We start from the raw sequence: 57,671 nt of genomic DNA, 5'->3' as shown, positions 1-57,671 counted from the left end.
TCCTAATGTACCAAGGTGACGATAGTTATTCGTATTTCGTAAACGTGGGTACTTATCGGTTAAAACCTTAAAACGCCCTTCAAGTTGTTGCCAATGTTGATCAACAAGTTTAGGTGGGTTCTTCCATGAACCACGATCATTCCCTGATTGATAACTTGTTCTTCCATGAGGTACTGCTCTTTCTATTGCCGTTCTTATAGCAAATAAATTATCTGGCAGATCATTTGCGTGTAATGATGTTTTTACCGCAATCATTCCACATCCAATATCCACACCAACAGCAGCCGGAATAATCGCACCTTTTGTTGGAATAACACTCCCTATTGTTGAACCTTTCCCTAAGTGAACATCGGGCATTACTGCCATATGCTTAAAAATAAAAGGCATCTTGGCAGTATTAATAAGTTGCTTTAGAGCATCAGCTTCAACAGGGACACCATTTGTCCACATTTTGATTTCAGCCGTTCCTGCTTCTTTTACTATTTGATGATCCAATATCATGCCTATGCTCCTTTAATTTGTACTAATCCGTTTAATACTTGGTCTAAACCGCCATAAACGGAAATTTTATCAATACGTTCTGCAATACGTTCTACGGTTTCTAGCTCTTTTAATCGTAAGGCTACTGGATTATTTTCCATCACTTTTGCCGTATTTAATAAAGAACGCGTTGCGGATGTCTCTTCTCTTCGACGAATAACATTAGCCTGAGCTGATTTTTCTGCCTCAACCACTTGTGCTAAAATCGTTTTCATTTCGCCCGGTAAAACAATATCTTTTACCCCTAATGAAGCCACTTCAATACCATATCCTTTAGTCACTTCACTGATTTTTTCACTTACTAAGCTGTCAATCAGCGTTTTATTTTCTAATAATTCATCCAATGTTCTTGTTCCTACAGCTTCACGTAACGCAAACTGCAACTCTTTATATAAGAACTCAATAGGTGAACTCAGTAATTGATACGCCGAAAGCACGTCGCTATAACGCCAGCTTGCTGACAAATTAATGCGTAATGTCACTTTGTCTTTCGTTAAGATCTCCTGACCACTCACATCAAGTGTTTGTAAGCGCATATCAACAACTTCAACATCAACTTTATGCTGATAACGCCAATAGCCTTTTAATCCTGGTGGCAATAGTGATTGAGTTTCACCATCAATACGGATAATGCCAGCATGCCATGTCGGAATATCCACACTTAATACACCTTCACTGCCTTTTATAGTTTGGTTACGTAATTTTGGATGCTGCAATTTTTTAACCAACGTTGGCGAAACTTCCAATTCATTTGCTGACAACACTTCCATTGAGCGTTGTGCATAATTCCAATAGAGACGGCGAGTACTCGGCGCTAAGATCTCTTTGAGTGAGCCATTTTCATAGAGTAAGCCAATCTCTTCATCAGATAGCGCAATATCAAAACAATATTCGCTCACCCATTCTGGATGATATTCACGTAAAAATTCGGCTTTTTCTCTTTCAATTGCAGGGCCGTTTAACGCCACCAGCTCAACACTTAATTGGCGACGAAAATCGAAAAATTTATGCTCACCTGCTGTAAGGACTTCAATATACTCATCGTCCTTCTTTAATAAACCCAGTTGTCCTTGTTTCACTTTTATTGTTGTTTTTATCATCATCACTTCCTTTTTCTCTTCTTTATTATTCGCTTCTTTTATTACCATTTTTATCGTGACTTGCTGTCCACGAACAAACTTGGCGAAATCGAAGGGAAAACAAGAGAGGAACGATACTTTGTTTGTCTCTTCTTCTGCCTTCAATCCAGCGTAGTTGCTGGTGGATAAGCAAGGTGACGGTACTACTGTCACAACGATTTTTAATTTTACATTTGGATTTGTAATGGTTTTGGTGTCAGGAATCGAACCTGAAAATAACCCTCTTCACCTACAGAGTCCCGATGTGGAGGAACACATTTAGATAACACCACAGCGTGTTCTTTATGTGCCTACCAGATTTAAAATCTGCTCAAGACACTAACAATATTGCGAGTATCGTGCCAAGTTTTTAAAATCCGCCAAAAATATTTTTAATTTATTGTTTTTATTAACAAAAATATATTTAACACGACCTTTAAGGATTCAACCTTTGAATTAAAAATGATAAAAACCTATCTTTTTATCTATATATTTATAAATATAGATAAAAAGATAAGTAGAGATAAGTAGAGATAACTTAATGAAACGCAAAGTGGTGATTGGTGTTTTAGGCACAACATTAGATAAACGAGGTAAAAGCCATAAAAGATGGAACTCATGGCGCCCAACAATTTCGATTTGCCATCAAAAGGATTTCCCCGTCAGTCGATTGGTCATGATCCATCAACCTAATGATTCTATGTTAGCATCAAAAATCACTGAAGATATTCACACGGTCTCTCCTAACACAGAAGTATTACCTTACGAAATTGATATTTGTGATCCTTGGGATCTGGAAGAAGTTTATAGTCACTTTCTTGATTTTGCAGTGAATTATCCATTTGATACTGAAAATGAAGAATATTATGTACATATCACAACAGGTACGCACATCGCTCAGATTTGCTGGTTTCTACTGACTGAAGCACATTACTTACCTGCAAAATTATTACAAACCTCTCCTTCTTCTAAAATAGAAAATGAAGATGGCATCAAAACAGTACAATCCGCCACAGGCAGTTATGCTGTTATTGATCTCGATTTAAGCCGTTATACAAAACTGACGAGCCGATTTGAACATTACCATAATGAGTCCCTCTCTTTCTTAAAATCGGGGATCGCCACACGAAATGAGCGTTTTAATACTTTAATTGCTCAAATTGAACGTGTTGCATTGCGCTCCGTTGCTCCCATTTTATTAACAGGTCCCACAGGCGCTGGGAAATCATTCCTTGCTCAACGCATTTATGAATTACGACAATCGCGTCATTTTGTAAAAGGCCGTTTTATTGCGGTTAATTGTGCCACTTTACGTGGTGACAATGCGATGTCCACTTTATTTGGGCATGTAAAAGGGGCATTTACAGGGGCATTACAAGCTAGACAAGGGTTATTAAGGGAAGCCGATAAAGGGATTTTATTTCTTGATGAAATTGCAGAACTAGGACTTGATGAGCAAGCCATGTTGCTTAAAGCAATAGAAGAGAAATCTTTTTATCCTTATGGGTCAGATACTGAAGTGCAAAGTGATTTTCAGCTAATCGCAGGAACACATCGTGACATGGACAAACAAATTGAGAAAGGACTTTTTCGTGAAGATCTCTATGCAAGGATAAACCTATGGTCTTTTTCACTACCGGGGTTAGCCGATCGTAAAGAGGATATTGAGCCTAATATCGATTATGAATTGCATCACTTTACAACGCTTAATCAAAAGGCAATCCGTTTTAACTCTGATGCTAAATTACACTATATTCGATTTGCTACATCTGAGCAGGCATTATGGCGTGGTAATTTCCGTGAACTTAGTGCTAGTATAACGCGAATGGCAACACTTGCCGAAAATGGTCGTATTACCCTTCCTCTTGTTGATGAAGAAATTAATCGTTTAAAACAAAATTGGGGAGTGACTTCCTCTTCTTTAGTTAATAGTACTGATATTGATCTTTTCGATCTTAGTCAACTCAATACAGTTATTAAAACGTGCCAGCAATCATCAACACTCTCAGAAGCCGGTAGAAAACTTTTCGCAGTATCAAGACAAAATAAAAAACAACCCAACGATGCCGATCGCCTACGTAAGTATCTTGCGAAATTCGATTTAAGTTGGGAACAAATTCGACATGGAGAATAATATTTCATTATGGAGCTCACTTTTTTAGGCACTAATGCAGGCGTTCCTTCTAAAGATCGCAATGTCACAAGTATGGTGCTCGATTTACAAAATAAACAAAAAAGTATGTGGATGTTTGATTGTGGTGAAGCGACACAACATCAAATATTACATACCCGCGTAAAACTGCCGCGTTTAAATAAAATTTTTATTACCCACTTACATGGCGATCATATTTTTGGTTTACCGGGATTACTTTGTAGTCGTTCAATGGGGGGAACGGAAACACTTTTAACGGTGTATGGCCCTACGGGTATAAAAGCCTTTATAGAAACGGCGCTGACATTAAGTCAATCCTATTTAACTTACCCTATTAATATTGTTGAAATTGACGAAGCGGGTTTTCTGTTTGAAGAAGAAGGTATGAAAGTAAGCTGTGAAGCACTTTCTCATCCCGTACCTTGCTTTGGTTATCGCTTAGAAGAAGAAAACAGCCTAGGTAAATTAGATGCCGAAAAACTGAAAGTTGACAATATTCCTGCTGGTCCTTGGTTGCAAGAATTAAAACAAGGTAAAACAGTTACATTGCCAGATGGCAGAGTTATTAACGGTAAAGAGTATATTGGCCCTGAAATAAAAGGCCGTTGTATTGTAATTTTTGGTGATACACAACCCACACCGAATGCCTTAAAGCTGGCTAATAACGCAGATGTTATTGTCCATGAAGCGACGTTTAAACATGAAATGGCAGAGCAAGCGAATAGTCGTGGACACTCAACAACAGTACAAGCGGCACAGTTAGCAAAAGACGCTAATATCAAAAAGCTGATTATCACACATATTAGTAGTCGCTATTCACCCGAAGAGTGTGTTGAATTACTCAATGAAAGCCAACAAATCTTTACTCATACTGAAATCGCTTCTGATTTTGAGGTATTTAAGTTGTAATTGCGTTTTCACTCAATAACAATGGCGATATGATGTCGCCATTGTTATCAATCATACTCCACTCATCGACATATATTTTTGTTATTCATCTATAACGTAGTCCGTTTTATCTTCCCATCTTGCAAAATAAAATTGACTTTTCCATCCCAGAATTCAGCTAAGAAAATATCTTCCGGTTTATCAATATGCTGATTTTTCATCTCATCTTGAAGCCACGCATCATCTTTTTCTATTTGCGCTAATTCTGATGTTCGAATAACTCCGTCTTTCATGACAATAATCGAAGGCATTTTTGCACCATCACATACCACTGTGATTTGTCCATCAGGTTCAATCTGGGCGTAATTGACTTCCTGATATGAATGAATACCTTGAGCATGAAGACGAGACGTGATGTTAAGAATGTCTATTTTATTTTTTTTCTCCATGATGTTTTCCATTATAAACTCGCCCTTCTTTATAATAGGAATAGGATTACCAATGGTCACGGCACGGAAAAAATTGAATCGCTTACTGATATAATTAAGCAAAGAGATAAAACAGACACCAATTAAGAAGACAATAATATATTGATAAAGAGGGATCGCATCCGTATAGATCACTCCTCCCATAATGCCACCGAGCACAAAATTACCAATAAAATCAATAGGTGTTAATTGGGAAAGTTGTGTTTTACCCGATAAATTCATATGGGCTAATATGATAGTAAACCCAATAATAAATTTGATAATAACCAAAAAGTAATATTCCATTTGCGTCTCATCTTTCCAATAATTTCTGCATTTATTATTATAAAGCAGAAAATCTTACTCAGATAAAAATCTAAATTATTTTTGATGATATTTGACTAAGAAAAAACACTTAATATACTTAGGTTTGTTGATTTTAAGACTCACACTATATTTATTACGATAGTTTATCTGTAATCTCTTATTATCAACTCAATAGCTTCTCGCCTTTTCTTGTTCTTACGCGGGATATCACTGAATTGTTTTTGAACACACATTTTGGAGAAAAAAATGAATAAAAAACTACTTACTTCATTGGTTCTAGCGGGTCTTGTTACTATTACAGCAGGTTGTGATGATTCATCTAAGAAAGTCGATGAAGGTATTGATAAGGCAAAGGAAACAGCGACTCAAGTTACTGAATCAGCACAAGATAAAGCCAAAGAGTTGACTGAACAAGCCAAAGATAAAGCAGCCGATCTGAAAGAAGATGCATCAGCAAAAGCAGATGAATTAACACAACAAGCTCAAGAGTTAAAAGATAAAGCTGAACAAAAAGCCGCTGAGTTAAAAGCGCAAGCTGATGAAAAAACGGATACTCTAAAAGAGAGCATTTCACAAAAAACCGATGAACTAAAAGATGCAAGTGCTGCAAAAGCTGAAGAAATTAAACAAAGCCTAGAAGCTGAAAGCAATAAATTATCTGAAAAAGCCGCAGCGCTAAAACAAGATGCGAGCAAAACAGCAGATAACCTGATGCAAGATGCAGACAACAAGATTGATCAGCTAAAAGCTGATGCATCAAAAACCAGCGATGATGTAAAACAGCAAGCTCAAGAGACTGAAAATAAAGCACTTGATAAAGCCGATCAATTAACTGATCAAGCCAAACAAAAAATTGATGATTTAAAAACTGAAAACAAATAATCCGATTTCAGTTTTTTTGATGAATTCAGAGCCAGTAAATTTTTACTGGCTTTTTTTGTACAAAAAAAAGACAAGGGTTGATCGATTAAGCAAAAAATGTAACCATGTTCTCCTTTTTTCAACAGGAGAAACCTATTAAAGAGTGAAAACATCTAGCACACAAAGTTTTTAATGATTTGATTTAGCTTTGTTTTTCTTCATCTTGCGGAAAAAATAATTTACTTCCGTTCTTTTATAAAACATCTTTCCAACTTGGTGTTTTATTCAAATTTTCTTATGAACTTTTCTTTTCTGATGACATAGCAATCAGATAATGGGTAGCGAAAAGTCTCTTTCTAGGAAAATAACAAAAAATAGGTTAACTATGAGTCAACAAAACGATATAACCCCTCAAAAAATTAGGATGAAAATTAATCCTCCCGTCTTTTATACATCAGCGTTGTTAATTTTACTGGTCGTTGGTTTCTCTGCATTATTTCCAGAGTTAGCTAATGATAAACTAGGTCATCTTCAGGAAAACCTCTTCACAAATGCGAGCTGGTTCTACATTCTAGCCGTTGCATTGGTTTTGCTGAGTGTGACTTATTTAGGGCTTTCCCGCTTTGGTCAAATCAAGTTAGGGCCCGATCATGCCCGCCCTCACTTTAGTTATTTTGCTTGGTTTGCCATGCTCTTTTCAGCAGGAATGGGGATTGGCTTAATGTTCTTTGGTGTTGCTGAACCTGTTATGCATTACCTGATGCCTCCAACGGGTGAAGCCCAAACCATAGAAGCAGCAAAAGAAGCGATGCGATTAACCTTTTTCCATTGGGGATTACATGCATGGGCAATTTACGCCATTGTCGCTTTGATCTTAGCGTTCTTCTCTTATCGCCATGGTTTACCGTTAACACTGCGCTCTGCACTTTATCCCATTATTGGTGATCGCATACATGGCCCAATTGGTCATGCTGTTGATATTTTCGCTGTTATGGGAACCGTATTTGGTGTTGCAACCTCCCTTGGTTTTGGTGTGCTGCAAGTTAATGCAGGTTTAAATCACCTCTTTAATGTCCCTATTAATCCCACTGTTCAAGTCGTATTGATTGTTGTGATCACCGGGCTTGCAACCATTTCTGTTGTTTCTGGTTTAGAAAAAGGTATTCGTTTTTTATCTGAACTGAACTTAGGATTGGCGGTTATTCTTCTTTTATTAGTCATTATTCTCGGTCCAACCGTATTGATATTAAAATCATTTGTTGAAAATACGGGGGGATATTTATCCGAAATTGTCAGTAAAACCTTTAATCTTTACGCGTACGAGCCAAAATCGAGCGATTGGTTAGGGGGATGGACACTGCTTTATTGGGGATGGTGGCTTTCATGGTCTCCATTTGTAGGCATGTTTATCGCCCGTATTTCACGAGGCCGTACTATTCGTGAATTTGTTGTGGGTGTTCTGTTTGTTCCTGCTGGCTTTACCTTACTTTGGATGACCGTTTTTGGTAATACCGCGATTCATTTAATCAAAGATAAAGGTGCAGAAGCCCTCGCCAATATCGTCCAACAAGATGTGTCATTGGCTTTATTTGAGTTCTTAAATTATTTCCCATTCTCATCTGTTTTATCCTTCTTTGCGATGTTGATGGTCATTGTCTTCTTTGTAACTTCAGCAGACTCAGGCGCTATGGTTGTTGATACTTTAGCTTCTGGTGGTGATAGCGAAACACCTGTATGGCAACGTATTTTCTGGGCGGGTTTAATGGGCGTTTCTGCAATTACGCTATTGTTGGCTGGTGGTTTAACTGCGCTACAAACAGTAACCATTGCAAGTGCACTTCCCTTCTCAATAGTATTGCTTGCCTCTATTTATGGGCTAATAAAAGCATTGCGAGTTGATGTATATAAACGAGATAGCCAACAACTAACGACAATTGCCCCCCCCGCAAGCCGCAATCCGATCCCTTGGCAACGTCGTTTAAGAAATATTGCTTATTTTCCTAAACGCTCTCATGTAAAACGTTTTATGGATGAAGTAATTCAGCCTTCAATGGAAATGGTGTCTGCCGAATTAAGTAAGCAAGCGACGCAATGTTTTATCCATAATGAAGAAGATGATCGAATTGGTTTTGAAGTCGATTTAGGCGATGATATGAATTTCTTCTATGAAGTTCGCCTACGTTTTTATACTCAACCGGCCTTTGCTTTAGCGGGTTTAAGTGATGAAGAACGAGACGAAGAACATAAATATTATCGAGCTGAAATTCATTTAAAAGAAGGTGGGCAAGATTACGATGTAATGGGTTGGACGAAAGAACAAATCATTCACGATATTCTTGATCAGTACGAAAAACACATTCACTTCTTACATGTATTAGGTAAGCAATAATTTATCTGCATAATAGCAACAAAAAGGAGATGCCAAAGCATCTCCTTTTTTCTTATCAAATAACTTATTTCTCTGATTGTTCGACATCATCTAGGTTAAGTGCAATCAACTCTTTTAATAATCCAGATAACCGTTGTAGTTTTTCAGTCGAAAATTTTTGCTCAAGTAATTGATAGCCTTCTTCAATTTTAGGCTGAATTTTATCGTATAAACTTTGCCCATTGGCAGAAAGTGAAACAAAAAGTTTACGCTGGTCACTTACAGGTTTTAAACGACAAATTAGCTCGTCTCTTTCCATTCTAATAAGAATACCCGTTAGGCTTGGTCGAAGAATACACGATTTTTGCGCTAATTCGTGGAAATCAATAGAGCGTTTATCCGCAAGTACGCGAATGATCCGCCACTGCTGTTCTGTCAGATTATGCTCTTTGAGAACAGGTCGAAAAAACCCCATCGCAGATTCCCGTGCTTGTAATAGCGCGATAGTTAATGATTCATGCATAATCAAGAAGCTCTTTATGTGGTGTTATAGGTGAAATGACAAAATATCACTCAATATAGACAGTGAAAAAGTACCGCTACTTATAGTTTATAAAATGACTATATTCTAAGAATAGACTAATTGTTACAATTATTCATATTAACAAATAAATAAAGTTGACTCAATTTTTGCAATTTCCTTCCCTTTGTGCAATTTATCTCCCATGCTCCTTTTTAGTGTTAATTCCATCTTCCGCAACATCTTGAGCTATACGAAATTTTTATGAATTGGTAATTTGTGTTATCTCTTTACCAATCAAAAAAAGTCGCCTAATTTGCCTATTATCCTATCTCTGAATTAGGAATAATGTGTTTAGCGATAAGGTTGTCTCACAATTTCTTGAGATAAAGTTAACAGGTTGTAACAAAGAAAGATTGCTATCTTTGTTCATGCGCGGTAGCGTTACGGCTTTAAAACAACGCAACCAAGAAACTGGCAATGACATTACAACTTTGTTAGCGGAGTAGTTAGATGATCCTTTAGTTATCTAACTAGAGCGTGTTGACCTTTTATGGTCAAATTTTATAAGCAGAAAAGCTCAACAGGCTCTAATAATTATTTTAAGTGAAGACGCCCACAGACGAGAAGTCTGGCAGTAGGAGTAAATAATGTCTGAGGAAAAACAGGCTAACCCACTTTTTCGGGATGCAATGGCAAGCTTAGGTGCTGCAGTCAATATCGTGGCAACAAATGGCGATGCGGGATGTTGTGGCTTAACAGCAACAGCGGTATGTTCTGTTACTGATAACCCGCCTACTGTGATGGTTTGCATCAACAGTAAAAGTCAGATGAACGCAATTTTCCAAGAAAATGGAAAATTGAGCATCAATATATTGAATCATGAACAAGAAGAAATGGCATGTCATTTTGCCGGAATGACAGGGCTCGCGATGGCAGATCGCTTTAGTCAACCAGGATGGCAAAACGGACAATTACAGCAACCCGTATTAATAAATGCGCTTGCCTGCCTAGAAGGTGATATTTATGATGTGCGCCAAGTCGGTACACATTTTGTTTATATGACCGAAATTAAGAATATTTCAGTGCGTGAAGATGGTGATGGACTTATTTATTTCAAACGTCGTTTCCATTCTGTTAAAAATGAACAAGTACCAGCCCCAGTTTAAATTTCACCTATTTTGCCTCAAGATAAAAACGCACTTTTAATAAGGGCGTTTTTTATTGATTATAATCACATCTTGATATTAAATATTTATTTATATTAAATGAATATTTATTTAATGAAGTGGCATTGACTAATGTTTAGATATTTATTAAATATTTATTAACATCTGTTTGTTATAAAAGAATAATTTTTAATTATAATGAAAAATTTCTTTCTAGAATCAATCAGTCACATAATCGAAATATTTTTTTCTCTACTTTTATCCTTTATCTTTAATTAATCCACCCAGATTAAAATATAAACAAACAATAATCTTATTGGTTATGTTTTATACCAAAGATCAATTTAATGACTTTATTTGAAAATAAACTAATGAATATTTTTTTCAATCTGGTATTAATCTTACCTACAGTGTGATCAACCTTTGAGAAGTCATTACATCAATATATTAGTCTACTCGACTTGCTGATTACCTTCTTAAATTTGCAAACATCACTCTAAATGCGACAGATAATGTTACCATCGTGTAACATTCCTCGTGAATGTGAGTAAATAACATCGTTGTTGAAAATAAATAATAATTAGGGGCATTACAGATATGGATAAACCCGCTCAAGTCGGTTTATTACAACAGCCTAAACCATTCTTTATGATTTTCTTTGTAGAATTATGGGAACGTTTTGGTTACTACGGCGTACAAGGTATTCTTGCCGTTTATTTTGTTAGTAAACTCGGTTTCTCTCAAGAACAGGCTTTCATTACTTTTGGTGCATTCTCTGCACTGGTTTATGGGCTTATTTCTATTGGTGGTTATGTTGGTGACCACTTATTAGGAACAAAACGAACAATTGTTTTAGGTGCTATTGTCTTGGCTATCGGTTATTTCATGACTGGTATGTCAATTATGTATCCTAATTTAATTTTCTACGCATTAGGTACTATCGCAGTAGGTAATGGTTTATTTAAAGCCAACCCTGCCAGCTTATTAGCAAAATGTTATCCTCCTAAAGATCCACGTCTTGATGGTGCATTTACGCTATTTTATATGTCGATTAATATCGGCTCATTAATTTCTTTATCTATCGCCCCTGTGCTTGCAGAACGCTACGGATATGCACTGACGTATAATATCTGTGGTATTGGCTTGATCATGGCGTTATTAGTTTATTTCTTATGTCGTAAAATGGTTGCCAATATTGGTTCTGAACCAGACCATTTACCAATGAGCTTTAGCAAACTGTTATTAGTGATTGCTGGTTCAATTGCGATGGTGTTTGTTTGTGCATGGTTACTGCACAACGTGATGATTGCCAATATCGTTTTAGTGAGTCTGTCTATTATTGTTGTTTTCATTTATTTCCGTGAAGCTTTTAAACAAAAAGACAGAATTGCTCGTAATAAAATGTATGTTGCATTTGTTCTGATGCTAGAAGCTGTTGTTTTCTACATTCTGTATGCTCAGATGCCAACTTCACTGAACTTCTTTGCTATTCATAACGTTCATCACACGCTTTTAGGCTTTGATATTAACCCTGTAAGCTTCCAAGCACTAAACCCATTCTGGATCATTGTTGCTAGCCCAATCCTTGCTATCGCTTACAGCCATTTTGGCGCGAAAGGTAAAGACTTCTCAATGCCAGCGAAGTTTACCGCAGGTATGCTTCTGTGCTCATTAGGATTCCTTACAGCGGCAGCATCAGGCATGTGGTTTGCCGATGCTCAAGGCTTAACATCTCCTTGGTTTATCGTTCTAGTTTACTTATTCCAGAGCTTAGGTGAACTCATGATCAGTGCGTTAGGTTTAGCAATGGTTGCAGCGTTCGTACCACAATACATGATGGGCTTTATTTTAGGCATGTGGTTCTTAACACAAGCCACGGCTTATCTGTTAGGGGGTTATGTCGCAACTTTCACTGCCGCACCAGAAGGTATTACTGATCCACTACAAACATTACCTATTTATACTGATGTATTTGGTAAAATTGGTATTGTGACCTTAATTGTAGGTATCGTTATGTGGGCAACCGTACCTTTATTAAATCGCATGATGAAAGAAGAAAGCAAAAACGGTAAAGTCATAGGCTAATCTTCCAATCAATATATTGCTTGATATAAGCGCCTATTCATTAATAGGCGCTTTTTTTATATCTACGTTATCTCAGATTTCATATTAGCTAGATATCGTTAATTGTGACCAAAGGTATTGATTCTCTACGTATCTCATCATCAACGTTTAAAGATAAATATCATCATAGCCAAACTGACTGATAGCTGTTTAGCAGACATAAAAAAACCCGCCAAATAAGCGGGTTTAGTTTAATCATTAAAAATGATTCAATTACAGAACATCAACTGAATTCAGTTCTTTAAATGCTTGTTCTAAACGAACAACCATTGATGTTTGTGCATGACGTAACCAGTTACGTGGGTCGTAGTATTTCTTGTTAGGTTTATCAGCACCTTCTGGGTTACCTAACTGACCTTGCAGATAGCCTTCGTTCTTTTTGTAGAACTGTAAGATACCATCCCAAGTTGCCCACTGAGTATCGGTATCGATATTCATTTTGATAACGCCATAACCAACAGCTTCTTTGATTTCTTCTGCTGAAGAACCGGAACCGCCGTGGAAAACGAAATCTAAGCTATTGTGTGGCAGATTGAATTTCTCTGATACGTAGTCTTGTGAGTTACGTAGAATTTTTGGCGTTAACTGAACGTTACCTGGTTTATAAACACCATGAACGTTACCGAAAGATGCCGCGATAGTGAAACGAGGACTTACCGCACTCAATTTTTCATATGCATAAGCAACATCTTCTGGTTGAGTATAAAGCGCAGAGCTGTCCATACCCGTGTTATCTACACCGTCTTCTTCTCCCCCTGTACAGCCTAATTCGATTTCTAAAGTCATATCGATTTTAGCCATACGCGCTAAATATTTAGCACAAATTTCGATGTTTTCTTCTAATGATTCTTCAGATAAGTCAATCATATGAGAAGAGAACAGGGGTTTACCTGTTTTAGCGTAGTGTTTTTCACCCGCATCTAACAGACCATCAATCCATGGTAATAATTTTTTCGCACAGTGGTCAGTATGCAGAATAACAGGAACACCGTAGTATTCAGCCATTTGATGCACATGATGAGCACCAGAAATTGCACCTAAAATAGCAGCCTGCTGTGGTACATCAGATTTAAGACCTTTACCTGCGATAAATGCAGCACCACCGTTAGAGAACTGTACAATAACAGGAGAACGAACTTTCGCAGCAGCTTCTAACACAGCATTGATTGAGTCAGTACCTACACAGTTAACCGCAGGCAGAGCAAATTTGTTTTCTTTTGCTACTGCAAATACTTTTTGTACATCATCACCAGTGATGACACCCGGTTTCACGAAATCAAAAACTTTAGACATGTAATAAGATCCTATATTTGGAACAGGTAGAAAATAACTTTCTACCTGTATGAGCTGACTTAATTACTGTTTAGCGCGTTCTTCTAACATTGCAACAGCAGGAAGTTTTTTGCCTTCAACGAATTCTAAGAAAGCACCACCACCGGTTGAAATGTAAGAGATTTTGTCTGCGATATCAAATAAATCAATAGCAGCCAGCGTATCACCACCACCTGCGATAGAGAATGCTTCACTATCTGCGATTGCATTAGCGATGATTTCAGTACCTTTGCGGAAGTTAGGGAATTCAAACACACCTACTGGACCATTCCACAGGATAGTTTTCGCGTTTTTCAGGATCTCTGCTAAACGCTCTGCTGTAACATCACCGATATCCAGTACTTGTTCATCATCTTTGATGTCACTTGCTGATTTTAAAACAGCCTCTGCAGTTTCAGAGAATTCAGTTGCAACACGAACATCACTAGGTACTGGAATATCACATTTTTCCATCAGTTTTTTCGCATCGTCAACCAAATCTGCTTCATATAAAGAACGACCTACTGGATGACCTTCTGCTGCGATAAAGGTATTTGCGATACCACCACCAACGATTAATTGGTCAGCAATTTTTGATAAAGAATCTAATACAGTCAGTTTAGTTGAAACTTTAGACCCCCCCACAATCGCAACCATTGGGCGAGCAGGTTTATCTAATGCTTTACCTAATGCTTCAAGCTCTGCTGATAACAGTGGACCCGCGCAAGCAACTTGTGCAAATTTAGCAACGCCATGAGTTGATGCTTGAGCACGGTGAGCAGTACCGAATGCATCCATCACGAATACATCACATAATGCAGCGTATTGTTTAGACAGAGTTTCGTCGTCTTTCTTTTCGCCTTTATTAAAGCGAACGTTTTCAAGAACAACTAACTCACCTGCATTGACTTCAACACCATTTAAATAGTCTTTAGCAAGGCTAACTGGCGCAGTTAATTTATCTTTCAGATAGTCAACAACTGGTTTTAAAGAGAACTCTTCGTTGTACTCACCTTCGGTAGGACGACCTAAGTGAGAAGTTACCATCACTTTAGCGCCTTGTTTTAACGCGGCTTCAATTGTTGGTAAAGAAGCACGGATACGCGCATCTGAAGTCACTTTACCATCTTTAACTGGAACGTTCAGGTCAGCACGGATAAGAACTCGTTTACCCGCTAGGTCTAAATCGGTCATCTTAATTACAGACATGATGAATCCTCTCATTGATTCTCTAAAATTTAGTAATCTTCTGTTCAGTGCTTTGTATTATTACGCGACACCGTCATTAAAACATGATTATTTAAAACCAGTTGCAGCCATTGCTAACGTTGTATCAAGCATTCTGTTAGCAAAGCCCCATTCATTATCACACCAGACTAAAGTCTTGATCAGGTGTTGCCCACTGACTCTTGTTTGTGTGCCATCTACGATTGCACTATGAGGGTCGTGGTTAAAATCAGTTGAGACTAATGGCAATTCTGTGTAATCCACTATACCACGAAATGCGCCAGTTGCTGATTTTTGAATTAACCGATTGACATCTAACACATTTACAGCCGTTTTTACAGTGACACTTAAATCAATTGCCGTCACATTAATTGTAGGAACTCGTACAGAAATTGCCTCAAAATGATCCTTAAATTTCGGGAAAATTCGAGTAATTCCTGCGGCCAATTTCGTATCAACAGGAATAATAGATTGTCCTGCTGCACGAGTACGGCGTAAATCCTTATGATATGCATCAATCACGGGCTGATCGTTCATGGCTGCATGGATTGTTGTTACTGTTCCTGATTCTATATTAAACGCGTCATCCATCATTTTAATGATAGGAATAATGCAATTTGTTGTACAAGATGCGTTTGAAACAATTCGGTGCTCTTTTTTAAGTTCGTGTTGATTCACACCAAAAACGACAGTTGCATCTAAATCAGTTGTACCAGGATGAGAAAAAAGCACTTTCTTTGCGCCTTGTGCAATATGCGCTTCGCCATCAGCACGGGAGCCATAAGCACCACTACAATCAAGTACGACATCAATACCAAGTTCACCCCAAGGTAAATCAGTAATATCAGAGTGATGAAATAAACGAATAGTATCATCACCCACTTGCAATAAATCGTTATTAATTCGTACATCCCAAGCAAAACGTCCGTGGCTGGAGTCATACTTGAGAAGATGCCCAATACCTTGTGCATCAGCCAATTCATTTATTGCAACAACCGTTATTTCGGCTCGTTTACCTGATTCATAAAGCGCCCTTAACACATTACGCCCTATACGACCAAAACCGTTAATAGCGACTCTGATTGTCATGTGACTTCCTTGATAACTAGTGATTTGCAACCGCTTAGAATAATAGAGCAAGATACGAATCAACAACGATAAATCAAGTAAATCTAGAAATTGTGCAGTCACCGACATTTTAGTATTAACTGAAACGGTTCAGCTTACTGATAATCAGATTACGAGAAATGAGAGAAGATCGCAATAGTAAACAAAGATGGAAGGATAAAAAAAGAGCACATCTGAGAAATTCTTCCCAAAAATGTGCTCTTGTTAACACTTATTGATTATTTAAGTAAAGATTTTGCCTGTGTAACCACATTTTCAACAGTAAAACCAAACTCTTCAAATAATTCGTTTGCAGGTGCAGATTCACCGAAGCTGTGCATACCTACAATCGCACCCTCTAAACCAACATACTTGAACCAGTAGTCAGCAATACCAGCTTCGATAGCAACACGCGCTTTCACTGATGCTGGTAATACTGCTTCACGGTAATCGGCATCTTGTTTATCAAATGCATCTGTTGCTGGCATAGAAACAACACGGACTTTACGGCCTTCAGCGGTCAGTTGTTCATAAGCGCTAACCGCTAATTCAACTTCAGAGCCTGTTGCAATAAAGATTAACTCTGGAGTACCAGCACAATCTTTCAGGATGTAACCACCCTTCTCGATATTTGCCAGTTGTTCTGGAGTACGTGGTTGCTGTGCAAGATTTTGACGAGAGAAGATCAGTGCTGTTGGACCATCTTTACGGTCAATAGCATATTTCCATGCAACAGCGGATTCAACTTGGTCACATGGACGCCATGTGCTTACGTTTGGAGTGACACGCAGGCTAGCCATTTGCTCAACAGGTTGGTGAGTTGGGCCATCTTCACCCAGACCGATAGAGTCATGAGTATAAACAAAGATACTGCGGATCTTCATCAGTGCAGCCATACGTACAGCATTACGGGCATATTCCATAAACATCAGGAAAGTAGCGCCGTAAGGAACAAAACCACCATGTAATGCAATACCGTTCATGATTGCAGACATACCGAACTCACGTACACCATAATGAATGTAGTTACCCGCTTTGTCTTCGTTCAGCGCTTTAGAACCAGACCACATAGTCAGGTTACTTGGTGCTAAGTCCGCAGAACCGCCCATGAATTCTGGTAATACTTTACCGAATGCTTCTAATGCATTTTGAGACGCTTTACGGCTTGCAATGCTTGAAGGGTTTTGTTGCAGATTTTCAATAAATGCTTTGGCCTCTTTTTCCCAGTTTGCTGGTAATTCACCAGAAACACGACGTTTGAATTCAGCGGCTAATTCAGGGAACTGTGCTGCGTATGCAGCAAATTTAGCATCCCATGCAGCTTCTTTTGCTTTACCTGCTTCTTTCGCATCCCATTCTTTATAAATTTCTTGTGGAATTTCGAATGCGCCGTATTCCCAACCTAACGCTTTACGTGTTTCAGCGATTTCAGCATCACCTAATGGGGAACCGTGAGAATCAGCAGTGCCTGCTTTATGAGGAGAACCAAAACCGATAGTGGTTTTACAAATCAGCAGTGAAGGTTTATCAGTGATTTGTTTTGCTGCTTCAACAGCGGCTTTAATGCTTGCAGCATCGTGACCATCAATGCCACTGATTACATGCCAGCCATAAGCGTCGAAACGTTCTGCTGTGTTATCAGTAAACCAACCATGCACTTGACCATCAATAGAGATGCCATTGTCATCATAAAATGCAATCAGTTTACCTAACTGTAATGTTCCCGCTAAAGAACACACTTCGTGAGAGATACCTTCCATCATACAACCATCACCCATAAAGGCGTAGGTGTAGTGGTCAACAATGTCATGACCAGGACGGTTAAATTGAGCCGCTAATGTACGTTCTGCAATAGCAAAACCCACTGCGTTTGCAATACCTTGACCTAAAGGACCCGTTGTTGTTTCAACACCAGCGGTATAACCATATTCTGGGTGACCGGGTGTTTTAGAATGCAATTGACGGAAATTTTTCAGATCATCTAAAGAAACTTCATAACCAGACAGGTGCAATAAGCTGTAAATCAGCATTGAAGCATGGCCATTAGATAAAACAAAACGGTCACGATCAGCCCAGTTAGGGTTAGTTGGGTTATGATTTAAAAAATCACGCCATAATACTTCTGCAATATCAGCCATACCCATAGGGGCGCCAGGGTGTCCTGATTTAGCTTTTTGCACAGCATCCATACTTAAAAAACGGATCGCATTAGCAAGGGTTTTACGAGTGGTCATTTTCTACTCCAAGTCGGATAAAAAGCATCTAGATAGCTGATTCTCTCAATGCGGGCAAAAAACCGCAATATAAAAAATCCACAAAGGTGGCTATCGTAATTAGCATAAAGCAATAATTCTTTGATTTGCACGGCATTTTTTACGATCAAAGCGGAAAATAACATTACACCACCGCATTGTTGCGCAACAAAAAGCAAAAAAGACAATGATTTGCGCAATTGAGAAGCGTGCTATTAAACCTTAGCTTGATATGACTAATCAAGATAAAATTTCATTGCTGAATTATCCATCAAATCAAATAAATACCGCATTTGTTTTAATTATAGCCTAATAACTAACTGAACTTGTTACAAGGGTGTAGAATTATAAGAGCTTAAAAAAGATAAAAAGCAGATAATTCACTGAATCAGTAATAAAAATTTTATTTACATCATATATAAATAAAAGGAAAATATCGCGTAACACAGTTGTTACTACTTTTATAAAAAATAACTTATTTATACATTCTGCTTATTTTTAATTAATTTTAGATAAGTAATATTCTAAGTGTAATTCCTTAAAATCTTCTTTTCTGACAAAAAAATGCAAATCAATAATTGATTTCAATAATAGAAAAAATTTTAAATTATCTCTTCTACAAAAATCTTTTAATTTCAAAATTTCATTTGGATTATTTTTTAAAATATAATAATTATAATTCATGATGATCATTTTAGACACAAAGGCATTGAGTGCAGATTGATCTTTACTTAAGAAACTGACTAATATTTTAAATATTTTATCCTCATCATTTTTATATGTTTTGATGAATTTTTCAGGTGATAGATAAGTTAAAGATTGATCTTCTAGTGTAAAAATAAAGTTTTCATCTTCCTCTAGAAGAAATTTAATGATCTCTATTTGTTGTTTTTTAACTATATTCAAATCATTATGATATTTTTCATTACTGTATTTTAATACAAGATTATAGGTTGTATTAATTAGCTCATCTACTTTTATTATTTCATCACTAGAATAACGAAAGTATAGTTTATTATCTTTAACAATAAAATAATGATAATAAAAGTCAGCAAATCCCATATCATAGAATAAATAGTTAATGATTTCAGTTTTATAGATATTCTCTTTTTCTTTACCTAAAAAAGAGAGGTCGGATTTTAACTGTGAAACAATATAACTTGAAAATAAATTTTTATTATAAAAGTTTTCAGTTCTATTTATAGATAATAAATTAGGTAAGATCCTCAGAAAAGAAAAAAATTGATAATAATTTTGATCATAAGGTTCATCACTAATAATTTCATCTACTTTTTTTGAATTAAAAAGCTCATTCCACCACGAAAGATAAAGAGCTGATTTATTTTTTAGTTTTACTGAGATAATTTCATCCAATTCGCCGTCCCAATACTGCAAAAATAAAAAGTCATGTTTAAAAGGAAGTGCTCTTGGATTAAATAACTTTCTTAATTTATATTGATAAATTTTAGTGATATCCATTTCTCTAAGCCCTTACGTTATTATCTAATTTAAAAAACAGTAAATTCAAAAAGTTATTACTTTATTATGGTAGATCCCTATTGGCCAATATCCTTGATAATAGATATTAACAATATTTTCCCAATTGTCTCCAAGGGAAAAGTATTTTTCTGATAAGTATTGCCGAAATGCGTAACTAATCGCATTTTTAGCTGCAATATTGAAATCATGGGCATCATATTGAAATGAGGTACACGGGATACTTTTCACGCTATCCATCACACAACGTGTTATCTTTATACGTTGTTCTATTAGTGCTTTAGGCAGGGTTTGCTTTGTATAAAAAGGATCATCTTGAGTTGGTGAGGTAGGTAACCATATAAAGTTCAGATCAGAGAGCAGTAAACTCTCCCATCCCGAAAATAAAATCACATTATCAGCCTGTAAGGCCGCTTTTCCCATATTAGAAAAAAAAGCAGTGCTCTGTATTTTGTGTTGTACTTCGTCAAAAAAGATCATGATTAATCGGCTCAATAAACTCAGCATTAATTCTATCAACAATCACAGTAATATATTGATTTTCAAAGTATGAATAATGATAAAAAAGATTATCTTCAAAGACTAAATTAGCAACAATCAATTTATTATCAAACAACATTCCAGTAAGTTGGTAAGAAAATGTATTTTCTACTTGAGTTAATGACATAATTGGATGATTTGATACTTTAATCTCTATGTCATTAAAAAACATAAGTGTTAATTCAACTAAATAACATTGCCCAATTTTGATAAGATGAGGCTCATTAATAAAACAACAAATCTCATATTCACCTAAAGAGAGTGTAATCTCTTCCTCCACATAAGGATTAAGAGCAACAACTCTAGCAAAATATTTCATTCTTATTCTGGCCCATTCCATTCGAGTTTATCTTTTAAATGCTCGGGCACAATCTCAAATAAACGCTTAATATTTTCCTTATGTACATTATAATTATCACAAATTCTTTCACTAGCATTATCTAGGTAATACTTAGCGTGAACATTAAGAAAGTAGATATCGTTATCAGTCATTTCTTCGGTAGGTAAAGTAGAAACAACATTATGCAGTAATTGAGCCTCAAAACCACAAGATTTGTTTTTTCCTTTACGAATAAAACTGTGTGTTTGGACATTTCGAATATGAGATAATGACCACCATAACATTTCAGAGTAAATTTCTATTTTTTTCACTCTCATTTACCTCTAATATATTAAATTAATAGTTATTCAATCTATAAGCATTTCTTTCTTACTCTTTATAATAATCAATTTCAGCTAATAGACATTCTGAAAACTTAAGCTTTGTTTTTCTTATTTTATCACCTTCCGTGTAAACATAAACATCAGGATCATCACATTGCCTATCTATAAAAAACAGACTGGAATAACCTTGATGTAATAAAAATGAAAAGAAGTTCAATGGTATCCTAATGTCATTTTCTTCAAGTAACTCAATAGAATATATATTGATATCATCTAATTCAGAATATAAAATATCGGTTCCTTTTTTAAAATCTCCGGCCTCCAAACCGAATATAGACAAATAGATTTTATAAAAATAAGGTAATTTTCCATATTTATCTTCTAATTGGAAAATTTGCTCATCAGAACACCCTATGACAGAGAAGCCTTTATCCAACATAAACTTTTTAAAACTTTCTAATAAAATTAAAAAATCAGATGATGTCATTATTATCTTCCACTAACGCTAAAAACAAATCTTGTAGATCGCCTTGAATCTCCTCATTATCATAAATAAGCTGAAAATCTTCATCGATATTATTAACGAAATGAGTGCCGTCGAGCATTCCGAATATTGTTGATGCCGTATCTGTCATCACGATTTTTATCATATCAATCACAGACTGCTTTTCTTTTTCTGATAAATTAACAAAAATCTTATTCACTTGAGAGAAAGTCGTTTCATGATAACTCTCTTGATCTCGCCTATTTAACCTTTCACTATATTTTTTTAGGTTATCTTTAAATAACTCTTTATATATTTCATTAATAACAAACTCATCTTTTTTCATAATTCATCCATTATTTAAAATAAATTATACTTTCATATAAATAATATAACTCACTTCTATTTTATCTTAAAACTTTCCTGGTATTACTTTAACTCCACAATAAAATAATCTTCTAATATAGAAACGATATCTTCCGATACTGATGGATAATATCCAGGTGGTATCGTATTATCGATAGCCATAAATGATAATTCACTATCAATCCATGTTATTTTTCTTTCTGGAATTTCAGCTATATCAATGAATAAATCTCTAACCGCATCAAGATTCCTTCCCATATAGCCATAAGGACCTAATAAAGCATATCCTAATTCACAATAGAAAGAATAGTAATCTTGAATATATTTCCCCTCAATCACAAGTTCATTTTTTAGGATTTTTTTAGGAAAACCATTTTTAATATAACTTGCAGAAATATATATCTCTTTTAATTCACCACGCATTTCCAACCAAATTCTTTCTTTACTATCTTCATAGAAATCAAGCAATGATATAGTGCCAGATAAATACATTCCTGAGTCAAAATATGAATCGACAATTAAATTATTTTCATAAAAATAATATTTATTTAAGTTAAAACTAAAACTCAATCGATTATCATATTTTTGACAAACCAAATAATAGGACTTATCTTTCTCAAAATGTAAATTACTTTCATTTATTCCCATAAAAACAAAGGATTTTGTTCTGTTTGTATTTTTATAATCATAACATTCAACTAAATTTTCAAATGAAAAAATTAAATTATTTTCATAGTCTAATACTTGATATGGTCCAATCATACTATTTCCTTATAATACATAATACATAATACTTATCTTATATTTTATCTATAAAAGCATCATCATTATCCCTTTGGATTAAAACCAACGCCCTATAGGTGAATTCTCTCTCAGATTTTTATCAATCAATTCTGGCGTAATGATATTTTGTTCAATAACAGGAAGCATAATTTCATCTAGAATTTCGCAATCAATATGACTCCCCGTATGGTGAAATATAAGATTTAGAGCTTCATCAATTAATGCATGTTCACTATATTGTTTCATTTCAAGCATAAATTGAACAATATCTTGTTTTATCTGTTTATTTTTGCTGTATTCGGCTTGCTCAGTTTCGAACTCTTGATAATAAAAGTCATCGAGTTCTTTAGATAGCCTATTTAAACGTAAACGAAAATCCGTGTTCATAAATTAATCCTAAATAATGAGCATTTATTTTCTAACTCTTTTATGACTTGATCTAATGTTAATAGCATAAAAGCCTTATCATAATAGTTTTAAATATCAAAAAAATACGCTAGAAAATCAGAAAAAGAATCCCACTGAGGTTTTAGTTTTCCTTCTAAAAAGTCTTGTAGTGATTTTCCTACCCCTAATCCCACGACTTCACCTGTTTTTTGATTATAAAAATAGCCATACTCTCCCTCAAACATATCTAGTGGTAAATAGTCTGTTGATAAATTAAAACGAGGATGATGTATATTTTTAATATTCAAAAAATAAGTATCACTATTTACTAAAAACCAACCAATTTGATAAATTTCCTCTCCTCTTTTATTTAAAAAAGTCGGATTATCTTCAACATGTAAATAGAACTTGGCAAAATCAGACTGAATGTCGATATTGAGTGCCATTAAAGCTTCTCTATACTGAGGTTCTTCTTCTTCAAACCACCAATTTTGATCTTTAAAATAATTGATTAACTTGGGTGTCAACATATCACAACCTAAATAATTAAAATTTTTTTATCAAACTTTACCCTATATTAGTCTTAAAAAAGCCATGAGATCTGTAAAGAGAAGAAATAACTATGAAATAAATTATCAGCTATTAAAAATAGTGTATTAATTGAGGATTAGAATAATTAAGATTAGAAAAATTTTTTTGGACTAAGAAAAGCAAAAACCCCAGCATAAATGCTGGGGTTTGANTATGAAATAAATTATCAGCTATTAAAAATAGTGTATTAATTGAGGATTAGAATAATTAAGATTAGAAAAATTTTTTTGGACTAAGAAAAGCAAAAACCCCAGCATAAATGCTGGGGTTTGAAATGTTGGCGGAACGGACGGGACTCGAACCCGCGACCCCCTGCGTGACAGGCAGGTATTCTAACCAACTGAACTACCGCTCCGCGTATCCTTTCGGACGAGGTGAATATTACGAATCTCTTGCCTTGTCGTCAACTGTTTTTCTAACAAAAAGATGCATTTGGATAAATTTTAATCTCAACTTACTCTTTATGCTTTTTTTATATTCAAACTGTCTCATCATTTGATGCAGGACGCCATAAACAATGCCCGCCCTTCTTCTCAACTAAATCTAATCGAGACTCATGCTCTGCAAGTTCTTCTGCGGTTGCTCTTATTACTCTTAATCCTGAAACTGGGCGCTCGATACGCTGAATATCATTTTGCTCTTGCTCGTTACTTGATTCACCTTCCATTGAAAATGCTAATGCTGTTTGTCCACCGGTCATTGCCAAGTAAACATCAGAAAGTATTTCAGCATCCAATAACGCGCCGTGAAGAGTACGTTTAGAGTTATCTATTAAGTATCTATCACATAAGGCATCAAGATTATTTCGTTTACCGGGGAATAATGCCCTTGCCATTGCAAGGCTATCGGTAATTTGACAGAACGTTTCGGTAGGCGGAATATCACGATTAAGTTTTCTAAACTCATAATCCATAAAGCCAATATCGAACGATGCGTTATGAATGATCAGCTCTGCGCCGCGAATATATTCTAAAAACTCATCAGCAATATCAGCAAAAGAAGGACAATCCTCTAAAAATTCATCACTAATACCGTGAACTTCAAATGCTTCAGGATCGACTAATCTTTCGGGCTTAATATAAACATGGAAATTTCGCCCTGTTAATCGACGATTGATAACCTCTACGGCACCAATTTCAATGATATTATGACCTTCATAATGAACGCCCAGCTTATTCATACCGGTAGTTTCGGTATCAAGTACAATTTGTCGTGTGATTGGAGTGCTCATAATCCGTTTTTATGTCAGACTTAGGGTTAGTTTTTCGTATTAATCAAAAAGGATAAATCGCCTTTATGCACAAGCAGGTAGAAATATTCACCGATGGTTCATGCTTAGGCAACCCAGGCCCTGGTGGTTATGGCGCTATTTTACGCTATCAACAACATGAAAAAACCCTAAGTGAAGGTTTTTTTATGACCACCAATAACCGAATGGAACTTCTTGCTGCTATCGTAGCATTAGAAACATTAAAATTCCCTTGTAAAATTACACTGACAACAGATAGCCAATATGTCAGACAAGGTATTACACAGTGGATCCATAGCTGGAAAAAACGTCAATGGCGAAAAGCAGACAAAAGTCCTGTACTCAATGTCGATTTATGGAAACGCTTAGATAGTGCGATTACTCGTCATGAAATTGAATGGCATTGGGTAAAAGGCCATGCAGGTCATGATGAAAATGAACGTTGTGATGAATTAGCAAAAGCGGCAGCTCAATCACCTACGCAAGAAGACACGGGTTATATTGAAAGTCAGAAAGATAAAACACAATGAGTCATCTTTATGGCTCTGAGTGATTGCGTGTAGCCCCTAAAACTCGCCCTTTTACACTCATGCGTGGCAATGCAAATTTCAATGCAGTGGGTGTTAAAGGAAGCGTTCTTTTACGAGCAATAATTAAATTTAAACAGCCACCGATATGATAGCGGCTACCATCACGTTTTATTGGTCTTGAACATGGCATAATCTGGAAATTCTGTTGTGTCATCACTTCGTAATTTAGCACACTAAGCCAATCGATTTGGCGTCGAAGTGAAAACATACGACTTGAATAAGGTTGCTTTTGTCGTAAAAGAGGCGTGCATTTACCCAGTCCTAATAAACTAATAGGGTTAAAGCTCGTTAATACTATCCAGCCATCATCAATTAAAACACGATCCGCTTCTCTTAATAGCCAATGGGGATCTGCACTATAATCAAGCACATGAGCCATAAGACAAACATCAACCGATTTATTTTCAAAGGGCAGATAATTTAAAGATGCGATAACATCCGCATTGATTGCATTCGATGTCACATTGACTTGATGTGAAACGATACTTAATTTGGTATCCAGTTCGGCACTGAGTTGACCGAGTTTCAGCAAATGAAAGCCATACATTTTCGGCCACCAATTTTGTAAACGCAATTCAATCGCCATACGATAATATTCCCCCCAAGGAATATCACGCCAAGAATCCGGCATTGTAATTGGTTTGACTGAACGCGCTGCTTTCATCGTTTAACCCTTTATATTTTATAAGTAAGGTAACTTATATGGAGCTTATCAGAATTCCTGCTTTATCCGATAACTACATTTGGCTATTAAGTAATGAAAATAGTGAATGTGTGATTGTGGATCCATCACAAGCCAAACCTGTTATTGAAATGCTCTCACAACGCTCGCTAACACCTATCGCGATTTTATTAACCCACCATCATGATGATCATGTTGGTGGAGTTACTGAACTTGTAAAAAAATATCCTAACATTGACGTTTTTGGCCCACAAGAAACGCTAAGTAAAGGAGCTGAAAATATTATTCATAATCAAGAGCGCATCATTGTTGGCTCTTTCACTATTAATGTGATTGGCACACCGGGCCATACATTAGGTCATGTTGCTTATTATTGTGAACCATATTTATTTTGTGGCGATACACTTTTTTCTGGTGGTTGTGGTCGTTTATTCGAAGGCACCGCACAACAAATGTTTAGTTCATTACAAAGATTGAGTGCTTTACCTGATAACACATTAATTTGTTGTGCTCATGAATACACCCTATCAAATATGACCTTTGCACATCATATCATGCCAGAAAATGCACTTATTACCGATTATTTAGCCCAAGTTAGTGAAATGCGTAAAAATTTGCAACCTACTGTGCCAATAACACTGAAAAACGAAAAGAACATTAATCTTTTTTTGAAATCTGACGATATTGATTTACAAAGGATTTTAGGTATAACCACTAATACTTACGCTCCAATTAAGACATTTACAAAATTAAGAGAATTAAAAGACAACTTTTAATTTCTATTGATTGTTTTATTTTGGCACACTAAGTATCATTTGGTTCAAAAAACACACAGGATGAATTTTTCTATTATGAAGACAAAAGCGATTTTGTTCTCCATATTGCTATTGGCGGGCTGCCAGCAATCTGAGAACATTAAACCTAATTTGTCTGCGATCACACCAACATCAACGAAAGGGACTTCAACTTCTCACCAACCTCAATATGATGTAAAAACCAATTTATGGGGTTATGTGGTAAGTGAATTGAAAATGGACCTCCCTGAAAATGAAAGGATCTCGCAGCAAGAATTATATTTTTTAAATAATCCCAAACATATACAGAGCGTTGCTTCTCGCGCGGAACCTTATATGTATTCGATTATTGATGAAATTGAAAAACGTGAATTACCGATGGAACTTGCTCTTGTTCCTGTCGTTGAAAGTGCGTTTAATCCCCATGTTACCTCTTCTGCAAATGCCGCGGGTTTATGGCAATTTGTGCCGATAACCGGTAATTATTATGGTTTGGCACAAAACCAATGGTATGACGGTCGTCGTGACGTTATGGCATCAACTAAAGCAGCCCTTGACTTACTAGAGCGCTTATATGTGATGTTTGATAGTGATTGGGCACTTGCCCTTGCTGCTTATAACGCGGGTGAAGGCCGTGTTATGCAAGCAATAAAGGCAAATGAGAGTCAAAACTTACCAACAGACTATTGGTCGCTTTCTTTACCTAAAGAAACGATGAATTATGTGCCGAAAATTCTCGCGTTAAGCAAAGTTATTCGTGAAAACGAACAGACCATTACTTTTCCGAAAAGTAACTATCGTGATAAAGCATTAGCCTCATTCGATGTCGGCGAGCAAATCACATTAAATAAAGTTGCTGAATTAAGTCAGTTACCTATTAATACCGTGAAAGATTATAATCCCGGCTATAAGCGTGGAATAACCGCACCGAATGGCCCTCATGTCATTATGTTGCCTCGCAATAAGCTTGACCAATTCCGTAACGCTTTTGAGGATGAAGCGGTATTAGAAACTATTCGCTTAGCGGTTGCCAAAACGAACCAATCTATTAAGCAAGAAGGTGTTTATAAGGTTCGTTCTGGAGATTCGTTTTACGCTATTGCTCGTCGCTACAATATGAGTGTAAAAGACTTACAACGTATTAATGGATTGAATGCAAAGAGTACATTGCTGGTTGGTCAAACATTAAAAATTCATAATGCAGGTAGTGTCAGTACTACCACGACAACGAAACCAACAAAACCATCACCAAGTTACTATAAAGTTCGCCAAGGTGACTCTTATTACAGTATTGCCCGTCGCCACGGCATTAACCTAAAGCAGTTAATGAGCTGGAACACTGACATTAAAATGTTAAAACCGGGTACTCAATTAACACTGTATATAAAATAGTTTTCTGTACTTAAGCTTCTTTAAAGCCATCAATATATTTAATGCCTTATAGGTGATAAATAGAGATGGCTTTTTTCTTTCTTATCAAATTAGTTCCCCTTCCCAAGAAAAACGCACCATTCTTTTCTTCTATTTCTTTTATTTCTTCTATTTCTTTTATTTCTTTTATTTCTTTTATTTCTTTTATTTCTTTTATTTCTTTTATTTCTTTTATTTCTTCTATTTTATTTCGTCTGAATACGGCTTTCTTTACCATTTCAAATATTAAGCAATAAAAAAAAGCGCCTGATATTTAACTATCAAGCGCTCCATTTTTATCTCTGTTTGATTAATTTAGCGTACTAATTATAGCCAGAAGAACCAAGCAAACAAGGAGATAACTAAGATACACACTAAGTTCAGTACACCACCAACACGTACCATTTCACTTTGTTTGATATAACCAGAACCAAAGACAATCGCATTAGGCGGTGTTGCCACTGGTAACATGAACGCACAAGATGCACCAATACCGATAATCATCGTTAACGCCATGACTGGCATACCTAATGCTTGTGCTACGGTTGCAAAGATTGGTACTAATAACGCCGCACTCGCTGTGTTACTGGTGAATTCTGTTAATACAATAATAAAGGTTGTTACAGCAAGGATAATCACGAACCAGTGGCTATTACCAAAAGTATCTTTCATAAAATCAGCCATAACCAGGCTTGCACCGGAGGATTGTAAAATTGCGCTCAGTGTTAAACCACCACCAAACAGCATTAATACACCCCATTCTGTATTTTCTTGAATTTGGCTCCAGCTTGCTACACCGGTTACACCGATAACAATTGCGGCACTGACCGCAATGACTGTATCTAAATCTTTTACACCACCAAAAGCACTGCTGATGAAAGAGCTGAAGATCCACCAAAATACGGTAACTAAGAAGATAATCATGGTGATAACACGTTTGTTATTCCACTCTAACACTTCTAATTTTAGGTCAAATTTATGTTTTAAATTAGGACGCAACATCAGGTACATCACAATAAACATGATAGGCAATAATACCACCATGATTGGAATACCATACTTCATCCACGTAATGAAATCTAAGTTCAGTTGAGCGGCTGCAATCGCATTGGGTGGACTTCCCACCAGCGTACCTAAACCACCGATGCTCGCACTATAAGCAACACCTAATAATACGAATACGAAAGTATTACGCTCTGAACGAATATCTAAGTTGGATAAAATACCTAATACTAGCGGTAGCATCATCGCAGCGGTTGCTGTGTTACTGATCCACATTGAGAGTAATGCAGTTACACCAAATAACAGCAATACAGCGACGGAAAGTTTACCTTTTGCAATCATCAACAAGCGGTTAGCAATTAAGCGATCTAGCCCCTGAATATGAAGTGCCGTCGCTAACGCAAAACCACCGAAGAATAAGAAAATGATGGGATTCGCAAATGATTTTAATGACTCATTGGTATTCATTAGCCCAAGCACAACGGCTAATATAGGTATAAATAATGCAGTTATCGTAACGTGAATAGCTTCTGTCAGCCATAACACACCCACAAACACCATTAATGCTAAACCTGCATTGGCCTTTGGATCATAAGGTAAAAATTCTAGCAAAAGTAGTAATAGCACCACATCAATAGCCAGAATAATTAACCCTCGTTTGTTTATCGGGCTAGACTTCGCCGATGGGGCTAAATTGGATGCGTCCATGATAATACTCCACATTAGCTGATATGAACATTAGATTCACTAAGCTTAAATTGTTAACGAAATAGGTTATATGTGAAATATAAAAACATTTCTCTCCATTGAAAATGCGCAAAAGCCATATTTGAGATCTCATCCACGAGAATTAACCAATTTATTAATAAAAGAGTAATAATTGAACACTATTTTCTCTTACACATCACACTTTTTTCAAAGGTGTTAAGAATGAATATCCTATTTTTTCTGTAAAAAAAACAAAAAAAAGAGGAGAACTCAAGGTTCTCCCCTTTCAGATTAATAAGATTTTTTAATCAAAGGTGCAAGATTATGCTTGGCCTTTAACTTCTTTCAGACCGTTGAAAGGCGCTTTGTTACCTAATGCTTCTTCGATACGGATCAGTTGGTTGTATTTAGCAACACGGTCAGAACGGCTCATAGAACCCGTTTTGATTTGACCTGCTGCTGTACCCACTGCTAAGTCAGCGATAGTTGCATCTTCAGTTTCACCAGAACGGTGAGAGATAACAGCTGTGTAGCCTGCATCTTTCGCCATTTTGATTGCTGCTAAAGTTTCTGTCAGTGAACCGATTTGGTTGAATTTGATCAGAATTGAGTTAGCGATGCCTTTGTCGATACCTTCTTTCAGGATCTTAGTGTTAGTTACAAACAGGTCGTCACCAACCAGTTGGATTTTGTCACCAAGAACTTTAGTTTGGTATGCGAAACCATCCCAGTCAGATTCGTTTAAACCATCTTCGATAGAAACGATAGGGTATTGTTTAGTCAGTTCTTCTAAGTAATGAGTGAACTCTTGTGAAGTGAAGGTTTTGCCTTCGCCTTTCAGTTCGTAGTTACCCGTTTCATTGTTGTAGAACTCAGAAGCTGCACAGTCCATAGCCAGAGTAACGTCTTTACCTAAAACGTAACCTGCTTTCTCAACGGCTTCTTTGATAGCAGCTAATGCAGCAGCGTTAGATTCTAAGTTTGGCGCATAACCACCTTCGTCACCCACTGCAGTGTTCATACCTTTTGCTTTCAGCACTTTTGCTAAGTGATGGAAGATTTCAGAACCCATACGCACTGCTTCTTTCAGAGAAGGCGCGCCAACTGGTTGGATCATGAATTCTTGGATATCAACGTTATTATCTGCGTGCTCACCGCCGTTGATGATGTTCATCATTGGCAGAGGCATAGAATATTGACCGTGAGTACCATTCAGATCAGAAATGTGCTCGTACAAAGGCATACCTTTCGCAGCAGCTGCTGCTTTTGCGTTTGCTAAAGAAACCGCTAGGATTGCGTTTGCACCAAAGTTTGATTTGTTTTCAGTACCATCTAAATCGATCATGATTTTATCGATGTTAGCTTGGTCTTTTGCATCTTGGCCAAGGATCGCTTTAGCGATTGGACCATTAACAGCAGCAACCGCTTTCAGAACACCTTTACCTAAGAAACGTGATTTATCACCATCACGTAATTCTAAAGCTTCGCGAGAACCTGTTGATGCGCCTGATGGAGCTGCAGCCATACCAACAAAACCACCTTCTAAGTGAACTTCTGCTTCAACTGTTGGGTTGCCACGAGAATCAATAATTTCACGACCAAGTACTTTAACGATTTTGGACATTCGGTTTTCCTCTGTACAAGTTAAATTTCCGAGAAGAGATACCCTATCTCTTCTCATATATCCTATTTCAGCAGGCCTTTTTGGTTATCAAAGGCTGCTTTCACAAAGCCTGCAAATAACGGATGGCCGTCACGCGGCGTTGAGGTAAACTCTGGGTGGAATTGACAAGCAACAAACCAAGGATGGTTTGGATTTTCAATAATTTCCACCAGTTTGTTATCTACTGAACGACCTGCAATACGTAGCCCCGCATCTTCGATACGTTTTAATAGCAGATTATTTACTTCATAACGGTGACGATGGCGCTCTGTAATGGTGTTTTTGCCATACAGTGTACGAACTAAGCTATCACCACTTAAATGGCAAGGCTGAGCACCAAGGCGCATCGTGCCACCTAAATCACTATCTTCTGAACGCACTTCAACATTACCGTCTTCATCGCGCCATTCAGTAATTAACGCGATAACTGGATATTTACAATCCGGTGCAAATTCAGTGGAGTTTGCGCCTTCCATACCCACGACATTACGTGCAAACTCAATCATCGCAACCTGCATACCTAAGCAAATGCCTAAGTAAGGGATTTTATTTTCACGGGCATATTGAGCAGCCATAATCTTGCCCTCAACACCTCGTTCACCAAAACCACCCGGTACTAAGATTGCATCTAACCCTTTAAGCATTTCTACGCCACGGGTTTCAACGTCTTGTGAATCAATGAGTTTGATATTTACAGTAACACGGCTTTTGAAACCACCATGTTTTAACGCTTCAATCACTGATTTATAGGCATCTGGTAATTCAACATATTTACCCACCATACCAATGGTCACTTCGCCTTCAGGATTAGCTTCTTCGTAAATAACTTGTTCCCACTCTGCAAGATTTGCGACTGGGCAATCTAAGCTGAATCGTTTACAGATATAATCATCTAATCCCTGTGATTTCAATAGTGCAGGGATTTTATAAATGGAATCGACGTCTTTTAATGAAATAACCGCTTTCTCTGGCACATTACAGAACAGTGCAATTTTGGCACGTTCGTTTGCAGGAATAACGCGGTCTGAACGGCAAATCAACGCATCAGGTTGGATACCGATCGACAGTAATTCTTTTACAGAATGCTGAGTTGGTTTGGTTTTCACTTCACCAGAAGCGGCTAAATAAGGCACCAATGTTAAATGCAGGTAGAATGTGTGCTCACGGCCCACTTCTGCTGCCATTTGGCGAATCGCTTCTAAGAATGGTAAAGATTCGATATCACCAACGGTCCCGCCGACTTCAACTAAAACGACATCATGGCCTTCACCGCCACGGATGATGCGTTCTTTGATTTCATTAGTGATATGAGGAATAACTTGAATTGTAGCCCCAAGATAGTCACCACGACGCTCTTTGCGTAATACCTCAGAGTATACGCGACCTGTCGTGAAGTTATTACGACGGGTCATTTTTGTACGAATAAAGCGCTCGTAGTGTCCTAAGTCGAGATCAGTTTCAGCACCATCGTCAGTGACGAAGACTTCCCCGTGCTGAATTGGGCTCATAGTACCTGGATCGACGTTGATATACGGATCCAACTTCATCATGGTGACATTGAGTCCACGGGCTTCGAGTATAGCCGCCAGAGAGGCTGCGGCAATGCCTTTACCCAGAGAGGATACGACCCCGCCGGTCACAAAAATATAATTCGTTTTCATGCTGAACCTGAAAGTTTAGGTGTATTAGGATGATGGATATAACTGGACGGGAACACAGTATACCCGAACCTTATTTTCGCTACAAACATTCTTAGTAGTATAAAGTTCTTTTTCATCACGCCACTTATCCGTTTAAACACGAAAAAACAGTAAAAATTCAATTAACTAAACCCGTGAAAATATTTCTCAAGCATTTTAGCTTAATCCTTTCAGCTAAGATATCACTTTTAAAGAAGAGATGCTTTATTTTTTTCACGATATTAAGTGTAGCAGGTTTATAGCGAGATCTTTTGCTTATGATCATGCTTTTAATTTTTTTGAGGCTAATCACATTTCTAATGTAATAAAATGTAACCGCAAGATTTTAAATTATCCAAAAACAAAAAAACGAAATTACCTTTTATAATTTCATTTTTTAAATATTTTTATAAAAATAGCTGAAAAAACGAGATGTTATAGACTATTTTTACCGCACTTTATGTCACATTGACGTTAATTTGCGTGTCACAATTCACTCAACCTGTTGTCTTTTTGCTTTCTGCCAACTGATCTCCATCTCTTCCAATGAAGCATTTTCTATGCCTATACCTTCTTCTAAGAGCATTTTTTCAACAAAACGAAAACGCTGTTCAAATTTCCGACAAGCTCGATTTAATGCTTGCTCCGGTTTTTGTTTTAAATGACGCGATAAATTTACCACTGAAAACAGTAAATCCCCCAGTTCATCTTCAATTCGAGAAGCATCTTGAGGCTCTTTTTTCACTTCAGCCATCACTTCATCAATTTCTTCATAAACTTTACCTAAAACAGGCTCTAGTTCATTCCAATCGAAACCCACCGAAGCACAACGCTTTTGAATTTTTTCTGCTTTCATTAAGGCAGGTAAAGCAGCGGGAATATCATCTAGTAATGAAAATTGTGCTTTTGCTTCACGCTCTTGAGCTTTCAGTTTTTCCCAGCGATGTTTTTCTGTTGCTAATTTATTATCACTTTCAGAGGCAAAAATATGAGGATGGCGACGTTCTAGCTTATTACTAATAGCTTCACAAACATCATTAAAATCAAATAACTTTTGTTCCTGCGCCATTCGTGAATAAAAAACAACTTGATAAAGCAAATCACCCAACTCTTCTTTTAAATCAGCAAAATCTTTACGGGCAATAGCATCTAACACTTCATAGGTTTCTTCTAATGTATAAGGTGCGATAGTGTCAAAAGTCTGCACTTTATCCCATTCACATCCCGTATCAGGATCACGTAGCTGTGTCATAATTTCTAATAAACGAAAGATTTCACGATTTTCTGACATCATATTGCCTTTTAAATAAGAGTTAGCTTTTCCTGTTTAACACTTTTTAGATAAAAAAATGCCAAGAACAGTTGTCTCGGCATCTTATCATTTTAAGCTCAAGATCTTAAAAATAACTTTTTTGAAAGAATAATGACATTTTAAATAGAACCATGAATTTGTTATTTGCAAATATACTCCTCGATATAAATCCGCTTTTCAACTCCATATAAATACGTCATTTTTATCAAAGGATTAATAAAATGAGTGAAAATATAATTCAATTTAGTTTATTAACTGTAACGCCACATAGTGCTTATATTCCTGAGTATGCTTTTAATAATGGTTTTTCTTTTAATCAAGCTACAAATATTATCTGTAATAATTTTATGCAGGATAAAAATCAAGAATGCCCTGTTTGTGGAAGAAAAAATTGCCCAGCGTTTAAAAATGAATGTAAATCTTACTTAAAACAGAAAACTGAATTAGAATTAAAAAAAGCATTAATAATGCGACCTTATGGCCGTGCTTTAATGCATAGATCTAACGAGTTTAATGAAAGTTCTCCATTGCTATTATTAAATATGGAAGAAAATAACATTCCATTAAATAATGAAAATATAGGTCGTATATTTGAAGCAGATCTGAATCTAAGTAGAATGTTTTACCAAAAAATGAACTATATAAATGGTTTTCTTTTTGATATTCATTTTAGTCCTCATCCAGATCCTATGTTACAAAATATAGGTGAAAAATTTGGGTAATATTCCCGCTGGTTACCCTCAGTTCGATTAGCTTTACATGCCTTATATGCAGATAAAGGTGCAGACAATATAAATAATTTCCCTGAGATGCAAAAATATATCAGAGAACAAGATTTTAAATCTGCATGTCAAGATTTCCACAAGAATATGACGTTTACACATCGTAATTTCCAAATTGCTGATATTTTAGCTCAACAAGCAAATAAAAAAGAACAAACAAACGATGATTTTAAGCAGTTGCATGATTCAATAAAGTTTACAGCTGATTTTTATAAAGAAGTGTTTAATGCTTATGGTGATAAAGCAAGGAAATTAGCGGAGTCTTTAGCACAACAAGCCAGAGGAAAAACCATCCGTAACGTTGATGATGCGCTAAAGGCTTACGAAAAATACAAAACGGATATCAATAAAAAGATTAATGCCAAAGATCGTAAAGCTATTATGACCGCACTGGAATCGATCAAACTCGATGATATAGCTCAAAAATTAAAAAAATTTAGTAAAGGTATGTTTTTTGTGAGTAAAGCTCTTGACGTCAAAGATCTATCGATAGAGTTAATAAAAGCAACAGAAACAGATAATTGGCGTCCATTTTTTGTTAAAGCAGAGACTATATTTGTAGGAATGGCGGCTACATCTGTAGCAGGATTTACATTTAGTGTACTTTTAGGGGGTCCCATAGGGGTATTAGGATATGGATTGCTTATAGCAAGTATTGGAGCATTGATTGATAACGACTTAATTGAAAAAGCCAATAATTTGATTGGTATTTAATTAATACTTTAAAGGTTGTTTATTTAGAGGAACAACCTTTTCACTAACACAAATAATATAAAAATTATTGTAATTGGTATAGATAATAAAAACACGATGAAACTATATAAAGCTAAACCACCAGCTTTACCAGCTGTATCTAAAAATAATCCTCGATTCCAAAATTCTCTAGTAGTAAATTGAAGAAAAAAATATTCAATCCCCCATTTAGCCAACGGATATAATCCAATACCAGAAATACTAATTAACAATATTAGACTTTCATACTTCAACTCATACTCTAAGCAAGAGTATAAAAATAGAGCGCCAATAAACCATCCCCAACACATATTCTTAATATAATATTGTTTAGTTATCTTCATATTTATCTACGAGATCTCTTTTATTTAAAACCATATTTATTTTAAATAAACCCTAGCAATTAAATTACTAACTAAATATACAGATTTTCTGATTTTTAGACAAAAAAATGCCGAGAACAGTTGTCTCGGCATCTTATCACTTTAATAATTTAGTGAGAAAAGCGTTTCGCCTCTATCACATCAGGCAACTGATTAAGTTTTGCCAATATACGACCTAATACTTGGAGATTATAAATCTCAATATTCATATCGATTGTCGCAATTTGTTGCTTCACATCGCTACGGCTACTCACACCAAGTACGTTTACTTTTTCATTGGCTAAAATTGTCGTGATATCGCGTAATAATCCACTACGATCATTCGCGACAACACGTACTACCAATGAATAACCGCTGGAGTAATTTTCTCCCCATACCGCATCAACAATACGCTCTGGCGCATGAGAAAGTAATTCAGCCAGTTGCTCACAGTCAGCACGGTGAATCGAAATACCACGACCTTTAGTAATAAAGCCGACGATATTGTCACCCGGAATAGGCTGACAACAGCGTGCAATATGGTGCATTAAGTTACCCACACCTTCGACAACAATGCTTCCGCCTGACCCAGTGGTTCTTGGTGCTGGCGTTTTGTTTTCGAGCGTGCGCAGTGCCTCTTTATCTTCATCTTCTGCAGTGGCTTTATTCAATTTACTTTGAATAAAGTTCACTAACTGGTTGATTCGAATATCACCGACACCAATACCTGCTAATACTTCATCAACACTATGAACGTTATAACGTGCGATCAGCAGTTTTTCTGCTTCTTTCATGTTGATATCCATATGCGCCAATTCGTTATCTAAGATCTGACGCCCCGCAAGAATATTTTTATCGCGATCTTGCTTACGGAACCAATTGTGAATTTTCGCACGCCCACGGCTTGTCGTGACATAACCTAAGTTAGGATTTAACCAATCGCGACTTGGATTTGGATGTTTTTGCGTAATAACTTCAATTTGGTCACCCATTTGTAATTGATAGCTAAATGGCACAATACGTCCGCCAATTTTCGCGCCAATACAACGGTGCCCCACATCACTATGGATATGGTAAGCAAAATCAAGCGGTGTTGAGCCGGCAGGTAAATCAACGACATCACCTTTTGGCGTAAAGACGTAAACCCTGTCATCAAAGACTTGGCTACGAACTTCATCCAGCATTTCGCCAGAATCCGCCATCTCTTCTTGCCATGCGATCAGCTTACGTAACCATGCAATACGGTTTTCATAACTGCCTGTACCGCCTTTCGTCGCAGCGCCTGTTGCACCTTCTTTATATTTCCAGTGCGCAGCCACACCCAATTCTGCATCTTCATGCATTTGGCGAGTACGAATTTGAATTTCAACCGTTTTACCTTCTGGCCCTAACACAACGGTATGAATAGATTGGTAACCATTTGGCTTTGGATTTGCGACGTAATCATCGAATTCATCAGGTAAATGACGGAAATGAGTATGCACAATTCCTAATGCGGCATAGCAATCTTGAAGACGCTCAACGACAATACGTACCGCTCTCACATCAAATAATTCATCAAATGCGAGGTTCTTTTTCTTCATTTTGCGCCAGATACTATAGATATGTTTGGGACGTCCATAAATATCTACATCAACATTCTCTTCTTTCATATAACCGCGTACTGTACTGACAAAATTATCAATATATTGTTCGCGGTCGATACGACGCTCATGAAGTAAGCTGGCTATTTTTTTGTATTCGTCAGGATGAAGATAACGGAAGCAGAAATCTTCTAATTCCCATTTTAATTGCCCAATACCCAATCGGTTGGCTAATGGTGCATAAATATTAAAACACTCTTTTGCCGCCAGTACGCGCTCATCTTCTGTGGCATCTTTCACTTCTCGTAAATGAGCAATACGCTCTGAAAGTTTGATGACCACACAACGGAAATCTTCCACCATGGATAACAACATACGGCGAACATTATCCACCTGAACAGAGCTTGTTTCATTGGTGTGCGTTGCTTTTAACTGGCGAATGGCATCCATTTCCATTACACCACGTACTAAGCTCCAAATCGCATCACCAAAATGTTCAGTGACAATTTCCTGATCAATAAGATTTTCTTCAGCAAGTGGGAAAAGAAGCGCTGCCCTCATGCTGTCTTTGTCCATGCTTAATGTCGAAAGAAGCTCCACCATTTCAACACCACGCCACAATAGCAGTTCGGCATCTTCACGCCCTTGAACAGTACGATGGCAGTATTCCCAGGTTTGCATGATTTCACTACCCGCATTGACATGGGTTAAGTTCAAGCTGTTGACCCATTTATCAACAGCAAACTCTCCTGCAGGTGTTAAGTGAGCACTTCTTACTGCAACCATATTCTCTCCCTACACGGTATAAATCTTATTTGCGACTTATTACTGGCTAACTGTTTATTTTCGATTAAATTTATTTTCGACTAAACAGTGCCATTGATTCCAGATGTCCCGTTTGTGGAAACATATCCAACATTTTTAAACTGGTTAGCTGATACCCAGAATCTAATAATATCTTACTATCTCTGGCTAACGTGGTCGGATTACAGGAGACATACACGATTTTTTCTGCGGATAACTTCACAATATGTGACATTACCTCCAAAGCCCCTGCCCTTGCAGGATCTAACAACACTTTGTTAAACCCTTCTTTCGCCCACGACATCGCAGAAAAATCAGCCGATAAATCTGCATGCCAAAAATGCGCATTACCTAATTGGTTCAGTTCTGCATTCTGTTTCGCCATTTCAACCAGTGCGGGTACACCTTCTATACCCACCACTTCACTGACGCATTTTGCGATAGGTAAGGTAAAATTTCCCATACCGCAAAACAGATCTAATACGCGATCTTCTGGCGATAAATCAAGCCACTTAATGGCTTGAGCAACCATCTTAGGATTTATTTCATCATTCACTTGAATAAAATCAGTGGGTGCAAAACGTAAATTAAGACCTTCTATTTGATAGAAGGGTTCCTTCTCAATTGAAGTTAATCGTGCTATCTCGCTATTATCACCTGCAAGATACATCGTAACTTGATGAGTTTGCGAGAAATCATGCAAACTCTGTTTATCACTCTCAGGCAATGGCGATAAATGGCGTAAAATAACCAGTGGCCCATTATCAGCGAGCACCATTTCAACATGCCCTAAATCACGTACTGATGTTAAATTTTTAAGGCATGTCCAAAGAGGAGACAATAAATCATTTAGCTGTGGCTTTAATACTGGGCATTTTTTTATCATGACCAAATCATTAGAGCGCTCTTGACGAAACCCCATCACCAACCCTTTTTCTGGTTGATAACGTAATCCCAATCTTGCTCTACGGCGATAGCCATATTCAGCTCCCGCAATCACAGGCTCGGCTGAAATAACCACACCTGTTTCACGCTTAATAAGGTGCGATAACACACCTGCTTTTGTTGTACGTTGTAGCGCAATAGGTATATGTTGCTGCTGACAACCACCACAACGCTCATAATATTCACAATGAGGCGCTATACGCTGTTCGCTGGTAGTCAAACGCTTAATAACCTCGCCTTTAGCAAACTGGCGCTTTTCTTCTGTTAAACGAATACGAGCAGTTTCTTGTGGAAGTAATCCTTTTACAAAAATCGTTTTGCCCTCAGCATGAGCAATACCTTGACCATTTGCATCCAATGCACTGGCGGTCACTTCCAGAGTTGTTGCCTGTTTTTTCACAGGACGTTTTTTAGGGGAATAAAACTGCACCATAGTATTAAATTAAGTATCAATGACGGATTAACAGTGAAATGACATCGTTTTAGAATACGCTGTATGTTTTTCAGCGTTACATGAATGACTATGCATTTCAGAAGAAAACATGGGGAGAGTATAACATCGAACAAGTTATTTACTTAACTGATATAAGCAATATTTTTGTTAAATTGAGAAAACTTTTAATGATAACGACCTAAGACACTCGTTTTATGGATTTTATATTGTTCTATAACTAACAAATATTATATATAACTTTTATATTGAATATATTTAAAATTAATAACATCTATTTTTTATTATTTTAATAAATCTTTATTATCACTAAGAAAAATCCAAAAATTATCACCAATCAATTAGATAGCATTCCTCTCAATGATTACAAATCAATCACACACCATTAATTTTCTATATTCTTCATAAGCATAATGATCAGTCATTCCACTGATATAATCTTGAATTAATCTTGTGCGATAATAAAACTCTAAAACTTTTCCTCTTTCAGTATTTATATCATTTAGCTTTTCTAACATTTCGTTATAAGCCAGTTTATGTTTAACAGAAAGCTTATGATATAAACGCGTCTCAATAACATATTTAGGATGTTCGTTATATTTATGCAATCTTAAAAAATCTTCAGTTGATAATAAAAGCAAGGGCTTATAGATATCGAGTAATCCACTGATCACGCGATACCCTTTCATTTCAAGCTCTTCAACTTCCGGATGGCTAAATACCCATTTTTTAGCGACACTTTTTAATGTTGTTAATAAACGATGCTCTGCACTATTCCCTTCCAATAAAGCATGATTAAAACTTCCTTCATAAACTTGAGGAAGATTTTTTATAAACCGATGCGCCGTATAAGGGACTAATTTTCCTGTAATATAAACTCGTAAATACATAAAAAACTGATCTTGCATGCTGCGTTTGGCTTCATTTTGATCGACTTTTTTATAAGCCCGATTAACTGTTATATCGAATAAATCGCCTTCAATCACATCACCATTTTCACGCCATGCATCTCGTAAAAGCTGAACAAGACGGTTAATATCAAAAATCCCCTTTTCTACTGCATCATCTAAATCCGCAATGCAATAAGAGATGTCGTCAGCCGCTTCCATAATATAAGTGAGAGGAAAGCGACAAAACGCCCCCATATCTAATTTTTCTTGTACTTCTTTTACAAATGCTAATTCAGACCAGTAATATCCCGGTTTTTTCATTAAGTAGCTATATTCTTTGGGGATTTCACCTTGCCAATAAGCAGGACGAGTATATTTTAATACACAGCCAATTTGCGCATAGGTTAAATTCAATTTAAGCAGATGATGCGCCATTCGAATCGCTTGAGCATTCCCTTCAAATTGGCATAAATCTTGGCGTAAAGTTTGTCGCAATTCATTTAATTGCACTTTAGCTGAATACTGCATAGGAATAAAAGGACAACTATCGAATTCAGCTGTCGCCTCTGGTGATAATACTTTTTGAAACCAATGCTTAATCGCGGCTTCACCAAAATGGCCAAAAGGAGGATTACCAATATCGTGCATTAAACACGCCATCTCAATTAAACTCTCAAGACTATCGATGCGATCAATTAAGCCGTAGTCTTCAAGCTTATTTTGCTTTTTTAGTTCACCAATAATTTGTTTAGCGATATAACGCCCAATTTGTTGAACTTCAAGAGAATGTGTAAGACGGCTACGTACAGCAGAATTTTGCTCTAGGGGAAAGACTTGCGTTTTTTGTTGTAAACGACGAATAGCGGCTGAGTTAATAATACGCCCACGATCACTTTCAAATTGACGAGAAACCTGTATTTCATCATTAATATCGATATCACTGCTGTTATATTTGCGTTGATAATTTAACTTCAGCTTAAAATCGATCATTTCTGTCCTCTTTCTGGTTTCGATGAAACGAATTCTCTATTCTTTGTGTTATATCGTGTTTTTCCGATAGATGCTAAACTCTATTTAAATTTCTATTTATTATTAACCTACAAGTGAGTATGACACAATGAGAGTTGGCGTAATAGGTGCAATGGAGCAAGAAGTCACACTTTTGCGTGAGAAAATTGAAGATTGCCAAATCTTATCGCGTGGCGGTTGTGAAATCTATACAGGCACAATCAACGGTGTTGATGTTGCATTATTAAAATCAGGTATTGGTAAAGTTGCGGCTGCAATTGGTACAACATTATTACTGGAACATTTTCGTCCTGATGTCGTTATTAATACTGGCTCAGCCGGTGGCTTAGACTCAAGATTAAATGTCGGTGATATTGTTGTTTCAACAGAAGTTCGCTATCACGATGCAGATGTTACTGCGTTTGGTTATGAACCAGGTCAAATGGCACAATGTCCCCCTGCTTTTATTGCCGATCCCAAACTTGTTCAAATAGCAGAAGAATGTATTGAATCGCTAAAATTAAATGCTGTTCGTGGTTTAATTTGTAGTGGCGATGCCTTTATTAATGGTGCCGAACCTTTAGCCCGTATTCGTCGCACATTCCCAGATGTTGCGGCCGTAGAAATGGAATCAACTGCAATTGGCCATGTTTGCCACCAGTTCGACACGCCATTTGTTGTCGTTCGAGCCATTTCTGATGTAGCCGATAAAGAATCACACTTAAGTTTTGATGAGTTTTTATCTGTTGCTGCAGAACAATCAAGCTTAATGGTGACAGCGATGTTGGATAAATTAAAAGACTAATTAAGTCGAGATAATCCTAATATCACTTTATCAATACCCCACCTTTATTTTTTGCTTATTCTAAGATAAAAAATAGGTGGGTATTTTTTACTATTGGAAAAGTAATGCGTTTATTTATCAATCTTGGGTTATTACTCTGTTCATTATTTTGGTTCAATTTTGCTATTGCTATCACGCCTGCTGATCGTGTTATTACGTTATCGCCGTCAGCCACTGAAATGGCTTATGCCGCAGGTATGGGTGATAATATTGTCGGAGTTAGTGCTTACTCTGATTATCCTGATGATGCCAAAAATATTGAGCAAGTCGCTAATTGGCAAGGGATTAATATAGAGCGCATTCTATTATTAAAACCTGATTTAGTGATTGCATGGCAAGGCGGTAATCCACAACGTTCATTAGATCAATTAAAAGCTTTGGGTATTTCTATTATTTATTCTGATCCACAAAATATTGAAGAAATCGCAGACGATCTGGTTACTCTTTCCAATTACAGCCATCATCCTGATATAGCATTAAAAAATGCCCAACAATTGCGCCAGCAATATCAAGCGTTACAGCAAAAATATGTATCAAATATATCGAATCACCCTAAAAAAAAGGTGTTTATTCAGTTTGGGATGCAACCTTTATTTACGACATCAGCTCGCACATTACAGAGCCATATTACAGCGCTTTGTGGTGGGGAGAATATCTTTGCTAACAGCCCAGTAACATGGCCTCAAATAAGCCGTGAGCAAGTACTTACAAAACAACCTGATTTGATTATATTCAGTGGTAAAGCAGATCAAATACCTACTGTACAAACATTTTGGCAACCCCAACTTACTGTTCCGGTTATTGCTATTGATGAAGACAGTTTTAGTCGCCCTACACCACGTATTATTAATGCCGTACAGCAAATTTGTGAGGCAATAAAAACAAATAATTAGCAAATTATTAATTACTTAATAGCTACTAATCTCTCGCTTTAAACACCCGCATTGCATTTTATATCCTTCCAGCGCGACAGAAATATTGTTTATTTTCATCATCGCATCGCCTTCAACAATTTTTTCTTTTTGCTGACAAGATGAAAATATTAAATTTTATTATATTTTTCTTTATTCAATGCATTTATTTTTTAAATATTTACTCATCCCTTTTTCTATCAATATTAATGGTGTTTCATAATGAATAATATATCCATCATCATTAAATTGGATTACTTTATTTTTATCTTTTAAAATAAAAACAACATTCCCATTAAAAAAACAAACCCCATTCTCATTAAAATAGTCACTAACATACTTGCCAATATAAACCTCATTTATTTTTAATACCTTTTTCTTATAATACAAATCATCAGTTAAAATAAAAATAGATTTATTTTCCCTCTCCGGCAGGGCAAGTTCTTTTAAAATTGACAGATCATCAAGTTCCTCCCAATGACTTATAATTTTATTAATATTAAATGTATTTTTTTTTGCATAATCGATAAATTCAAAAGCGGTTATATCCATTCCTAACATAGAGAATATTTCTTTATTTATATCTTTAATAGGTAAAACCTTATAGTTTTCCATTATATTTACCTCTTCCTTTTATAAACGTTTTTAAATCCACTATGTAAATCACAAAAAAACATTATGGTTCAGCATCGCTGATAAAAAATGTGTTAATACAAAATGTTAAATTAAAATATCGTATTTTAAAAAATTAAACATAAATTTCCTCAAGAGGAATTTCCATATAAAAATCTTTTTCTAATGCTTGATAGCTTTCTTCTCCATACATAGATTTCCACACAAAAATATAAAATTCACGCACATTCATATTATCTGGTAATTTAATAAATGTTGGTGACTTATCATAAGCATCTACTAATTTCTTATCTGAATAGTAAGTAATCGCATATTTCAAGCTTTCCTTCACTCTTAATTTCATTTTATATGAAAAAAAATCAAACTCAGGAATAAGTACATCCTTAACAATAGAGTAAATACTTTCTTTATTATTTAAATTTAAATTCAAATAATATTTACCAGTATTACAATCATCGCCTAATGGAGACCAAAAAATACGAATGTAATAATAACTTATTTTAACATTTTTCATTTCATCACTTTTAATTAAATTAACCGTTCACTTTACAATAAAAACACAACAATACATTTTATACTTTCAGATTATAAATAATAATTATTATTTCTAAAAAAATGCTCAATATGTTTAGTGAGACCGACTAAATCATTATAAGCAACTGGACCAAATTGAGGGATATTTTGGGCTATATATGAATCCACAGAATACATTATTTTATTTGTTTTTTTATTTCCTCTTTTTTATCTTGTACATACTTAGTTAAAACGCAGTAGTTTATACCTTTACCATATTCTCTTTTTGTTGAAATTAAAACCCAATCGATATCCCCTTGATAACTGCTTATAGCTTGAGTTAACATTTCTATAATTTTTGCCTTTTCATTTTTAAATCTAAAGCTTGTAAAAGGAGGATAAGATGAGCGTTCTATTATTTCCAGTTTATTATTTATCAATATATATGGATATCTATTTTGATATTTTTTCCATTCAAGATCACCTAGTTTAGATATCAATTCCAATAAGATTGACCCATCGTTAATATCCATTATATTTCTATTTCCGTTAATAAAGGTATTAAATAAAATATTCTTAATAAAAATCTTCGATGTTGAATTATATTACGCATATTTTTAAGTTTTAATTTATATATTTATGATTGAATGAGAGATGTTTTTATCCAATTCACCTTATATTCCCTCTTAACAAGAGGGCTTCTAAATACATCAGATAATAAAAAATTGTCTAGCTCTTTTTTAATCAACAGTGCATATTAACCAATATTAACTAATGTTGCACCAATAAGAATACCTCCGCAATTTATATTATCTCCAACTCTTGCGGCAGGTTTACCATCGACAAAGAGACTATCAGAACCACCAGTAATAATTCTTCTATGGTCATAGTGATAGTTTTAAAAGATTACCTTTTCTCGCAACAGTTCTTCCTTCAAAAAAAATCGTTGATGACCCCATTAAGACTCTCGTCGAGCCATAATTTCCATGAGCTGTTTCTAAATCACCGACAACAATAACTGCAGACATAAATTACCTTATATAACAGGAATAAATTTGCCATTTACAAAAGAAAATATTGGGGAATGATAAGCAACCCTGCTAGTTCCTCTCTCAGTTGTAAACCGATAAGATACTGGTGAGAAATCAAAATCTTCTTTATAAACAAGTTTAACCATTTTCCCATTATTCATAATTAATGGCTGAAAGTTATTCCAATTAATCGGGATCATTTGAAAATTCTGTTTAGAAAAACTTTCACTAATCCCTCTTGAAGTAAATTGCTCATCGGTATTTCCTCCGGTTGAAGCAGCCCAGACATCTAGTGAAGGAGTCAATAATTGCTTTATTTTACTAACATCTTGTTGCTCAAATGCAGTCCAAAGCTCTAAATATGCAGCTTGTAATAATTCCCGCTGTTGAGGAGTATCTTCATATTTATCTGCCTCTATCCAAGGCCATTTAGGAAGATCACTTATATTTATTTTTTTATTAAATTGGAATACTGTCATATCCTTTGGATATTCTTTTTCATTGACACGTTGAAGAATTTTATCAGATTCTATTTTTTCAGTATTACTGGCTAAGATAGTTTTCTTTTCAACTGAAGAGTCTATTTTGTTATTTTCATAAGCTTCAGGTTGTCCATCTTTATTAATTTTCACCGTTAATTGAGTTAAAGGAATAATATTTCCTTGATCGTCCATCTTATTTACAACAATTTCACAACGTGCATTCGGGTGAAAAATATTACGTTCTTCTTTTGGTACGTCAGTTTGAGAGAACCAATTAAGGGAAGCAAGCTCAATCGTAATTGTATTTACTCCATTTTCCATTAAGATCATAGAGTTTGTACTGGTACTACCGAATCCGATCCCTCCCCGTGATACACTAGAACGATTGTTAGCCCCACTGACTCCATTCGTTTTCACATCACAAAATGCATACTTCATATCTACGGATGTTTGAATGATAAAATCATTATTATACGTGTAGCTTATTGGGCTCATTATTAGCAAGAGTAATAATAATATTATGTTATATTTTTTATTCATAAAGATCATTAACAGTAATTAAATATATTAAAATAACATAAAAATAAAAAAATGATATTTATTATATTATTAATTTTAAATTTTCATCATTTCAAAATAAAAATAAAAAATAACTAAAATAAGTTATAAATAATTTTTAATTCTGGATTTATTTTAATTAAATCATCTGTAATTTGATGATAAATATCCGGCATATTCTCTAACCAACCCACCATATCAGGACAATGATCGATAGCCATGGGTGTTTTTAATAATGGATGCTCGATTATGGGAGTACTTAAGCCATGGCGAGCACGAAAATTTTTCACTGCTTGATATTCAAAAGACCAAGCAATCAATATTTCCATATCAACTTCATAGCCTGTTGCACTTTGCTCATTTTCATTATTTCGAAATAATGCTGACCACTGAATATGTTTATCACATAATTCCATCAATCATGTGATTAAAATTTCATCATTCTCACAATAGAGGGCTTATTGACAAAAATGTTGATAGAAAGGGTCAATCGGAATACCCGCACTTTTCCAGTCAATGATTTCCTTTTTTCACTGGCTAACATTTCAATCGCTAATACACCTAATTTTTGAGGGCGTGTATACATAGGAAGCGAGTTTGCCATTTTACCTGATTGAATATTTTCTATTATTTTGTCGTAACAAATTTGGCTAGACTTAAAATAATTACAAGCAAAATTCATTAATAAAAACAAAAATATCACTCACAGAGTGATTTTATGAAATAAGTTCAGAAAGAATAAAAAAAAGAAGAGGATTTTAATTGATAGGCAAAAGTTGTGAGCGAGCAAGAAGTTATCCGCGACAGACAGTGCGCAACAAACGAGCATACATAAGTATGTGAGTCTTGTGAGCACACTGTCTAACAAAGGATAACTTTGACGCAGCCACAACCTTCCAGATTAAATACTAAAAGAGGAGCCGCAACCACAGGTACTCTTAGCATTAGGATTGGTCACAATAAAACGCGAACCCTCCAATCCTTCGGTATAATCCACACAACCGCCCACTAAATACTGCAAGCTCATTGGATCAACCACTAAAGCAACACCTTGTTTTTCTATGGTCATATCGCCTTCGTTCATGGCATCATCAAAGGTAAAACCATACTGGAATCCGCTACAACCGCCACCCGTGATATAAACACGTAAACGCAGATTTGGATTTTCTTCATCTGCAATCAGATCTTTTACTTTATTTGCAGCCGCGTCAGTAAATTGTAACGGCAGAGCCATATCATCACTCATTGTTCACTCCAGACTGGGTATTCCAGCAAAAAAACAGCCAGCAAAAATTTATCTTTCTTGCTGATATAATGTGATGATTATCTAATACCTGCTCATAACCTTCAAGTTTGTTGTGGACAAAATACACTTTTTGCTACCTATCACTTTTTACGATAAATCACGTACTCACAATAACAGTGATAAATCAAAATCTTGTTGCCGTGTATTTGGCTTCATCTGCGCGGTGCTTTAGAATACGCCTTAATCTTACGCTCACCCATCATTAGGAGTCTGACATGAGCAAGTCTGAAACGCTTTATAATCTCGCACAACAAGTGATCCCCGGCGGTGTCAACTCACCTGTTAGAGCATTTAACGGTGTAGGTGGAACCCCTCTTTTTATTGAACGTGCTAATGGTGCGTATATTTATGATGCCGATGGACGTGCTTACCTTGACTATGTTGGCTCATGGGGACCTATGGTTTTAGGTCACAATCACCCTGCTATTCGTGATGCGGTGACTGATGCCGTACAAAAAGGGTTAAGTTTTGGCGCACCAACCGCCGCTGAAGTTGAAATGGCAAATCTCGTCACTGAACTTGTACCTTCAATGGATATGGTTCGTATGGTGAACTCAGGTACAGAAGCCACGATGAGCGCGATCCGCCTTGCTCGTGGCTATACGGGTCGTGATAAAATCATTAAATTTGAAGGTTGTTATCACGGTCACGCTGACTGCCTATTAGTAAAAGCAGGTTCTGGTGCATTAACAATGGGACAGCCAAATTCACCGGGCGTACCAGCTGATTTTGTCAAACACACCTTAACTTGCACTTACAACGATTTAAACTCTGTACGTCAAGCCTTTGAAAATTATCCAGATGAAGTCGCTTGTATCATTGTTGAACCTGTTGCGGGCAATATGAACTGCGTACCACCAAAAGCAGACTTCTTACCGGGTTTACGTGCATTATGTGATGAGTTTGGTGCTTTACTCATTATTGATGAAGTGATGACAGGTTTTCGCGTGGCACTAGGCGGCGCACAAGCTTATTACGATGTTGATCCTGACTTAACGTGCTTAGGTAAAATCATCGGTGGCGGTATGCCTGTTGGTGCATTTGGTGGTCATATGGAAGTGATGTCTAAACTGGCACCAATTGGCCCTGTTTATCAAGCAGGCACTTTATCAGGCAACCCTATTGCAATGGCTGCAGGTTTAGCCTGTTTACATGAAGTCTCACAACCGGGCGTTCATCAAACATTAGATGAGCTAACAACAATGCTAGCTGATGGTTTACTTGAAAAAGCACAACAAGCGGGCATTCCAATGGTTATCAACCATGTTGGTGGTATGTTTGGTCTGTTCTTTACGGATGCAAAAGAAGTCACTTGCTATCAAGATGTGATGAACTGCGATGTTGAGCGCTTTAAGCAATTCTTCCATTTAATGCTAGAAAAACGCGTCTACCTTGCGCCTTCTGCATTTGAAGCAGGCTTTATGTCTATTGCGCATACCAAAGAAGATATTCAACGCACTATTGATGCGGCGGAGTATGCTTTTGATAAAATGAAAGGCTAGTTTAAATATCCCGTTATAAAAGCCAGTCAGTTCAAAGTGACTGGCTTTTTATTTCTGCTTCTTCTATCCAATATCGATAAAAGTATCACTTTTGATATCTTTTAATAAAATTTCACCCCATTGTTGCCACAATGATTTTAAAACACATACAAAAGTGTCATGTTTGATACCTTTGTGTTATTTTTAATCAATCTGACTATTATAATTTCAAAACATACATCATAGTATCATATTTGATACTTTGTTAATTTTTTAGATAAAATCTACTGTCTTATCCCAAAAAACAGGAAAAAGCATCAAAAATGAGCCTTAATGAAATTTTGAAGATAGTTGATGGTTTAACCAATGAAGAAAAAAAAAGTTTGCTATCAAAATTAAATAATAACCGTTATTTCAATACGATACACAATTCTGAAAAATCACTTAATCTATTTGTACTAGAAGAATCTGAGCTTAAAAAAATCATCACGTTAGAGCTAAAAAAACAAAGCATTACCTATGAAGAGATGGCGATGCAAATTGATGTATCTATAGCCACTTTTAAACGAATAGTTGCCAAGCCATTAATGGCAAAAACGATTAATCTTCATTCTTTATTGAAAGAACTTGGATTTAAATTATGCCTCGAAAAATAGAAGTTTGGCTTTATGATCAGCCTGCGGGTATTTTAAGTGAAGAAGAAAATGGGTTTATTTTTCACTATTATAATAACTACAAGGGCAGAGCAATATCTTTAAGTATGCCTGTTAGAACAGAGCATTATTGGAGTGAAGAATTACATCCTTTTTTTAAAGGACTCGCTCCTGAAGGATGGTTACGTAAACGTTATTCTGAAATTCAGAAAATTGATGATAAAGATTTGTTTGGTTTATTAATGAAAAATGGTAATGACTTACTAGGGGCTGTTGTACTTAAAGAGATAACTTTATGAATTTACAGCACTGTTTAATTAATCTAAGCAAATTACAAGGATCAGAATTAGATTCAGGCTATTCTCTGCTCGGAATAAAATCTCTTTTTAACAATAAAGATATGATCCTAAATTTACCCTTTACACGTAGTCAATTCATTCAAGAATTACCTGAACGACAAAAAGGGATGAGCATTTCAGGTTATCAGCCAAAACTCTCACTATATGTAAAAGATAACATTCTACAAGTCGTTAATAATAACGGTATTTATATTCTCAAGCCTTCACCTGAAGAATATCCTTATCTCGCTGAAAATGAACATGCAACCATGATGGTAATGCAACGGCTAAAATTTAGTATTCCACCTTTTGGTCTTTTTCGTTTTAAACAAGAAGACGGAAAACCAGAAGAATTTGCTTTTGTTATTAAGCGATATGATCGTATTGGTTCTGATGCAGTTCGATTACATCAAGAGCAATTAGATGGAGCAATGGAAATAAATGATAAATATGGATTTGTTGATGGTAAAAAAAACGTTAGCTATGAAACGGCTGCAAAATATTTAATTACCAATATAGATAGTAGTCTTAAAAGTAAACGAGACATTTTTCAACGTATAGTTTTCGCCTATGTTTTAGGAAATAATGATTATCACTTAAGAAATATGGGTATCATTTTACCTAATGACGCACCTCCATCGCTAGCTCCTATCTATGATTTTGTCAGTGTTGTTCCTTATCCATCTGCATTTACAGAATATCTTGCACTCCCATTACTTGCATTAGAAGAAAACAACGTAGGCATATCTCCGGGTCTAAATTCAAAATATGGTGAGTATATTGGACTCGATTTCATTCTACTGGCTGAAAATATTGGCATTAGCCTTAAACTAGCTCACAAATTAATACATAATATTATAAATAGTCACCAACTCATTATTGATACATATAATGAAAGCCATATGCCTGAAGAACATAGAAAATTAGTCTTAGCTTATGTAGCTAGAAGAATAAACTTACTCAAAATAACTACGCTATAGCAACAAAAATAAACGGCACTTACGTGCCGTTTTTTGTTTTAGCTAACCGACGTGATTACTTACTCAGAAAACAGATCTTGTAACCACTTTGGCGCGCCACTTTCATCGGTATCTTGCTGAACGGGTGTGCACAATCCATCTGGATTTGCTGTCCATACAGGCAATGTACGCACTCCACCGCCATAACAAGCAAAGTTACCTTGGGCATCAACCGACATTTCAGCGATATCTTCTGGTGCGGGTGGATTTAATTTCAGCGGTGCTTGATTCTCTAAATAGTTACGATACAGCAACAATGCCCCTGTTGAACCCGTTAAGTTTGTTGGGCCATTATTGTCGCGCCCCATCCATGAAATTGTCACTTCTTTGCCATCAATCCCCGCAAACCAACTATCGCGGAGATCGTTTGTCGTACCGGTTTTACCAGCAAGATTGTAATTACCAAATTTCGGTTTCAATACACGCCATGCGGTACCTGAGTTTACCACTTGTTGCATACCAAATAGCGTCATATAAGCCGCTTGAGGCGAAACGGTTGTTTCCGCTTGCGGATAGCTTTGATAAAGCACTGTACCATCTTGGGCAATAACAGAACGCAATGATGATAGTTTTGCACGATTACCTAAACTACCAATTGTTTGGAAAGTTTGAGCCACTTCCATTGGTGTTAAGTTTAATGCGCCTAATAGCATCGCGGGCACTTTTTCCAGATTTTCTGCTGGTGCACCTAAATTAATCCACGTTTGGATCACTCGATCTAAGCCGACTTCTAAACCAAGATTGACGGTAGGAACATTACGTGAGGTTGCTAATGCATCCACCAGCATTAATTTACCTTTATAACCGCGATCGTAGTTACGAGGTTGCCAAGGCTTACTACCCGGAATAGGCACTGAAATAGGTTCATCCGCAAGCCAAGTATTTAAACGAAAACGCTCCGGCTCACTTAATGCCGTCAGGTATGTGGCTGGTTTTGCCAACGAGCCAATAGAGCGACGAGCTGATAATGCACGGTTAAAGCCTGCATATTGTGGCTGAGAGCCACCGACTAACGCTCTCACTTCACCACTTAAGCGATCTACAACCACCATCGCCCCTTCAAGATCATTAATCTTACGTGTTTTGCGTAAATCAGCGACACCCACTTCAACCGCTTTTTCAGCCGCATCTTGCGAGACAGGATCTAATGTGGTGAAAATTTTCGTGCCCGATAAATCTTTAACTTTATCGCCTAGGGTTGTTTGTAACTCTTGGCGAACCAATTGCATAAAGGCAGGTTGAGGCGTTAACGCTTCACTGCGAGGCTTCACACCTAAAGGACGAGCACTAAGTACATTGTAAAGCTCTTGGTCGATTATCTCTTGGGTTTGCAGCAGTTTTAATACCACATTACGACGTTCTAGCGCAGCTTTAGGGTTACGCCATGGGTTATAGGCAGATGCACCTTTAACCATCCCCACTAAAAGCGCTTGCTGATCAAGGCTTAATTCATCAACAGGACGACCAAAATAATAAAGGCTAGCTAAAGGGAAGCCTCGAATTTGTTCATCGCCACTTTGACCTAAAAAAACCTCATTAAGATACAGCTCTAAAATGCGATCTTTGCTATAACTCGCATCCATAATGATCGCCATATAGGCTTCATTAAGTTTTCTTTTTAACGTTCTTTCGTTAGTCAAAAATAGGTTTTTCACTAACTGTTGCGTTAAGGTACTCCCACCTTGAACCGCTTTACCTGCTGTAAAATTCGCTAATACCGCACGGCCAATTGAATAAAAGCTAATACCGTCATGCTCATAGAAACGGCGATCTTCTGTGGCAATTAACGTATCCACTAATAATTGTGGGAATTTATCTCTCGCTAAGAATAAACGTTGCTCACCATTTGCAGATTGCATCATGGTAATTAACTTAGGATCAAGACGGAAGAAACCAAACTGCCGCTGATTATCCATGTTAGTAATACTAACCAGTGAATTCTGCTCAAAGGCTAATTTAGCTAAAATTTGTTCTTCTCGACCATCAGGAAAATCGAAAGGTCGGCGCAACATTTCAATCGCGTTACCTCTTACCACAAATTCGCCAGGACGCGTGATTTTGTTCACATTGCGGTATTGCATCCCCTCAAGTAAGCTCACCATCTCTTTTTGGCTATAATTCATGCCCGGTTCTAAATTCACAGTACGTCCGTAAACCGCAGCCGGTAATTCCCAAACATTGCCATCAAGGCGCTCTTTGATTTGAGAATGTAAATAAACGCCATAAATACCCATTAAAACCGCAACCACAATGGCGATTTTGACAAATAACCAAAACCAAGAACGACCTCTTTTGGTTTGTTTCACTGGTCTTTTCTTTCTACTCATGAACGATATCTCTCATTAAAACTCCTTTATCACAGGATAAAGAAGCCTAACATTGTCGCTATTTTTCTGTGTGATCCCACAAGAAAGCTCTCAAATACGAATAAAACTAGAGTAATATTCATTTATTGGCTATATTTTTTTACTCGCCGAGTCGGTGCCGTATTCGCGGGGTTATCAGGCCATAAATGCTTGGGATAACGCCCTTTCATCTCTTTTTGCACCTCTTTATAACTTCCCGCCCAAAATGTTGCCAAATCTTGTGTTTTTTGGATAGGTCGATGAGCCGGTGATAATAATTCCATTACAACAGGTAATTGACCGTTCGCTACAATAGGGCTTTGCTGTTCGCCATAAACCTCTTGAATACGAATCGCAATGACAGGCGGTAACGCCAAATCATAATTGATAATGACTTTTGTCCCTGTCGGCGCCAAATAATGCGTCGGAAATAAACGTTGAAGCAACTGATTTTCATGCCATGTTAGTTGGTTTTTAATAATCGTATTAATATCAATTTGTTGTAATGCTTTTAATGTCTGGATTTCTCCCAGTTCAGGCAAGAGCCATGTTTCTAAAGTTTCAAGTAACACGGTTTCTTCTAAATCAGGTAATAAGGCTTCTGGACACCATTTTTTCGCTAAAGAAAGGCGAATAAAAAGCTGTTGAGTCTCTTCGCTAAGTGCTAAAGCATTTAAACCGTTATCTCTCAGCCAATTCAATAATGCTTGTTGCATTTGCTGTTTATTGGGTTTGTCTAATTGGTGCTGACTTAAGGTTAATCGCCCTAATTGACGTTGTTGCCATGCAACTAACGTACCGCGTTTTTCATCCCATTCAACCGTGGTATTATTTTCAATAAGCTTAGGAAAGGTAGCTGATATTTCATCAATATCAATAGGCAAAGCTAATAAAATACGGACATCAGCATAATGTGCATTTTGTAGTAATAATGGCGCTAAGATCCACGGTGTATCACTCATTGAGTGCGCGTCATCCATCATGGCACCTTGTCCATTTACTAAACGAAAACGTCCTTGATTATCACGATTTTTAGCGATCCTATCAGAAAACCCAACCGCTAATAATGAGCCTAATAACGCTGGGCAAAACGCTCCTTTTCGATGTTGAGAAAGCTGTTTTTCACGTCGTGTCCAGAAGGTATTTTTCTGTTGAGTAATCCACTCTAGATTAATTTCTTGTCCTCTTGGAGGCTCTTCTAAAATGGCACATAGACGTGCGGCGGTAACAAGATGATTGTCACTTTGCTCATTCGCATAATCCAAAATCGCGGCTAATCGAGGCGCAATGCCCCATTGCGCCATGCGTGAACCTCGTGGTGTTAATCCACCTTGTTTATCTATCGCACCTAAACGATACAATAAATCTTTAGCGGCATGTAATGCTTGTGGTGTTGGTGTATCCAACCAACTCAACTGATTAATCTCACGACATCCCCACTGCAAGACAGAAAGCCATAACGGCGATAAGTCACTCGTTAAAATTTCGGGTATTTGATGAGAAGCAACGCGCTCTGCCTGTTCTTGGCTGATTAAATGCCAGCAAATACCGGCCTCAAGACGCCCTGCTCGCCCAGCTCTTTGTGTTTGTGATGATTGGCTAATGCGTTGACGTAATAAGCTAGTGACACCACTTTTCAAATCAAATTGAGCGCGTTTTTCAATGGCACTATCAAGGACTAAGCGAATACCTTCAATGGTTAGACTGGTTTCTGCAATATTGGTGGCGAGTACGATTTTTCGGTAACCTTTTTCTGTTGGCTCAATCGCTTTTTGTTGTTCTGTTAATGAAAGGGCGCCATAAAGTGGGAATAGCAAAATATTGTCATCTACTTTATCTTTTAGAATATCTGCAACGCGTACTATTTCTGCACTTCCTGGCAAGAATATCAACATAGAGCCGGTTTCTTGAACCAATAATCGCAATGCCATTGTGGCAATTTCTTGTTCAAAGGGTTGATGCGTATTGATTGGAGAATACACTCTTTCGACGGGATAACTGCGCCCTTGCGCACTGATCATGGGAGCATCGGGTAGCAGTGAGATAAGTTTTTGATTATCTAAGGTTGCGGACATAATCAAAACACGCAAATCATCACGTAATCCCCTCTGTACATCGAGCAAGAGTGCCAGCGCTAAATCAGCCTGTAAACTGCGTTCATGAAATTCATCTAAAATCACAAGGCTGACGCCAGCCAACTCCGGATCTTGCTGTAACATTCGGTTTAATACCCCTTCTGTTACCACTTCAAGTCGCGTTTTTGAGCTGACTTTACTTTCCGCTTTCATACGATAACCTACCGTATTGCCAACGTCTTCATTTAGCTGACTCGCTAAACGATAAGCAATACTTTTAGCCGCTATTCGCCTCGGCTCTAATAAAATTATTTTGCCATCAAAGCAATGTTGCTCCAGTAAATAGAGAGGAAGCGCCGTGGATTTACCTGCACCGGTGGGTGCATGAAGCAAAACTTGTGGGGATTGTTTTAACGCAGTAACGATTTTTTCTGTTACATCAAAGATTGGCAATAAATGCACACAGGCTCCATGGCTCATTAACTTTCTTGGCTAGGCATTGTAGCATTAGCGCTTTATTAAAGGTCGTATTTTCATCGGAGTTGTCATGAAATTTGAGCAACCGCTACAATCTGCCACTTTACTAAAACGATATAAGCGTTTTTTAGCAGACGTTGTTACCCCTAATGGAGAAGAATTCACGCTCCATTGCGCCAACACCGGTGCAATGACGGGATGTGCGACACCCGGTGATACCGTTTGGTACTCCACCTCTTCAAATGCAAAAAGAAAATATCCGCATAGTTGGGAACTGACTCAGACTCAAACTAAGGATTGGATTTGTGTAAATACCTTAAGAGCAAATGGGATTATTGCTGATGCAATTGAAGCGGGTGACATTCCAGAATTATCTGAGTATGACGAGATAAAACGAGAAGTGAAATACGGTAATGAGAACAGCCGTATTGACATTTTACTTAAATCAAATCATAAAGTTGACTGTTATATTGAAGTGAAATCAGTCACCTTACTCGACAACGGTATGGGCTATTTCCCAGATGCAAAGACAGAACGTGGTCAGAAACATCTGCGAGAGTTGACCGCTATCGCAAAATTGGGGTTAAGGGCTGTCTTATTCTACGCAGTTCCCCATA

General features: G+C 36.6%; 54 protein-coding genes, 1 tRNA gene and 2 pseudogenes (2 of these 57 running past the window's edge). 18 read left to right on the top strand and 39 right to left on the bottom strand.

The genetic code is table 11. The features are described 5' to 3' along the window. A protein-coding gene (locus B6258_RS05010; RefSeq protein ID WP_099074334.1) for an RtcB family protein crosses the window boundary here: on the bottom strand, positions 1-501 show its beginning. The gene continues 723 nt to the left of window position 1, outside the view; only the first 501 of its 1,224 coding nucleotides appear in the window; it begins with the start codon at positions 499-501; its stop codon lies off the left edge, out of view. 2 nt (positions 502-503) lie between these two features. Then, positions 504-1,637 (bottom strand): slipin family protein, encoded by a 1,134-nt coding sequence (locus B6258_RS05005; RefSeq protein WP_099074347.1) that lies wholly within the window; start codon positions 1,635-1,637, stop codon positions 504-506. 562 nt (positions 1,638-2,199) lie between these two features. Between B6258_RS05005 and rtcR the strand changes: the two genes are divergently transcribed. Both rtcR and rnz read left to right on the top strand, forming a co-directional pair. Further along, entirely contained in the window at positions 2,200-3,792 is a 1,593-nt protein-coding gene (gene rtcR / locus B6258_RS05000; protein WP_099074333.1) for an RNA repair transcriptional activator RtcR, read from the top strand. A gap of 9 nt (positions 3,793-3,801) precedes the next feature. Continuing rightward, positions 3,802-4,719 carry a ribonuclease Z gene (gene rnz, locus B6258_RS04995; protein ID WP_099074332.1) on the top strand — a complete coding sequence of 306 codons (918 nt, stop codon included), beginning with the start codon at positions 3,802-3,804 and terminating at the stop codon, positions 4,717-4,719. 89 nt (positions 4,720-4,808) lie between these two features. Here the strand turns inward: rnz and B6258_RS04990 are convergent, their stop codons facing one another. Further along, positions 4,809-5,471, bottom strand: coding sequence for a DUF421 domain-containing protein (locus B6258_RS04990; protein WP_099074331.1), 663 nt, complete (start codon positions 5,469-5,471; stop codon positions 4,809-4,811). A 267-nt stretch (positions 5,472-5,738) separates the two neighbouring features. Between B6258_RS04990 and B6258_RS04985 the strand changes: the two genes are divergently transcribed. Then, positions 5,739-6,374 carry a hypothetical protein gene (locus tag B6258_RS04985; RefSeq protein WP_099074330.1) on the top strand — a complete coding sequence of 212 codons (636 nt, stop codon included), beginning with the start codon at positions 5,739-5,741 and terminating at the stop codon, positions 6,372-6,374. Between the two features lie 364 nt (positions 6,375-6,738). Further along, entirely contained in the window at positions 6,739-8,742 is a 2,004-nt protein-coding gene (gene betT, locus B6258_RS04980) for a choline BCCT transporter BetT (RefSeq protein WP_099074329.1), read from the top strand. 64 nt (positions 8,743-8,806) lie between these two features. Here betT and hpaR read toward each other — a convergent pair whose 3' ends face one another. After that, positions 8,807-9,244 carry a homoprotocatechuate degradation operon regulator HpaR gene (gene hpaR / locus B6258_RS04975; protein ID WP_099074328.1) on the bottom strand — a complete coding sequence of 146 codons (438 nt, stop codon included), beginning with the start codon at positions 9,242-9,244 and terminating at the stop codon, positions 8,807-8,809. A 647-nt stretch (positions 9,245-9,891) separates the two neighbouring features. Between hpaR and hpaC the strand changes: the two genes are divergently transcribed. Together hpaC and dtpB are read left to right on the top strand one after the other, a co-directional pair. Continuing rightward, a complete protein-coding gene (gene hpaC, locus B6258_RS04970; protein WP_099074327.1) occupies positions 9,892-10,410 on the top strand; it encodes a 4-hydroxyphenylacetate 3-monooxygenase, reductase component in 519 nt (172 codons plus the stop codon). Between the two features lie 597 nt (positions 10,411-11,007). Then, positions 11,008-12,495, top strand: coding sequence for a dipeptide/tripeptide permease DtpB (dtpB, locus tag B6258_RS04965; RefSeq protein ID WP_099074326.1), 1,488 nt, complete (start codon positions 11,008-11,010; stop codon positions 12,493-12,495). 252 nt (positions 12,496-12,747) lie between these two features. Here the strand turns inward: dtpB and fbaA are convergent, their stop codons facing one another. From fbaA to dnaQ, 15 genes are all read right to left on the bottom strand, one after another. Further along, positions 12,748-13,827, bottom strand: a complete 1,080-nt coding sequence (fbaA, locus tag B6258_RS04960; RefSeq protein ID WP_099074325.1) for a class II fructose-bisphosphate aldolase — start codon at positions 13,825-13,827, stop codon at positions 12,748-12,750. Positions 13,828-13,890: 63 nt separating this feature from the next. Continuing rightward, positions 13,891-15,054, bottom strand: a complete 1,164-nt coding sequence (gene pgk, locus B6258_RS04955; protein WP_099074324.1) for a phosphoglycerate kinase — start codon at positions 15,052-15,054, stop codon at positions 13,891-13,893. A gap of 87 nt (positions 15,055-15,141) precedes the next feature. Then, positions 15,142-16,161 carry an erythrose-4-phosphate dehydrogenase gene (gene epd, locus B6258_RS04950; RefSeq protein ID WP_099074323.1) on the bottom strand — a complete coding sequence of 340 codons (1,020 nt, stop codon included), beginning with the start codon at positions 16,159-16,161 and terminating at the stop codon, positions 15,142-15,144. 257 nt (positions 16,162-16,418) lie between these two features. Beyond that, a complete protein-coding gene (tkt, locus tag B6258_RS04945) occupies positions 16,419-18,413 on the bottom strand; it encodes a transketolase (protein WP_099074322.1) in 1,995 nt (664 codons plus the stop codon). Between the two features lie 516 nt (positions 18,414-18,929). Then, positions 18,930-19,910: a hypothetical protein gene (locus B6258_RS04940; protein ID WP_099074321.1), complete on the bottom strand. Its 981-nt coding sequence runs from the start codon at positions 19,908-19,910 to the stop codon at positions 18,930-18,932. Between the two features lie 45 nt (positions 19,911-19,955). Next, entirely contained in the window at positions 19,956-20,408 is a 453-nt protein-coding gene (locus B6258_RS04935) for a hypothetical protein (RefSeq protein ID WP_099074320.1), read from the bottom strand. Next, positions 20,395-20,787, bottom strand: coding sequence for a hypothetical protein (locus B6258_RS04930; RefSeq protein WP_099074319.1), 393 nt, complete (start codon positions 20,785-20,787; stop codon positions 20,395-20,397). Before B6258_RS04930 ends, B6258_RS04935 begins: the two co-directional genes overlap by 14 nt. Positions 20,788-20,789: 2 nt before the next feature. Then, positions 20,790-21,125 carry a hypothetical protein gene (locus B6258_RS04925; protein ID WP_240531520.1) on the bottom strand — a complete coding sequence of 112 codons (336 nt, stop codon included), beginning with the start codon at positions 21,123-21,125 and terminating at the stop codon, positions 20,790-20,792. Between the two features lie 52 nt (positions 21,126-21,177). Continuing rightward, positions 21,178-21,618: a hypothetical protein gene (locus B6258_RS04920; protein ID WP_099074317.1), complete on the bottom strand. Its 441-nt coding sequence runs from the start codon at positions 21,616-21,618 to the stop codon at positions 21,178-21,180. Next, positions 21,605-21,961 carry a hypothetical protein gene (locus B6258_RS04915; protein WP_099074316.1) on the bottom strand — a complete coding sequence of 119 codons (357 nt, stop codon included), beginning with the start codon at positions 21,959-21,961 and terminating at the stop codon, positions 21,605-21,607. The genes B6258_RS04920 and B6258_RS04915 overlap by 14 nt, the downstream gene beginning before the upstream one ends. 83 nt (positions 21,962-22,044) lie before the next feature. Beyond that, positions 22,045-22,743 carry a barstar family protein gene (locus B6258_RS04910; protein ID WP_099074315.1) on the bottom strand — a complete coding sequence of 233 codons (699 nt, stop codon included), beginning with the start codon at positions 22,741-22,743 and terminating at the stop codon, positions 22,045-22,047. Between the two features lie 78 nt (positions 22,744-22,821). Next, on the bottom strand, positions 22,822-23,151 hold the full coding sequence (locus B6258_RS04905; protein WP_099074314.1) for a hypothetical protein: 330 nt from the start codon (positions 23,149-23,151) through the stop codon (positions 22,822-22,824). A gap of 89 nt (positions 23,152-23,240) precedes the next feature. After that, on the bottom strand, positions 23,241-23,681 hold the full coding sequence (locus B6258_RS04900) for a hypothetical protein (RefSeq protein ID WP_099074313.1): 441 nt from the start codon (positions 23,679-23,681) through the stop codon (positions 23,241-23,243). A gap of 339 nt (positions 23,682-24,020) precedes the next feature. After that, positions 24,021-24,097: transfer RNA gene (locus B6258_RS04895), tRNA-Asp, on the bottom strand. A gap of 123 nt (positions 24,098-24,220) precedes the next feature. Further along, entirely contained in the window at positions 24,221-24,973 is a 753-nt protein-coding gene (dnaQ, locus tag B6258_RS04890) for a DNA polymerase III subunit epsilon (protein ID WP_099074312.1), read from the bottom strand. Positions 24,974-25,038: 65 nt separating this feature from the next. Between dnaQ and rnhA the strand changes: the two genes are divergently transcribed. Beyond that, positions 25,039-25,521, top strand: a complete 483-nt coding sequence (rnhA, locus tag B6258_RS04885; protein WP_099074311.1) for a ribonuclease HI — start codon at positions 25,039-25,041, stop codon at positions 25,519-25,521. Between the two features lie 7 nt (positions 25,522-25,528). Here rnhA and B6258_RS04880 read toward each other — a convergent pair whose 3' ends face one another. After that, positions 25,529-26,245, bottom strand: coding sequence for a methyltransferase domain-containing protein (locus B6258_RS04880; RefSeq protein ID WP_099074310.1), 717 nt, complete (start codon positions 26,243-26,245; stop codon positions 25,529-25,531). Between the two features lie 38 nt (positions 26,246-26,283). Here B6258_RS04880 and gloB point away from each other — a divergent pair, with 38 nt between their 5' ends. Next, positions 26,284-27,039, top strand: coding sequence for a hydroxyacylglutathione hydrolase (gene gloB, locus B6258_RS04875; protein ID WP_099074309.1), 756 nt, complete (start codon positions 26,284-26,286; stop codon positions 27,037-27,039). 75 nt (positions 27,040-27,114) lie between these two features. Further along, entirely contained in the window at positions 27,115-28,449 is a 1,335-nt protein-coding gene (gene mltD, locus B6258_RS04870) for a murein transglycosylase D (RefSeq protein ID WP_099074308.1), read from the top strand. Positions 28,450-28,495: 46 nt separating this feature from the next. Here the strand turns inward: mltD and B6258_RS17860 are convergent, their stop codons facing one another. The 5 genes from B6258_RS17860 to mazG all read right to left on the bottom strand — a co-directional run bounded on the left by B6258_RS17860 (position 28,496) and on the right by mazG (position 34,810). Further along, entirely contained in the window at positions 28,496-28,705 is a 210-nt protein-coding gene (locus tag B6258_RS17860; protein WP_129586843.1) for a hypothetical protein, read from the bottom strand. Between the two features lie 89 nt (positions 28,706-28,794). Continuing rightward, the gene (locus B6258_RS04860; RefSeq protein ID WP_099074306.1) at positions 28,795-30,177 is read right to left on the bottom strand and encodes an SLC13 family permease; all 1,383 of its coding nucleotides are present in this window, start codon (positions 30,175-30,177) and stop codon (positions 28,795-28,797) included. A gap of 322 nt (positions 30,178-30,499) precedes the next feature. Continuing rightward, positions 30,500-31,801 carry a phosphopyruvate hydratase gene (eno, locus tag B6258_RS04855; RefSeq protein WP_099074305.1) on the bottom strand — a complete coding sequence of 434 codons (1,302 nt, stop codon included), beginning with the start codon at positions 31,799-31,801 and terminating at the stop codon, positions 30,500-30,502. Positions 31,802-31,863: 62 nt separating this feature from the next. Then, the gene (gene pyrG / locus B6258_RS04850) at positions 31,864-33,501 is read right to left on the bottom strand and encodes a glutamine hydrolyzing CTP synthase (RefSeq protein ID WP_023581094.1); all 1,638 of its coding nucleotides are present in this window, start codon (positions 33,499-33,501) and stop codon (positions 31,864-31,866) included. Between the two features lie 511 nt (positions 33,502-34,012). After that, positions 34,013-34,810: a nucleoside triphosphate pyrophosphohydrolase gene (mazG, locus tag B6258_RS04840; protein ID WP_099074303.1), complete on the bottom strand. Its 798-nt coding sequence runs from the start codon at positions 34,808-34,810 to the stop codon at positions 34,013-34,015. A 242-nt stretch (positions 34,811-35,052) separates the two neighbouring features. On the opposite strand from mazG, the gene B6258_RS04835 reads away from it, so the two are divergent. Continuing rightward, positions 35,053-35,553: a hypothetical protein gene (locus B6258_RS04835; RefSeq protein WP_099074302.1), complete on the top strand. Its 501-nt coding sequence runs from the start codon at positions 35,053-35,055 to the stop codon at positions 35,551-35,553. Positions 35,554-35,640: 87 nt separating this feature from the next. Continuing rightward, entirely contained in the window at positions 35,641-36,327 is a 687-nt protein-coding gene (locus B6258_RS04830) for a colicin-like pore-forming protein (protein WP_099074301.1), read from the top strand. Between the two features lie 23 nt (positions 36,328-36,350). On the opposite strand, the gene B6258_RS04825 is transcribed toward B6258_RS04830, so the two are convergent. The 4 genes from B6258_RS04825 to dgt all read right to left on the bottom strand — a co-directional run bounded on the left by B6258_RS04825 (position 36,351) and on the right by dgt (position 42,370). After that, a complete protein-coding gene (locus B6258_RS04825) occupies positions 36,351-36,656 on the bottom strand; it encodes a colicin E1 family microcin immunity protein (RefSeq protein ID WP_231039894.1) in 306 nt (101 codons plus the stop codon). Between the two features lie 182 nt (positions 36,657-36,838). Next, positions 36,839-39,076: a GTP diphosphokinase gene (gene relA, locus B6258_RS04820; protein WP_099074300.1), complete on the bottom strand. Its 2,238-nt coding sequence runs from the start codon at positions 39,074-39,076 to the stop codon at positions 36,839-36,841. A 70-nt stretch (positions 39,077-39,146) separates the two neighbouring features. Then, a complete protein-coding gene (gene rlmD, locus B6258_RS04815) occupies positions 39,147-40,472 on the bottom strand; it encodes a 23S rRNA (uracil(1939)-C(5))-methyltransferase RlmD (protein WP_099074299.1) in 1,326 nt (441 codons plus the stop codon). A gap of 389 nt (positions 40,473-40,861) precedes the next feature. Beyond that, positions 40,862-42,370 carry a dGTPase gene (dgt, locus tag B6258_RS04810; RefSeq protein WP_099074298.1) on the bottom strand — a complete coding sequence of 503 codons (1,509 nt, stop codon included), beginning with the start codon at positions 42,368-42,370 and terminating at the stop codon, positions 40,862-40,864. Between the two features lie 127 nt (positions 42,371-42,497). Between dgt and mtnN the strand changes: the two genes are divergently transcribed. After that, positions 42,498-43,193, top strand: a complete 696-nt coding sequence (mtnN, locus tag B6258_RS04805; protein ID WP_099074297.1) for a 5'-methylthioadenosine/S-adenosylhomocysteine nucleosidase — start codon at positions 42,498-42,500, stop codon at positions 43,191-43,193. A 104-nt stretch (positions 43,194-43,297) separates the two neighbouring features. Next, the gene (gene btuF, locus B6258_RS04800) at positions 43,298-44,125 is read left to right on the top strand and encodes a vitamin B12 ABC transporter substrate-binding protein BtuF (protein WP_099074296.1); all 828 of its coding nucleotides are present in this window, start codon (positions 43,298-43,300) and stop codon (positions 44,123-44,125) included. Between the two features lie 15 nt (positions 44,126-44,140). Here btuF and B6258_RS18480 read toward each other — a convergent pair whose 3' ends face one another. The 8 genes and pseudogenes from B6258_RS18480 to erpA all read right to left on the bottom strand — a co-directional run bounded on the left by B6258_RS18480 (position 44,141) and on the right by erpA (position 48,606). Beyond that, positions 44,141-44,275, bottom strand: coding sequence for a PAAR domain-containing protein (locus B6258_RS18480; RefSeq protein WP_129586844.1), 135 nt, complete (start codon positions 44,273-44,275; stop codon positions 44,141-44,143). Positions 44,276-44,296: 21 nt separating this feature from the next. After that, positions 44,297-44,758 carry a hypothetical protein gene (locus B6258_RS04795; protein ID WP_099074295.1) on the bottom strand — a complete coding sequence of 154 codons (462 nt, stop codon included), beginning with the start codon at positions 44,756-44,758 and terminating at the stop codon, positions 44,297-44,299. Positions 44,759-44,891: 133 nt separating this feature from the next. Beyond that, complete coding sequence (locus tag B6258_RS04790; protein WP_099074294.1) at positions 44,892-45,290, bottom strand: hypothetical protein; 399 nt, start codon at positions 45,288-45,290, stop codon at positions 44,892-44,894. Positions 45,291-45,486: 196 nt separating this feature from the next. Beyond that, positions 45,487-45,822 (bottom strand): hypothetical protein, encoded by a 336-nt coding sequence (locus tag B6258_RS04785; RefSeq protein WP_099074293.1) that lies wholly within the window; start codon positions 45,820-45,822, stop codon positions 45,487-45,489. Positions 45,823-46,046: 224 nt separating this feature from the next. Further along, on the bottom strand, positions 46,047-46,160 hold the full coding sequence (locus B6258_RS18150; RefSeq protein ID WP_240531523.1) for a PAAR domain-containing protein: 114 nt from the start codon (positions 46,158-46,160) through the stop codon (positions 46,047-46,049). A 165-nt stretch (positions 46,161-46,325) separates the two neighbouring features. Next, positions 46,326-47,342: a hypothetical protein gene (locus B6258_RS04775; protein ID WP_099074292.1), complete on the bottom strand. Its 1,017-nt coding sequence runs from the start codon at positions 47,340-47,342 to the stop codon at positions 46,326-46,328. Positions 47,343-47,455: 113 nt separating this feature from the next. Next, a pseudogene (locus B6258_RS04770) lies at positions 47,456-48,048 on the bottom strand (hypothetical protein); the annotation flags it as partial. A gap of 213 nt (positions 48,049-48,261) precedes the next feature. After that, on the bottom strand, positions 48,262-48,606 hold the full coding sequence (gene erpA, locus B6258_RS04765) for an iron-sulfur cluster insertion protein ErpA (protein WP_006534944.1): 345 nt from the start codon (positions 48,604-48,606) through the stop codon (positions 48,262-48,264). 275 nt (positions 48,607-48,881) lie between these two features. Here erpA and hemL point away from each other — a divergent pair, with 275 nt between their 5' ends. The 4 genes from hemL to B6258_RS04745 all read left to right on the top strand — a co-directional run bounded on the left by hemL (position 48,882) and on the right by B6258_RS04745 (position 52,118). Further along, on the top strand, positions 48,882-50,168 hold the full coding sequence (gene hemL, locus B6258_RS04760) for a glutamate-1-semialdehyde 2,1-aminomutase (RefSeq protein ID WP_099074291.1): 1,287 nt from the start codon (positions 48,882-48,884) through the stop codon (positions 50,166-50,168). A gap of 302 nt (positions 50,169-50,470) precedes the next feature. Beyond that, positions 50,471-50,803, top strand: a complete 333-nt coding sequence (locus tag B6258_RS04755) for a transcriptional regulator (RefSeq protein ID WP_099074290.1) — start codon at positions 50,471-50,473, stop codon at positions 50,801-50,803. Next, positions 50,788-51,099, top strand: a complete 312-nt coding sequence (locus tag B6258_RS04750; RefSeq protein ID WP_099074289.1) for a HipA N-terminal domain-containing protein — start codon at positions 50,788-50,790, stop codon at positions 51,097-51,099. The genes B6258_RS04755 and B6258_RS04750 overlap by 16 nt, the downstream gene beginning before the upstream one ends. Further along, positions 51,096-52,118: a type II toxin-antitoxin system HipA family toxin gene (locus B6258_RS04745; RefSeq protein ID WP_099074288.1), complete on the top strand. Its 1,023-nt coding sequence runs from the start codon at positions 51,096-51,098 to the stop codon at positions 52,116-52,118. The genes B6258_RS04750 and B6258_RS04745 overlap by 4 nt, the downstream gene beginning before the upstream one ends. Before the next feature lie 59 nt (positions 52,119-52,177). Here B6258_RS04745 and mrcB read toward each other — a convergent pair. Then, positions 52,178-54,484: pseudogene (mrcB, locus tag B6258_RS04740) on the bottom strand (bifunctional glycosyl transferase/transpeptidase); the annotation flags it as partial. Between the two features lie 122 nt (positions 54,485-54,606). After that, positions 54,607-57,039 carry an ATP-dependent helicase HrpB gene (gene hrpB / locus B6258_RS04735; RefSeq protein ID WP_099074286.1) on the bottom strand — a complete coding sequence of 811 codons (2,433 nt, stop codon included), beginning with the start codon at positions 57,037-57,039 and terminating at the stop codon, positions 54,607-54,609. Between the two features lie 85 nt (positions 57,040-57,124). On the opposite strand from hrpB, the gene sfsA reads away from it, so the two are divergent. Next, on the top strand, positions 57,125-57,671 hold the 5' portion of the coding sequence (gene sfsA / locus B6258_RS04730; protein ID WP_099074285.1) for a DNA/RNA nuclease SfsA. The gene runs 164 nt beyond the window's last position; the window shows 547 of its 711 coding nt (coding positions 1-547); it begins with the start codon at positions 57,125-57,127; the stop codon falls past the right edge of the window.

The organism is Proteus alimentorum (assembly GCF_002607735.1).
In the GTDB taxonomy this organism is placed as follows: domain Bacteria; phylum Pseudomonadota; class Gammaproteobacteria; order Enterobacterales; family Enterobacteriaceae; genus Proteus; species Proteus alimentorum.
This window is presented reverse-complemented; position numbering and strand designations above follow the sequence as displayed.

Excerpts from the sequence above, each read along its gene's own strand:
- hemL (WP_099074291.1), top strand. The coding sequence starts at position 48,882 with ATGAGCAAGTCTGAAACGCTTTATAATCTCGCACAACAAGTGATCCCC.
- B6258_RS04940 (WP_099074321.1), bottom strand. The coding sequence starts at position 19,910 with ATGGATATCACTAAAATTTATCAATATAAATTAAGAAAGTTATTTAAT.
- B6258_RS04900 (WP_099074313.1), bottom strand. The coding sequence starts at position 23,681 with ATGTTGACACCCAAGTTAATCAATTATTTTAAAGATCAAAATTGGTGG.
- mtnN (WP_099074297.1), top strand. The coding sequence starts at position 42,498 with ATGAGAGTTGGCGTAATAGGTGCAATGGAGCAAGAAGTCACACTTTTG.
- dnaQ (WP_099074312.1), bottom strand. The coding sequence starts at position 24,973 with ATGAGCACTCCAATCACACGACAAATTGTACTTGATACCGAAACTACC.
- B6258_RS04750 (WP_099074289.1), top strand. The coding sequence starts at position 50,788 with ATGCCTCGAAAAATAGAAGTTTGGCTTTATGATCAGCCTGCGGGTATT.
- mazG (WP_099074303.1), bottom strand. The coding sequence starts at position 34,810 with ATGTCAGAAAATCGTGAAATCTTTCGTTTATTAGAAATTATGACACAG.
- B6258_RS17860 (WP_129586843.1), bottom strand. The coding sequence starts at position 28,705 with ATGGTAAAGAAAGCCGTATTCAGACGAAATAAAATAGAAGAAATAAAA.
- B6258_RS04985 (WP_099074330.1), top strand. The coding sequence starts at position 5,739 with ATGAATAAAAAACTACTTACTTCATTGGTTCTAGCGGGTCTTGTTACT.
- relA (WP_099074300.1), bottom strand. The coding sequence starts at position 39,076 with ATGGTTGCAGTAAGAAGTGCTCACTTAACACCTGCAGGAGAGTTTGCT.
- fbaA (WP_099074325.1), bottom strand. The coding sequence starts at position 13,827 with ATGTCTAAAGTTTTTGATTTCGTGAAACCGGGTGTCATCACTGGTGAT.
- eno (WP_099074305.1), bottom strand. The coding sequence starts at position 31,801 with ATGTCCAAAATCGTTAAAGTACTTGGTCGTGAAATTATTGATTCTCGT.
- B6258_RS04920 (WP_099074317.1), bottom strand. The coding sequence starts at position 21,618 with ATGACATCATCTGATTTTTTAATTTTATTAGAAAGTTTTAAAAAGTTT.
- B6258_RS04905 (WP_099074314.1), bottom strand. The coding sequence starts at position 23,151 with ATGAACACGGATTTTCGTTTACGTTTAAATAGGCTATCTAAAGAACTC.
- B6258_RS04915 (WP_099074316.1), bottom strand. The coding sequence starts at position 21,961 with ATGAAAAAAGATGAGTTTGTTATTAATGAAATATATAAAGAGTTATTT.
- pyrG (WP_023581094.1), bottom strand. The coding sequence starts at position 33,501 with ATGAAAACGAATTATATTTTTGTGACCGGCGGGGTCGTATCCTCTCTG.
- betT (WP_099074329.1), top strand. The coding sequence starts at position 6,739 with ATGAGTCAACAAAACGATATAACCCCTCAAAAAATTAGGATGAAAATT.
- B6258_RS04930 (WP_099074319.1), bottom strand. The coding sequence starts at position 20,787 with ATGAAATATTTTGCTAGAGTTGTTGCTCTTAATCCTTATGTGGAGGAA.
- B6258_RS04925 (WP_240531520.1), bottom strand. The coding sequence starts at position 21,125 with ATGAGAGTGAAAAAAATAGAAATTTACTCTGAAATGTTATGGTGGTCA.
- epd (WP_099074323.1), bottom strand. The coding sequence starts at position 16,161 with ATGACAATCAGAGTCGCTATTAACGGTTTTGGTCGTATAGGGCGTAAT.
- hpaC (WP_099074327.1), top strand. The coding sequence starts at position 9,892 with ATGTCTGAGGAAAAACAGGCTAACCCACTTTTTCGGGATGCAATGGCA.
- B6258_RS04755 (WP_099074290.1), top strand. The coding sequence starts at position 50,471 with ATGAGCCTTAATGAAATTTTGAAGATAGTTGATGGTTTAACCAATGAA.
- B6258_RS04795 (WP_099074295.1), bottom strand. The coding sequence starts at position 44,758 with ATGGAAAACTATAAGGTTTTACCTATTAAAGATATAAATAAAGAAATA.
- B6258_RS04830 (WP_099074301.1), top strand. The coding sequence starts at position 35,641 with ATGCAAAAATATATCAGAGAACAAGATTTTAAATCTGCATGTCAAGAT.
- dgt (WP_099074298.1), bottom strand. The coding sequence starts at position 42,370 with ATGATCGATTTTAAGCTGAAGTTAAATTATCAACGCAAATATAACAGC.
- rnz (WP_099074332.1), top strand. The coding sequence starts at position 3,802 with ATGGAGCTCACTTTTTTAGGCACTAATGCAGGCGTTCCTTCTAAAGAT.
- B6258_RS04835 (WP_099074302.1), top strand. The coding sequence starts at position 35,053 with ATGAGTGAAAATATAATTCAATTTAGTTTATTAACTGTAACGCCACAT.
- gloB (WP_099074309.1), top strand. The coding sequence starts at position 26,284 with ATGGAGCTTATCAGAATTCCTGCTTTATCCGATAACTACATTTGGCTA.
- B6258_RS04860 (WP_099074306.1), bottom strand. The coding sequence starts at position 30,177 with ATGGACGCATCCAATTTAGCCCCATCGGCGAAGTCTAGCCCGATAAAC.
- rlmD (WP_099074299.1), bottom strand. The coding sequence starts at position 40,472 with ATGGTGCAGTTTTATTCCCCTAAAAAACGTCCTGTGAAAAAACAGGCA.
- B6258_RS04775 (WP_099074292.1), bottom strand. The coding sequence starts at position 47,342 with ATGAATAAAAAATATAACATAATATTATTATTACTCTTGCTAATAATG.
- B6258_RS04880 (WP_099074310.1), bottom strand. The coding sequence starts at position 26,245 with ATGAAAGCAGCGCGTTCAGTCAAACCAATTACAATGCCGGATTCTTGG.
- mltD (WP_099074308.1), top strand. The coding sequence starts at position 27,115 with ATGAAGACAAAAGCGATTTTGTTCTCCATATTGCTATTGGCGGGCTGC.
- dtpB (WP_099074326.1), top strand. The coding sequence starts at position 11,008 with ATGGATAAACCCGCTCAAGTCGGTTTATTACAACAGCCTAAACCATTC.
- hpaR (WP_099074328.1), bottom strand. The coding sequence starts at position 9,244 with ATGCATGAATCATTAACTATCGCGCTATTACAAGCACGGGAATCTGCG.
- B6258_RS04785 (WP_099074293.1), bottom strand. The coding sequence starts at position 45,822 with ATGGATATTAACGATGGGTCAATCTTATTGGAATTGATATCTAAACTA.
- rtcR (WP_099074333.1), top strand. The coding sequence starts at position 2,200 with ATGAAACGCAAAGTGGTGATTGGTGTTTTAGGCACAACATTAGATAAA.
- btuF (WP_099074296.1), top strand. The coding sequence starts at position 43,298 with ATGCGTTTATTTATCAATCTTGGGTTATTACTCTGTTCATTATTTTGG.
- erpA (WP_006534944.1), bottom strand. The coding sequence starts at position 48,606 with ATGAGTGATGATATGGCTCTGCCGTTACAATTTACTGACGCGGCTGCA.
- B6258_RS04745 (WP_099074288.1), top strand. The coding sequence starts at position 51,096 with ATGAATTTACAGCACTGTTTAATTAATCTAAGCAAATTACAAGGATCA.
- B6258_RS04910 (WP_099074315.1), bottom strand. The coding sequence starts at position 22,743 with ATGATTGGACCATATCAAGTATTAGACTATGAAAATAATTTAATTTTT.
- pgk (WP_099074324.1), bottom strand. The coding sequence starts at position 15,054 with ATGTCTGTAATTAAGATGACCGATTTAGACCTAGCGGGTAAACGAGTT.
- rnhA (WP_099074311.1), top strand. The coding sequence starts at position 25,039 with ATGCACAAGCAGGTAGAAATATTCACCGATGGTTCATGCTTAGGCAAC.
- B6258_RS04935 (WP_099074320.1), bottom strand. The coding sequence starts at position 20,408 with ATGATCTTTTTTGACGAAGTACAACACAAAATACAGAGCACTGCTTTT.
- B6258_RS04990 (WP_099074331.1), bottom strand. The coding sequence starts at position 5,471 with ATGGAATATTACTTTTTGGTTATTATCAAATTTATTATTGGGTTTACT.
- B6258_RS04825 (WP_231039894.1), bottom strand. The coding sequence starts at position 36,656 with ATGTGTTGGGGATGGTTTATTGGCGCTCTATTTTTATACTCTTGCTTA.
- B6258_RS04790 (WP_099074294.1), bottom strand. The coding sequence starts at position 45,290 with ATGAAAAATGTTAAAATAAGTTATTATTACATTCGTATTTTTTGGTCT.
- tkt (WP_099074322.1), bottom strand. The coding sequence starts at position 18,413 with ATGACCACTCGTAAAACCCTTGCTAATGCGATCCGTTTTTTAAGTATG.